At 69.6% G+C, this 57,671-nt stretch carries 44 protein-coding genes and 2 pseudogenes; 31 read left to right on the forward strand and 15 right to left on the reverse strand.

All coding sequences use genetic code 11. The annotated features are described in order from the left end of the window. The 8 genes from AAG801_RS07110 to AAG801_RS07145 form a co-directional block, all read left to right on the forward strand. Window positions 1–490, forward strand: a 490-nt coding sequence (locus tag AAG801_RS07110) for a protein kinase (protein ID WP_341887758.1), incomplete at its 5' end; no start/stop codon positions are given. 66 nt (window positions 491–556) lie between these two features. Further along, window positions 557–1,339 (forward strand): Stp1/IreP family PP2C-type Ser/Thr phosphatase, encoded by a 783-nt coding sequence (locus tag AAG801_RS07115; protein ID WP_341887759.1) that lies wholly within the window; start codon window positions 557–559, stop codon window positions 1,337–1,339. Between the two features lie 56 nt (window positions 1,340–1,395). Next, window positions 1,396–2,067 carry an FHA domain-containing protein gene (locus AAG801_RS07120; RefSeq protein WP_341887760.1) on the forward strand — a complete coding sequence of 224 codons (672 nt, stop codon included), beginning with the start codon at window positions 1,396–1,398 and terminating at the stop codon, window positions 2,065–2,067. A 31-nt stretch (window positions 2,068–2,098) separates the two neighbouring features. Continuing rightward, complete coding sequence (locus AAG801_RS07125; protein ID WP_341887761.1) at window positions 2,099–4,258, forward strand: adenylate/guanylate cyclase domain-containing protein; 2,160 nt, start codon at window positions 2,099–2,101, stop codon at window positions 4,256–4,258. Beyond that, entirely contained in the window at window positions 4,255–5,040 is a 786-nt protein-coding gene (locus AAG801_RS07130; RefSeq protein ID WP_341887762.1) for a 3',5'-cyclic-nucleotide phosphodiesterase, read from the forward strand. Before AAG801_RS07125 ends, AAG801_RS07130 begins: the two co-directional genes overlap by 4 nt. Before the next feature lie 237 nt (window positions 5,041–5,277). Then, a complete protein-coding gene (locus tag AAG801_RS07135) occupies window positions 5,278–5,820 on the forward strand; it encodes a pilin (protein ID WP_341887763.1) in 543 nt (180 codons plus the stop codon). A gap of 132 nt (window positions 5,821–5,952) precedes the next feature. Then, entirely contained in the window at window positions 5,953–6,723 is a 771-nt protein-coding gene (tfpZ, locus tag AAG801_RS07140) for a TfpX/TfpZ family type IV pilin accessory protein (protein ID WP_341887764.1), read from the forward strand. Beyond that, window positions 6,723–8,465: a Wzy polymerase domain-containing protein gene (locus AAG801_RS07145; RefSeq protein WP_341887765.1), complete on the forward strand. Its 1,743-nt coding sequence runs from the start codon at window positions 6,723–6,725 to the stop codon at window positions 8,463–8,465. Before tfpZ ends, AAG801_RS07145 begins: the two co-directional genes overlap by 1 nt. Window positions 8,466–8,483: 18 nt before the next feature. Here the strand turns inward: AAG801_RS07145 and moaC are convergent, their stop codons facing one another. Further along, window positions 8,484–8,966 (reverse strand): cyclic pyranopterin monophosphate synthase MoaC, encoded by a 483-nt coding sequence (gene moaC, locus AAG801_RS07150; protein ID WP_341887766.1) that lies wholly within the window; start codon window positions 8,964–8,966, stop codon window positions 8,484–8,486. A 79-nt stretch (window positions 8,967–9,045) separates the two neighbouring features. Here moaC and AAG801_RS07155 point away from each other — a divergent pair, with 79 nt between their 5' ends. The 3 genes from AAG801_RS07155 to pbpC are packed head-to-tail and all read left to right on the forward strand — an operon-like array spanning window position 9,046 to window position 18,650. Next, window positions 9,046–10,614: a M48 family metalloprotease gene (locus AAG801_RS07155; RefSeq protein WP_341887767.1), complete on the forward strand. Its 1,569-nt coding sequence runs from the start codon at window positions 9,046–9,048 to the stop codon at window positions 10,612–10,614. A 54-nt stretch (window positions 10,615–10,668) separates the two neighbouring features. After that, complete coding sequence (locus AAG801_RS07160) at window positions 10,669–16,536, forward strand: MG2 domain-containing protein (protein WP_341887804.1); 5,868 nt, start codon at window positions 10,669–10,671, stop codon at window positions 16,534–16,536. Further along, a complete protein-coding gene (gene pbpC, locus AAG801_RS07165; protein WP_341887805.1) occupies window positions 16,536–18,650 on the forward strand; it encodes a penicillin-binding protein 1C in 2,115 nt (704 codons plus the stop codon). The genes AAG801_RS07160 and pbpC overlap by 1 nt, the downstream gene beginning before the upstream one ends. A 1-nt stretch (window position 18,651) precedes the next feature. Here pbpC and AAG801_RS07170 read toward each other — a convergent pair whose 3' ends face one another. Then, window positions 18,652–19,017, reverse strand: a complete 366-nt coding sequence (locus AAG801_RS07170) for a phage holin family protein (protein ID WP_341887768.1) — start codon at window positions 19,015–19,017, stop codon at window positions 18,652–18,654. Between the two features lie 262 nt (window positions 19,018–19,279). On the opposite strand from AAG801_RS07170, the gene AAG801_RS07175 reads away from it, so the two are divergent. The 8 genes from AAG801_RS07175 to AAG801_RS07210 all read left to right on the forward strand — a co-directional run bounded on the left by AAG801_RS07175 (window position 19,280) and on the right by AAG801_RS07210 (window position 27,062). Then, window positions 19,280–20,272, forward strand: coding sequence for a TerC family protein (locus tag AAG801_RS07175; RefSeq protein WP_341887769.1), 993 nt, complete (start codon window positions 19,280–19,282; stop codon window positions 20,270–20,272). Between the two features lie 157 nt (window positions 20,273–20,429). Further along, window positions 20,430–21,116, forward strand: a complete 687-nt coding sequence (locus AAG801_RS07180; RefSeq protein WP_341887770.1) for a TonB family protein — start codon at window positions 20,430–20,432, stop codon at window positions 21,114–21,116. Next, window positions 21,113–21,862 (forward strand): MotA/TolQ/ExbB proton channel family protein, encoded by a 750-nt coding sequence (locus tag AAG801_RS07185; RefSeq protein ID WP_341887771.1) that lies wholly within the window; start codon window positions 21,113–21,115, stop codon window positions 21,860–21,862. Before AAG801_RS07180 ends, AAG801_RS07185 begins: the two co-directional genes overlap by 4 nt. Before the next feature lie 13 nt (window positions 21,863–21,875). Next, window positions 21,876–22,295, forward strand: coding sequence for a biopolymer transporter ExbD (locus AAG801_RS07190; protein ID WP_341887772.1), 420 nt, complete (start codon window positions 21,876–21,878; stop codon window positions 22,293–22,295). Between the two features lie 32 nt (window positions 22,296–22,327). Next, window positions 22,328–24,640 (forward strand): TonB-dependent siderophore receptor, encoded by a 2,313-nt coding sequence (locus tag AAG801_RS07195; protein ID WP_341887773.1) that lies wholly within the window; start codon window positions 22,328–22,330, stop codon window positions 24,638–24,640. 13 nt (window positions 24,641–24,653) lie between these two features. Further along, window positions 24,654–25,337 carry a Fe2+-dependent dioxygenase gene (locus AAG801_RS07200; protein WP_341887774.1) on the forward strand — a complete coding sequence of 228 codons (684 nt, stop codon included), beginning with the start codon at window positions 24,654–24,656 and terminating at the stop codon, window positions 25,335–25,337. Next, window positions 25,322–26,458 carry an alpha-hydroxy acid oxidase gene (locus AAG801_RS07205; protein ID WP_341887775.1) on the forward strand — a complete coding sequence of 379 codons (1,137 nt, stop codon included), beginning with the start codon at window positions 25,322–25,324 and terminating at the stop codon, window positions 26,456–26,458. Before AAG801_RS07200 ends, AAG801_RS07205 begins: the two co-directional genes overlap by 16 nt. Before the next feature lie 184 nt (window positions 26,459–26,642). Then, window positions 26,643–27,062 (forward strand): SWIB/MDM2 domain-containing protein, encoded by a 420-nt coding sequence (locus AAG801_RS07210; protein ID WP_341887776.1) that lies wholly within the window; start codon window positions 26,643–26,645, stop codon window positions 27,060–27,062. Between the two features lie 81 nt (window positions 27,063–27,143). Here the strand turns inward: AAG801_RS07210 and AAG801_RS07215 are convergent, their stop codons facing one another. The 6 genes from AAG801_RS07215 to AAG801_RS07240 all read right to left on the reverse strand — a co-directional run bounded on the left by AAG801_RS07215 (window position 27,144) and on the right by AAG801_RS07240 (window position 36,301). Further along, on the reverse strand, window positions 27,144–29,954 hold the full coding sequence (locus tag AAG801_RS07215; protein WP_341887777.1) for a PAS domain-containing protein: 2,811 nt from the start codon (window positions 29,952–29,954) through the stop codon (window positions 27,144–27,146). Window positions 29,955–29,996: 42 nt separating this feature from the next. Next, window positions 29,997–30,872, reverse strand: a complete 876-nt coding sequence (locus AAG801_RS07220) for an amidohydrolase family protein (RefSeq protein ID WP_341887778.1) — start codon at window positions 30,870–30,872, stop codon at window positions 29,997–29,999. 5 nt (window positions 30,873–30,877) lie between these two features. Further along, complete coding sequence (locus AAG801_RS07225; RefSeq protein WP_341887779.1) at window positions 30,878–31,483, reverse strand: 2-hydroxychromene-2-carboxylate isomerase; 606 nt, start codon at window positions 31,481–31,483, stop codon at window positions 30,878–30,880. A gap of 80 nt (window positions 31,484–31,563) precedes the next feature. After that, a complete protein-coding gene (gene uvrA / locus AAG801_RS07230; RefSeq protein ID WP_341887780.1) occupies window positions 31,564–34,464 on the reverse strand; it encodes an excinuclease ABC subunit UvrA in 2,901 nt (966 codons plus the stop codon). 54 nt (window positions 34,465–34,518) lie between these two features. Beyond that, window positions 34,519–35,607, reverse strand: coding sequence for a hypothetical protein (locus AAG801_RS07235; RefSeq protein WP_341887781.1), 1,089 nt, complete (start codon window positions 35,605–35,607; stop codon window positions 34,519–34,521). A 73-nt stretch (window positions 35,608–35,680) separates the two neighbouring features. After that, window positions 35,681–36,301 carry a sigma-70 family RNA polymerase sigma factor gene (locus AAG801_RS07240; RefSeq protein ID WP_341887782.1) on the reverse strand — a complete coding sequence of 207 codons (621 nt, stop codon included), beginning with the start codon at window positions 36,299–36,301 and terminating at the stop codon, window positions 35,681–35,683. 147 nt (window positions 36,302–36,448) lie between these two features. On the opposite strand from AAG801_RS07240, the gene AAG801_RS07245 reads away from it, so the two are divergent. The 3 genes from AAG801_RS07245 (at window position 36,449) to rnk (ending at window position 39,036) form a co-directional block, all read left to right on the forward strand. Next, window positions 36,449–37,951, forward strand: a complete 1,503-nt coding sequence (locus tag AAG801_RS07245) for a vWA domain-containing protein (RefSeq protein ID WP_341887783.1) — start codon at window positions 36,449–36,451, stop codon at window positions 37,949–37,951. Between the two features lie 16 nt (window positions 37,952–37,967). After that, complete coding sequence (locus tag AAG801_RS07250) at window positions 37,968–38,360, forward strand: Ig-like domain-containing protein (protein WP_341887784.1); 393 nt, start codon at window positions 37,968–37,970, stop codon at window positions 38,358–38,360. Between the two features lie 253 nt (window positions 38,361–38,613). Beyond that, a complete protein-coding gene (gene rnk, locus AAG801_RS07255; protein ID WP_341887785.1) occupies window positions 38,614–39,036 on the forward strand; it encodes a nucleoside diphosphate kinase regulator in 423 nt (140 codons plus the stop codon). An 11-nt stretch (window positions 39,037–39,047) separates the two neighbouring features. On the opposite strand, the gene recQ is transcribed toward rnk, so the two are convergent. The 6 genes from recQ to AAG801_RS07285 form a co-directional block, all read right to left on the reverse strand. Beyond that, complete coding sequence (recQ, locus tag AAG801_RS07260; protein WP_341887786.1) at window positions 39,048–40,916, reverse strand: DNA helicase RecQ; 1,869 nt, start codon at window positions 40,914–40,916, stop codon at window positions 39,048–39,050. Window positions 40,917–41,010: 94 nt separating this feature from the next. Then, complete coding sequence (locus AAG801_RS07265; RefSeq protein ID WP_341887787.1) at window positions 41,011–41,496, reverse strand: hypothetical protein; 486 nt, start codon at window positions 41,494–41,496, stop codon at window positions 41,011–41,013. Between the two features lie 127 nt (window positions 41,497–41,623). Then, entirely contained in the window at window positions 41,624–42,562 is a 939-nt protein-coding gene (locus AAG801_RS07270) for a hypothetical protein (protein ID WP_341887788.1), read from the reverse strand. Next, a complete protein-coding gene (locus AAG801_RS07275) occupies window positions 42,559–43,443 on the reverse strand; it encodes a sterol desaturase family protein (protein WP_341887789.1) in 885 nt (294 codons plus the stop codon). The genes AAG801_RS07270 and AAG801_RS07275 overlap by 4 nt, the downstream gene beginning before the upstream one ends. A 9-nt stretch (window positions 43,444–43,452) precedes the next feature. Then, a complete protein-coding gene (locus AAG801_RS07280; RefSeq protein ID WP_341887790.1) occupies window positions 43,453–43,809 on the reverse strand; it encodes a cysteine rich repeat-containing protein in 357 nt (118 codons plus the stop codon). A gap of 28 nt (window positions 43,810–43,837) precedes the next feature. Next, a complete protein-coding gene (locus AAG801_RS07285; protein ID WP_341887791.1) occupies window positions 43,838–44,263 on the reverse strand; it encodes a hypothetical protein in 426 nt (141 codons plus the stop codon). A 161-nt stretch (window positions 44,264–44,424) separates the two neighbouring features. Here AAG801_RS07285 and AAG801_RS07290 point away from each other — a divergent pair, with 161 nt between their 5' ends. From AAG801_RS07290 to AAG801_RS07305, 4 genes and pseudogenes are all read left to right on the forward strand, one after another. Then, window positions 44,425–45,117 carry a response regulator transcription factor gene (locus tag AAG801_RS07290; RefSeq protein WP_341887792.1) on the forward strand — a complete coding sequence of 231 codons (693 nt, stop codon included), beginning with the start codon at window positions 44,425–44,427 and terminating at the stop codon, window positions 45,115–45,117. Between the two features lie 7 nt (window positions 45,118–45,124). Beyond that, window positions 45,125–46,420, forward strand: a complete 1,296-nt coding sequence (locus AAG801_RS07295) for an ATP-binding protein (protein ID WP_341887793.1) — start codon at window positions 45,125–45,127, stop codon at window positions 46,418–46,420. A gap of 107 nt (window positions 46,421–46,527) precedes the next feature. Next, window positions 46,528–47,025: a single-stranded DNA-binding protein gene (locus tag AAG801_RS07300; RefSeq protein WP_341887794.1), complete on the forward strand. Its 498-nt coding sequence runs from the start codon at window positions 46,528–46,530 to the stop codon at window positions 47,023–47,025. A gap of 1,167 nt (window positions 47,026–48,192) precedes the next feature. Next, a pseudogene (locus AAG801_RS07305) lies at window positions 48,193–48,567 on the forward strand (DUF4172 domain-containing protein); the annotation flags it as partial. 56 nt (window positions 48,568–48,623) lie between these two features. Here the strand turns inward: AAG801_RS07305 and AAG801_RS07310 are convergent. Further along, window positions 48,624–48,923: a helix-turn-helix transcriptional regulator gene (locus AAG801_RS07310; protein ID WP_341887795.1), complete on the reverse strand. Its 300-nt coding sequence runs from the start codon at window positions 48,921–48,923 to the stop codon at window positions 48,624–48,626. 1,162 nt (window positions 48,924–50,085) lie between these two features. Between AAG801_RS07310 and AAG801_RS07315 the strand changes: the two are divergent. The 5 genes and pseudogenes from AAG801_RS07315 to AAG801_RS07335 form a co-directional block, all read left to right on the forward strand. Continuing rightward, a pseudogene (locus AAG801_RS07315) lies at window positions 50,086–51,174 on the forward strand (IS1182 family transposase); the annotation flags it as partial. Between the two features lie 946 nt (window positions 51,175–52,120). After that, the gene (locus tag AAG801_RS07320) at window positions 52,121–52,504 is read left to right on the forward strand and encodes a hypothetical protein (RefSeq protein ID WP_341887796.1); all 384 of its coding nucleotides are present in this window, start codon (window positions 52,121–52,123) and stop codon (window positions 52,502–52,504) included. Between the two features lie 48 nt (window positions 52,505–52,552). Beyond that, window positions 52,553–54,781: a type II CAAX endopeptidase family protein gene (locus tag AAG801_RS07325; RefSeq protein WP_341887797.1), complete on the forward strand. Its 2,229-nt coding sequence runs from the start codon at window positions 52,553–52,555 to the stop codon at window positions 54,779–54,781. A 102-nt stretch (window positions 54,782–54,883) separates the two neighbouring features. Then, window positions 54,884–55,216: a hypothetical protein gene (locus tag AAG801_RS07330; protein ID WP_341887798.1), complete on the forward strand. Its 333-nt coding sequence runs from the start codon at window positions 54,884–54,886 to the stop codon at window positions 55,214–55,216. Between the two features lie 998 nt (window positions 55,217–56,214). Then, window positions 56,215–57,069 (forward strand): hypothetical protein, encoded by an 855-nt coding sequence (locus AAG801_RS07335; protein ID WP_341887799.1) that lies wholly within the window; start codon window positions 56,215–56,217, stop codon window positions 57,067–57,069. Window positions 57,070–57,671: the final 602 nt, after the last annotated feature.

The raw sequence follows: 57,671 nt of genomic DNA on the forward strand, positions 1-57,671 counted from the left end.
TCCGGCCGGATCGCTGGTGAAGGTGATGGACTTCGGCGTGGCGCGGCTGGACGACGCCAGCCGCACCCGCACCGGGCTCGTGCTGGGCACGCCGTCGTTCATGTCGCCCGAGCAGATGGCGGGCCGCCACGCCGACGGGCGCAGCGACCTCTACTCGCTCGGCGTCGCGCTGTTCCAACTGCTCACCGGCCGCCTGCCGCATGAGGGCGCCTCGATGGCCGAACTGATGCGGCAGATCGTCAACGAGCCCGCGCCGGATGTGCGCACGCTGCGACCGGAGCTGCCCGCAGCGCTGGCCGACGTGGTCGCGCTGGCTCTCGAAAAGCGCCCCGAGATGCGCTATGCCGACGGCGTGCAGATGGCGCAGGACCTGCGCATGGTGGCCGCCGCGATGCTCGCGCCCGCCCCACCCGAACCGGTGCCCGCCGACGCGTTCGAGAAAACCGTGACGTTTCCACCCGTGGAACCGAGGCACAATTCCGGGTCGTGACAACCTGCGCCGGGCGCAGAACAACGGCCACAGCGACCCATGCCATTGCCCGATTCCGAACCGACCATGACCCTGGAGTTCTTCAGCGCGACCGACACGGGCCGGGCACGCAACAACAACGAAGACTCGGTCGCCGTCGACGAGGGCTCGGCGCTGATCGTGCTGGCCGACGGCATGGGCGGCTACAACGCCGGCGAAGTCGCCAGCGGCATGGCCACCTCGTTCATCAAGAGCGAGCTCGGCCGCTGGCTGTCCGAGGCCTCGGACAACGCCTCCGACACCGACGTGCGCCGCGCGATGGACATCTGCGTGGACAACGCCAACCGGGCGATCTTCAACGCGGCCAACTCCAACCCGCAGTACGCCGGCATGGGCACGACGCTGGTCGTCGGCGTCTTTCGCGAGGGCCGGCTGCTGATGGGCCATGTCGGCGACTCGCGCGGCTACCGGCTGCGCGGCGGCCGCCTCGCGCAGATCACCCACGACCACTCTCTGCTGCAGGAGCAGATCGATTCCGGGCTGATCACCGCCGAACAGGCTGCCTTCTCGTCGAACAAGAACCTGGTGACGCGCGCCGTCGGTGTCGAGGACACGGTGCTTCTCGAGACCCACCTGCACGACGTGCTGCCCGGCGACATGTACCTGCTGTGCTCGGACGGACTGTCCGACATGCTCGATGACGAGAGTATCTCGCAGCTGTTGCAGACCAGCGACGTCCTGGGCGAAGTGGCCACGGCGCTGGTCGATGCCGCCAACGACGCAGGCGGAAAGGATAATATCTCCGTCGTACTGGCCAGGGTGCGCGGACCGGCTGGCCCAGCGCGATCGTGGTGGCCGTTCCGGCGCTGATGGCGTCTCGGTGGCGGATCTAGAACACAGAACACAGAGATCACGAGGACACGAGCATGGGCAAGCTGGTCGTTTCGCTGGACGGGGTGGTGATCAAGGAGGTGCAGATCACCAAGGACAAGACGACCCTTGGTCGGCGTCCGTACAACGACATCGTGATCGACAACCTGGCCGTCAGCGGCGAGCACGCCGTGCTGCAGATGGTCGGCGCCGACGTCTTCATCGAAGACCTCAACAGCACCAATGGCACCTACATCAACGGCAAGGCGGTCAAGAAGCAGCTGCTCAGCCACAACGACACCGTCGAGATCGGCAAGTACAAGATCAAGTACCTGGTCGAGGACGGCACCGACTACGAGAAGACGATGATCATGAAGCCCGGCTCGGCGCCCCCCGCCACGGCGCCGGCCTATGCTCCGACGGGCGGCTTCGGCGCCTCGGGCTTCGGTTCACTGGGTGGCGGCTCCGGCCCGGCCTCGATCAAGGTGCTCAACGGCGCGGCGGCCGGCCGCGAGGTCATGCTCACCAAGGTCGTCACCACCGTCGGCAAGCCCGGCGTGCAGGTGGCCTCGATCACCAAGCGCCCGGGTGGCTACGTGCTCGCCCACGTCGAGGGTGCGCTGCGCCCGACGGTCAACGGCAGCCCGGTCACCGGCGAGACCGTGCAGCTGAAGAACGGCGACGTGGTCGAACTCGCCGGCACCCAGATGCAGTTCGTCCAGGCCTGACGCGCGCAACGCGCAGGCGGCGCCGCTGCGCATGACACCCGGCGCGCTGCGCCTGCTGCGCTGGGCCCTGCTGCTCCTCGCACTCGCCCTGTCCCTGATGCATGCCAGCGGCCTCGTGCCGCTGCGGGTGCTGCACCAGCTCGACCTCGCCATCGACGATGCGCGGCTGCGGGCGGCCATGCCGCGCACGCACGATGCGCGCATCGTCATCGTCGACATCGACGATGCCAGCCTCGCCCGTGTCGGCCGCTGGCCGTGGCCGCGCGAGCGCATCGCTGCGCTGGCCGAGGAGCTGTTCGTGCGCCAGCGCGCGGCGGTGGTCGGCTTCGACATGGTGTTTGCCGAGCCCGAGGCGGGCGATGCCGCGCTGGCGCGTGCGCTCGCCGGCCGGCCGGCGGTGCTGGGCTACTTCCTCTCCGACGGCCCCGCCGCGCGGTCGGTCGGCGTGCTGCCGCCGCCGCTGTTCGATGCCGCCGCGCTCGGCGGCCGGCGCATCGCCGTCACGCGCTGGCGCGGCCACGCCGCCAACCTCGCGCCGCTGGCGGCTGCGGCACCGGCCGCGGGCTTCTTCAACGCCCTGCCCGATGACGACGGCGTGCTGCGCAGCGTGCCGCTGGTGGCCGAGGTCGCTGGTGGCCACCGCGAGTCGCTGACCCTGGCGATGCTGCGCCTGTACAGCGGCTCGCCTGCCGTGCGGCCGGTGTTGCCGGCCGTGCCTGGCGAGGGCGAGCAAGGCGTTCTGGCCGCGTTGGAACTGGTTCAGGGGGCGCAGACGCTGCGCATTGCGCTCGATGCGCGCGGCGCCGTGCGCGTGCCCTACCGTGGGCCGGGCGGGCCTGGCGGAGGCTCGTTCGACTATGTCTCGGCCGGCGATCTGCTCGACGGCCGCGTCGCCGCCGGCACACTGGCCGGCAAGCTGGTGCTGGTGGGCTCCAGCGCGCCGGGCGTGTTCGATCTGCGCAGCACGCCGGTGGCGGCGGTGTATCCGGGCGTCGAGGTGCATGCGAACCTGCTCTCGGGCCTGCTCGACGGGCGCGGCCCGCTGGCGCCGGACTGGTCGCGTGGCTACGAGGTCGCGCAGCTGATCGCCGTGGCCGCGCTGCTCGCACTGGCTCTGCCGCGGCTGCGTGCACTCGCCGCCATCGGCCTCACGCTGGCACTCGGTCTCGCGCTGGTCGCGCTCGACCAGTGGCTGTACCGCCGCCACGCACTGGCGCTGCCGCTGGCCTCGGCACTGCTGCTCACCGCGCTGGTCTACCTTGGCATCACCGGCTGGGGCTACGTGGCCGAAGGCGCACGGCGGCGCTCGCTGGCGCGGCTGTTCGGCACCTACGTGCCGCCGGAGCTGGTGGCGCAGATGGCGCGCGACCCGCAGCGCTACGGCATGCAGGCCGAGAACCGCGTGCTCACCGTGATGTTCTGCGACATGCGCAACTTCACGCGCGTCTCCGAGTCGCTGCCGCCCGAAGAACTGCGAGCCTTGGTCAACCGCTTCTTCACCGCGATGACGCAGGAGATCCGCGCCCACCGCGGCACGCTGGACAAGTACATCGGCGACGCCATCATGGCCTTCTGGGGTGCGCCGGTGGCCGACCCCAACCACGCGCTGCACGCCGTGCAGGCGGCGCTGGCGATGACCGCGCGCATGGTCGAACTCAATCGCGAACTGCGTGAACGCGGCCTGCCCGAGATCGGCCTCGGGATCGGCATCAACAGCGGCCTGGTGTGCGTCGGCGACATGGGCTCGGACATCCGCCGCAGCTACACGGTGATGGGTGACGCGGTGAACCTCGCCTCGCGCATCGAGGCGCTGACGCGGGTCTACGGCGTCGACATCGTGGTCGGCGAGAGCACGCGCGCAGCGATCGGCGAGCGTCTACCGCTGATCGAGGTCGACCGCGTCCGCGTCAAGGGCAAACAGCAGGCCGTGACACTTTTCACGCCGCTTCCGGCGGATCCGCCACGCCGCGAGCAGATTGCCGAGGAAGTGCGACTTTGGCAGCTTGCGCTGACACATTACCGCCAGCAAGATGCCGAGCAGGCACTGACTTCGCTCGAAGCATTGAGAAACAGCTTCGGCGAGTCCCCGTTCAGCGCCCTGTACAGTCAATTGGGCGAGCGCATCGCCCGTTGGTCCAGCCATCCCGAGCCGCCAGGCTGGGACGGCACCCGCACATTCGACAGCAAATGATCTTCACCGTCCTCGGCTGTTCCGGCGCCATCGCTGCCGGCTGCAGGACCACGGCCTTTCTCTGCGACAACGACGTGCTGATCGACGCGGGCACCGGCGTCGGCGACCTGCCGCTCGAGGCGCTGGCGCGCATCGAGCACATCCTGATCAGCCACTCGCACCTCGACCACGTGCTGGCCATCGGCCTGCTGGCCGACAGCGTGATGCGCGCGCGGCGCGCCGCCGGCCGCGGGCCGATCCAGGTGCATGCGCTGCCAGAGACACTGGCGGCGCTGCGCGCGCACATCTTCAACGGCGTGATCTGGCCCGACTTCACGCGCCTGCCCAGCGCCGAGCACCCGGTGCTGCAGCTCATGCCCTTCGCGATCGGCGACCTGCTCAAGCTCGGCGACAAGCGCATCGAGGTGATCACCGCCTCGCACACCGTGCCGGCCTGCGGCTTCGCGGTCGATGGCGGCGAGGCCGGGTGGTGGGTCTATACCGGCGACACCGGCCCGAACCCTTCACTGTGGATGCGCCTGCGCCACATGAAGATCGCCCACCTGGTGATCGAGACCGCGTTCAGCGACGAAGAGCGCCAGCTCGCCTACATCAGCCGCCACCTCTGCCCGGCCGCACTGGGCCACGAGCTGGCACAGCTGCCCGGCAGCGTCGAGGTGCACATCACGCACATCAAGCCCGGTGAGATGGAAGCGGTGATGAGCGAGGTCGGCAAGCTGGCCAGCAGTCACCGCATTCGCGCCCTCGCCGCAGGCCAGACGATGGCTCTCGGCAGCCCGTGACAGGCTTGGCAAACGGCGAGAAATGCGGGCCTTCGGGCCCGTTTTTCATTGGAGCGCGGCTGACGGAAACGGGTGACCATTTGCGTCAGTCGTGACCCGGCCGGTCTGCCGAGTCCGCGGTCTGTGACTGTTTGCGTCAGCCTTCTGGCTGCATTTCACAGATTTTCGAGCTGTTCCCGGTGGCACGCCCTTCGCATCTAGGAGGCCGTGTCCTCTCCCAACCCTCAGGAGTTCTTAATGAAGCGTCATATCCAGCAAGGTTTCACCCTCATCGAACTGATGATCGTCGTGGCGATCATCGGCATCCTGGCCGCCGTTGCGCTGCCGGCTTACCAGGACTACACGATCCGCTCGAAAGTCACGGAAGGTCTGGCCCAGGCTAACGGTGCTAAGACGGTCGTGACCGAGCAGTTCGGCGCCAACGGTGGCTTCCCCGCCGGTGCCACGCAGACCACCGCCGCCGCCAACGCGGCCGCCTGCGTCAACACCGATTTTTGGTGCTTCATCGTGACGAAGAACGTTTCGTCTGTGGGCATCGCCGTTGCTACTGGCGAAATCACGGTCACGTACGACAACACCGCCACCGGCATTCCGCAATTGCTCGCTGCTGAGCGTACCCTGACCTTGGTGCCGACCATCGGCGGCGTCGCGCTGGGCGCAGGCAACGCATCGGGCAACATCGACTGGCACTGCAAGAGCGCTGGTTCCACGTTCGCCGTCGGGACCACGGGCACGCTGCTGGCCCGTTACGCCCCGACCCAGTGCCGTGGCGCGGTCTAAGGCTTGACCTAAAGGCGAGATTCGCGGGCCGGGCCCGTGGGTCTCCGAGAGAGAGCGGCGTGCCTTCGGGTACGCCGCTTTCGTTTCGGGATGGCCTCGCGTCGATGGTGGCACCTCTACACTTCTCGACCCATGAATGACACCCGGGTTTCCTCCGTCAAGGATCGCTTTGTCGCCGCCGGATGGCACCTGCTGATTTCGGCGGCTATCGCCTTGATCGCTGCCGCGCTGGTCTTTGGCCTCTGGTATCCAGATGCCTTCAGATTGCTAGCGGGCGGGCAAGGCCTTTTCCTGCTGGTGGTCAGTGTCGACGTGGTGCTTGGCCCGCTGCTGACCTTTGCCGTGTTCAATCGTTCCAAGGGCTGGCCGCACCTGCGGCGCGACCTCGCCGTGATCGGTGTGCTGCAGTTGTCGGCGCTGGCGTACGGGCTGCACGCCGTCTACGCCGCCCGCCCGGTGGCCATCGTCTTCGAGGTCGATCGATTCCGCGTTGTCAGCGCCGTGGACGTCTATGAGCCGGAACTTGCCAAGGCACGTCCCGAATACCGGAAGCTGCCGCTGACGGGCCCATGGACTCTGTCTGTGCGCAATGCGCAGGCCGGCGCCGAGAAGACGGACGCGCTGTTGATGGCGCTAGACAAGGGCTACGACATGGGCCAGCGTCCCATCTTCTGGGCGCCGTACGAGACCTCGCGTGATGCAGCGCTGAAGGGGGGGCGCCCGATCAGTGTGTTACTGGAGCGCTACCCAGCGCGGGTGGGCGAGATCAATTCAGCACTTGCAGCGCGAGGTCTATCGGTGCAAGCGCGCTTCCTGCCGGTGATGGCGCGCGGCGACTGGGTCGCCATTCTCGATCCGAAGGGAGACATCGCGACGTTCCTCGCGGTCGACGGGTTCTTCTGATGCGGGCCGCACCGCCCGCCGCTTGGACGGCCGCCGCCGCCGCCGCGATCGCCGCGCCTGCGCTGATCGCGTTCAACGTCCCGCCCTCGGCCACCTTCCTCAACCAGGCGGCGTCGCTGATCGGTTGGGGGCTGTGGCTGATGCTGCTGGCGCTGCCGATCCCGGCGCGAGCGCTGTCCGGGCTGGACCGTGGCGCGCTGGCCCTGTTCGCCGCGCTCGCGCTGCTGGCCACGGCGGCGCTCGCCTCGCCGTTGTGGACCGGCCTGCCATCCACGCTGTCGCTGCCGGCGGCCGGCCTCGTTGCGGCGGCGCTGCTGACCGCGACCGTCGCGGTGGCCTTGCAGCGTGCCGGTCTCGGTGAACAGGCCTTCGCGGCTTTCTGCGTCGCGCTGCTTGCCGCCGGCATCGCCAGCGCACTGATCGGGCTGCTGCAGGTCTACCTGCCGGCCTGGGCCGATGGCGACTGGATCGCGATCAGCTCGCTGGGCGACCGCGCCGTCGGCAATCTGCGCCAGCCCAACCACCTGTGCAGTCTGCTGCTGTGGGCCATGATCGCCACGGTCTGGCTCGCCGAGAGTGACCGCGTGCCGCGCTGGCCGGCGACGGCCGCCCTGCTGCTGCTGCTGGCCGGCGTCGTCCTCACCGCCTCGCGCACCGGCATGCTGGGCGCCGCGCTGCTCGCGCTGTGGGGCATCACCGACCGCCGCCTGTCGCGCCGCACGCGGGTGCAGCTGTGGCTCGTGCCGCTGGCCTATGCGGCGATCTACTTCGCGGTCGCTGCGATCGCCCACCAGCACAACGCGGTGTTCGGCGGCGAGGTGCAGCTGCAGAAGTCCGACATCTCCAGCTCGCGCTTCGGCATCTGGGCCAACACGCTGGCCTTGATCGCCGCCCATCCCTGGGCCGGGGTCGGCTTCGGCGAGTTCAACTTCGCCTGGTCGCTGACGCCCTTTCCCGGCCGGCCGACCGCCTTCTTCGACCACACGCACAACCTGCCGCTGCAACTCGCCGTCGAACTGGGCCTGCCGCTGGCGACGCTGGTGACCGTGCTGCTGCTGGCGGCGCTGTGGCGTGCCTGGTGGCTGGCCGGCGAAGGCGACGTCGACGACCTGCGCGCGCGCCGCGCGGCGCTGGCGATGGTGCTGATGATCTCGCTGCACAGCCTGCTGGAGTACCCGCTGTGGTACGCCTACTTCCTGCTGCCGGCGGCATTCGCCTTCGGCATCGCGCTCGGTGGCGGGGCGCCAGCGCGCGCAGCGGCGCCACGGGCCGGGGCGCCTTCACGCCGCAGTCCGTGGCTGCTCGCCGCGACGGCGCTGCTGCTGGCAGGTGCAGCTTCGCTGTACGACTTCCGCCGCGTGGTGGTGATCTTCGCGCCGCCGGCGGACGCCACGCCGCTGGCACTGCGCATCCACGAGGGACGGGGCAGCTGGTTCTTCGGCCACCATGCGGACTACGCCGCGGCCACCACCGCCGAACGTCCGTCGCAGGAGATGGCCTCTTTCGCGCGGGCGCCGCACTACCTGCTCGACACCCGCATCATGATCGCCTGGGCGACGGCACTCGACGAGACCGGCCAGACCGACAAGGCGCGCCACCTGGCGGCGCGGCTGCGCGAGTTCCGCAATCCGCTGGCCGACGACTTCTTTGCCGCCTGCGCGAAGCCCGTGCCGGCGGATGGCGCGGCGCCGTTCCAGTGCGAGGCGCCGCAACGGCGCTACGAGTTCAGCGACTTCCGCTGAGCGGGGTCGCCGTGGCGGTCAGGGCGTGGCGATCCAGTCGCCGCTCTTGCCGCCGTGCTTCTCGAGCACGCGGATGCCGTCCATCACCATGCCGCGGTCGGCCGCCTTGCACATGTCGTAGACGGTCAGCAGGCCGACCTGCACCGCGGTCAGCGCCTCCATCTCGACGCCGGTGCGGCCGAGTGTCTCGACCTGCGCCGTGCAGCGCACACTGCTCGTGGCCTCGTCGAGCTCGAACTCCACCGCCACGCGCGTGATCGGCAGCGGATGGCACAGCGGGATCAGCTCCGAGGTGCGCTTGGCCGCCTGGATCGCGGCGATGCGTGCGACGCCGATCACGTCACCCTTCTTCGCCGTGCCGCCGGCGATCAGCGCCAGCGTCGCCGGCTGCATGCAGATGCTGCCGGTGGCGCGCGCGATGCGATGGGTCTCGCTCTTGGCCGACACGTCGACCATGTGGGCCTGGCCTTGGGCGTCGAAGTGGGTCAGCGGGGAGGTCATGGCAGGAAACACGCCGGAAACGTTTCGGGGGCATGATAGCGACGCTCCAGGCGCCACCCTCGCGGCTGCCCACACCCACGTGTCGAAGACCCTTCCCCGCTCCCGCCGATGGCTGGCCGCGCTGTGCGCCGCGAGCCTCGCGCTGCCGGCCGCGCCGCTGTCGGCACAGAACAACCTGCCCGCGCTCGGCGATGCCGCGACGGAGGACTTCGGCGTGGCCACCGAGCGCCGCATCGGCGAGCAGATCATGCGCGAGATCCGTCGCGACCCGGACTACTTCGACGACCCGCTGCTGCTCGAGTACCTGCAGTCGCTGTGGTCGCCGCTGGTCGTGCAGTCGCGCCGCGACGGCCACATCACGCCGGACATCGACGCGCGCTTCACCTGGGAGGCCTTTCTCGTGCGCGACCGCAGCGTCAACGCCTTCGCGCTGCCCGGCGGCTATGTCGGCGTGCACCTCGGCCTGATCGCGATCACCGCGTCGCGAGACGAGCTCGCCTCGGTGCTCGCACACGAGCTCACGCACGTCACGCAGCGCCACATCGCGCGCGGCGTCAGCAACAGCAAGAAGCAGTCGCTGATCGGGCTGGCGGCGATGATCATTGGCGTGATCGCCGCCAGCCGCGCCGGCAGCGCCGATGCCGCCAACGCGGCGATCGCCGGCGGGCAGGCGGCCTCGATCCAGGGCCAGCTCAACTTCTCGCGCGACATGGAGCGCGAGGCCGACCGCATCGGCTTCCAGCTGCTCACCGAGGCCGGCTTCTCGGCGGCCGGCATGGCCAGCATGTTCGAGAAGCTCGACCAGGCCTCGCGGCTGAACGACAACGGTAGCTACCCCTACCTGCGCAGCCACCCGCTGACCACCGAACGCATCGGCGAGGCGCGCTCGCGGCTGGGCACCAACCAGGCCCGCCCCGCGCCGGGGCCGAATGGCGCCAGCTTCGAGCATGTGCTCGCGCAGGCCCGTGCCCGGGTGCTGATGGACACGCGCGTCGACGCGCTGCGCCGCTGGCAGGCGCTGGACTCGCCGCGCAGCGACCTGGCGGCGGCCCAGCGCCTGGCCGACCTCTACAGCAGCGCGCTGGCCTCGGTGCTGCTGCGCGACACGGCGCGTGCCGATGGTGCGATCGCCCGCGCGAAATCTCTGCTTGCCGATGCCGCGCGGCCGCAGCCACGCGCTGCGCGCTGGCTGGCGATGCTCGAGGCGCACGCGCTGCTGGCGCGCAACGATGCGGCCGGTGCCGAAGCGGCGATCCGGCCGCTGGCCGGCGACGGCAGCCGGCCGGTCATGATGATGAGCGCCGAGGTGGCGCTGGCCGGTGGTGGTGGCGAGGCGGCCCTGCGCCGCAGCGCCGAGGACCTGCAGACCCGCGTGGCCACACAGCCCGGCGACGCACTGGCCTGGTTGCAGCTCGCGCGGCTGTGGCCGCGGCTGGGCCAGCCCTTGCGCGCGCTGCGCGCCGAGGGCGAGGCGGCCTATGCGGTTGGCGACCTGCGCGGCGCCGTCGACCGCCTGCGTGCCGGCCAGCGCCTCGTGCGCCCCGGCAATGCGTCCGACTTCATCGAGGCATCGGTGATCGACGCGCGACTGCGCGACATCCAGGCGCAGCAGCGCGCGTTTGCCGCCGAGGAACGCGAAGCGCGCTGAGCCTGCGCGCGTAGACTGCCCCGCACCAGAACAAGGTCAGGGGGCGGGATGAAGGTGGCTTCGTTGCAACGCGCTGCGGCGCTCGCGCTGTCGATCGTCAGCGGCTCGCTCGCCCAGGCGGCCAGCATCACCGGCGTCACGCCGCGTGGTGAGGTGGCGCAGGTGCGCCAGGTGACGGTGCGCTTCGGCGCGGCCGTCGTGCCCTTCGGCGACCTGCGCCAGCCCGATCCGATGGTGCTCGCCTGCGAAGGCCCGGTGCCCACCGGCAGCGGCCGCTGGGCCAACGACCGCACCTGGCTGTACGACTTCGCCGCGCCGCTGCCGCCCGGCGCGCGCTGCACGCTGAAGGCGAAGCCGGGCTGGAAGCCGCTCGACGGCACGCTCACCGGCGCCAGCGAGTTCAGCTTCGGCACCGGTGGCCCGGCAGTGCTGAACCTTCAGCCCTGGCAGGGCAGCACGATCGAGGAAGACCAGCACTTCCTCGCCCAGCTCAGCGGCGCGGCGACGCCAGCAAGCGTGGCCGCCAACGCCTGGTGCGAGATCGAAGGCATCGGCGAACGCGTGCCGCTGCGCAGCGTGACCGGCGCCGAGCGCGATGCGGTGCTGAAGGCGCGCCGGCTCGACAAGCTGGCCGAGCGCACGCTGCTGCTGGCCTGCCAGCGCCCGCTGCCGAACGACGTGCGCCTGCGCATCGTCTGGGGTCGCGGCATTGCCGCGCAGGCCAACCCGAAGGTGGTGACCAGCGTCGAGCAACGCTTCGACTATCGCGTTCGTTCTTCCTTCCAGGTCGAGTTCAGCTGCGAGCGCGAACGTGCCGAGGCGCCGTGCCTGCCGATCCGGCCGATGACGGTCGGCTTCTCCGCGCCGGTGCCGCGCGCGCTGGCCGCACAGATCCGTCTCAAGCCGGCCAGCGGCAATGCCATCGCGCCGCAGTTCGACAAGGACGACAAGGCCGAGGAACTGTCGTCGGTCCAGTTCCCCGTGCCGCTGCCCGAGAACGCCGTCTTCACGATCGAACTGCCGGCCGGGCTCAAGGACAGCGCTGGCCGCGCGCTGGCCAATTCGGCGAGCTTCCCGCTGAAAGTCGCCACTGGCGACGCGCCGCCGATCGCCAAGTTCGCCGCTGCGCCCTTCGGCATCGTCGAGCGCGAGGGCCTTCGTGATGGTGCCGCCGCTGTTCTGCCGCTGACGCTGCGCCATGTGCAGGGCGACCTGCGCCCCGCGGCGGCCGGTGGCCAGGTGCGTGTGCGGCGCCTGAGCAGCGATGCGGACGTGCTCGCCTGGTACGCGAAGCTGCGCCGTCACCATGAGACGCAGCTCACGGCCAAGGAGCTCGGCCTGCCCGAGCGCGACTGGTTCGACACGGTCGAGGAGCGCGACGCCAAGGGCCGCGTGGTCAGGCGCAAGGTCGAACGCATGATCGCCACGCGCGAGGTGCCGCTGCTGGCCGGCGACGCGCAGGCGAAGCGGCTCGAGCTGCCGCAGCTCGCCGGTGGCGACCCACGGCCGTTCGAGGTGATCGGCGTTCCGTTGGCCGAGCCGGGCTTCCACGTCGTCGAGATCGAGTCTCAGCGCCTCGGCGCCTCCCTGCTCGACAAGAAGGCGCCGATGTACGTGCGCACCGGTGTGCTGGCCACCAACCTCGGCGTTCACTTCAAGCATGGCCGCGACAACGCGCTGGTCTGGGTGACCTCGCTGGACCGCGGCAAGCCGGTGGCGGACGCCGAGGTCGCGGTGAACGATTGCCGCGGCACCTCGCTGTGGCGCGGCCGCACCGACGCCAGCGGCCTGGCGCGCATCGCGCAGGCGCTGCCCGCCGCGATGGGCGATTGCCCGGCCGACGAAGGCCTGTTCGTCACGGCGCGAAAGACAGACCCGGCCGATGCCGGCGGCGCCACCGACATGGCCTTCGTCTTCAGCAGCTGGCAGGAGGGCATCGAGCCGTGGCGCTTCGACCACCCGACGGCCAGCGACACCTCGCCCGACGTGCGCGCGCACAGCGTGCTCGACCGCACGCTGCTGCGTGCCGGCGAGACGGTGTCGATGAAGCACTTCCTGCGCACCGAGACCTCGGCCGGCCTCGCCCTGCTGGCGAGCGACGCGCTGCCCGACCAGCTGAAGATCGTGCACGAGGGCAGCGGCCAGGAGTTCAGCCAGCCGCTGCAATGGAGCGGCACACGCAGCGCGGTGTCGAGCTGGAACATCCCGGCCGCCGCCAAGCTGGGCAGCTACCGCATCGTGCTCGAACGCACGGGGGGCAAAGCGCAGGGCGACGAGCGCCAGCAGCGCAGCTGGGACAGCGGCGAGTTCCGCGTCGAGGAGTTCCGCCTGCCGCTGGTCGATGCGCGGCTGTCCGGGCCGAAGGAGATTCCGTTCGCGCCGAGCGAGCTGCCCTTGTCCGCGCAGCTGAACTTCTTCTCCGGCGGGGCGATGGGCAATGCACCCGTCAAGCTCAGCGCGCTGCTGCGCGAGCGCTCGGTCTTCTTCGACGGCTTCGATGGTTTCAGCTTCACGCCGCCGCGGGATCTGTCGCGAGCGGAGGCGGGCGACGACGAAGACTCGCCACGCGGTGAAGGCAAGCTGGTGGCCGACAAGCTGGCGCTGACCACCGACAGGCAGGGCGCCGCGAGCGTCACGCTGAAGGAACTGCCGAAGATTGCGCGGCCGAGCGACTTGCTTGCCGAGCTGACCTATGCCGACCCGAACGGCGAGGTGCAGACGGTGTCGACCACGCTGCGCCTGTGGCCGGCGGCAGTGGTGCCGGGCATCCGTGCGAGCTCCTGGGCCAGCGTGCGCGGCAAGATGGCGTTGACCGCGCTGGCGCTGGACACCAACGGCAAGCCGATCAAGGGCCAGGTGCTGGAGGTCAAGGCGCGCCTGGCGCAGACCTTCAGCACGCGCAAGCGCATCGTCGGCGGCTTCTACGCCTACGACAACCGCACCGAGCTGAAGGAGCTCGGCACGCTGTGCAGCGGCACGAGCGACGATCGCGGCCAGCTCGCCTGCGAGGCGACGCTCGACAACGCGGGGCAGGTCGAGCTGATCGTCACCGCGAAGGACGCCGCCGGCCGCAGCGCGCAGGCCGCCACCGGCGTGTGGGTGACGAAGCAGGGCGAGCTGTGGTTCGCGCAGGACAACGACGACCGCATCGACCTGCTGCCCGAGAAGAAGCGCTACGAACCGGGCGAGACGGCGACGCTGCAGCTGCGCATGCCGTTCCGCGAGGCGACGGCACTGCTGGCCATCGAGCGCGAGGGTGTGATCGAGAGTCGCGTGGTCACCGTTCGCGGCGACGACCCGACCATTCAGCTCAAGATCGACAAGGCCTGGGCGCCGAACGTCTACGTCAGCGTACTGGCGCTGCGCGGGCGCATCCGCGAGGTGCCGTGGTATTCGTTCTTCGCCTGGGGCTGGCGCCAGCCGGTGGCGTGGTGGCGCGCCTTCCGCGACGAGGGGCCCGACTACCAGGCGCCGACCGCGATGGTCGATCTTGCCAAGCCGGCTTTCAAGCTCGGCGTGGCGGCGCTGCAGGTCGGCCTGGCCGCGCACGAGCTGAAGGTCAGCGTGGTGGCGGACCAGCCGCAGTACGCGGTGCGCCAGACGGCCAAGGCGCGCATCAAGGTGCTGCACGAGGGCCAAGCGCTGGCCGGCACCGAGGTGGCTTTCGCCGCGGTCGACGAAGGCCTGCTCGCGCTGCGCGGCAATGCGTCGTGGGACCTGCTGCATCAGATGCTGCGCCAGCGTGCCTGGGGCGTGAGCACGGCCACCGGGCAGAGCGAGATCATCGGCCGGCGCCACTACGGCCGCAAGGCGGTGGCAGCGGGCGGCGGCGGCGGCCAGGGCGGGGCGCGCGAGCTGTTCGACACGCTGCTGGTGTGGCAGCCGCGCGTGACGCTGGACGCCAACGGCGAGGCCGTGGTCGACGTGCCGCTGAACGATTCGCTGACGAGTTTCCGCCTCGTCGCCATCGCCGACGAAGGCGTGCAGCGCTTCGGCAGCGGCAGCACCAGCATCCGCGTCACGCAGGACCTGCAGGTGCTCTCCGGCCTGCCGCCGCTGGTGCGCGAGGGCGACCGCTTCGCCGCGATGCTGACGCTGCGCAACACCACGGCGCGCACGATGAAGCTGCGCGCCACGCTGGCGGGTACGGCGAACAGCGGTGGCGCGGCCGAGATCGTGCGCACGCCGCTGAACCTGCCGCCGCAGGAGATCACGCTCGCACCGGGTGCAGCGCAGGAGCTCAGCTGGCCGGTCGACGTGCCGGCCGAGGCCTTCAGCATCGCCTGGGAAGCGGCGGTCGACGAGCAGGGCGGGGCGGCGAAGGACCGGCTGAAGGTGACGCAGCTCGTCAGCGCGGCGGTGCCGGTGCGCGTGCTGCAGGCGACGCTGGCGCAGCTCGATGGCGCGTACGCGCTGCCCATCGCCGCGCCGGCCGATGCGCTGCCGGTGACCGGCGTGAAGCGCGGCGGTGTCGCGGTGGCGCTGCAGCCGAAACTCACCGGTGCGCTGCCGGGCCTGCGCCGCTTCTTCGAGACCTACCCGTTCGCCTGCCTCGAGCAGAAGGTCTCCAAGGCGGTCGGCCTGCGCGATGCGGCGCTGTGGACCGAGGTGGGCAACGTGCTGCCGACATACCTCGACAGCGACGGCCTGGCCAGCTACTTTCCGCCGCGCGCCGAAGACGGCGCCCGCGGCAGCGACCGCCTCACCGCCTACCTGATCGCCGCGACACACGAGGCCGGCTTCGCGCTGCCACCGGCGGCACGCGATGCGATGCTCGGTGGTCTCACGGCCTTCGTCGAGGGCCGCATCGAGCGCAAGTTCTGGTCGCCGCGCGCTGATCTGGACGTGCGCAAGATCGCCGCGATCGAAGCGCTGTCGCGACACGGCCGCGCGCAGCCGCGGATGCTCGGCTCGGTCAATGTCACCCCGAATCTGTGGCCGACCGCGGCGGTGATCGACTGGCTGGGTGTACTCAAGCGTGTCGACGGCATCCCCGAGCGGGCGAAGCGCATCGAGGAGGCGCAGCAGATCCTGCGCGCGCGCCTGACATATGCTGGCACGACGCTGCGCTTCTCCACCGAGGAGGAGGACTTCTGGTGGTGGCTGATGGACAGCGCCGATGCCAACGCGGCGAGGCTGATCCTCGCCACGCTCGACGAACCGGGCTGGAAGGAGGACTTGCCGCGCCTGGTGGTCGGCAGCCTGGCGCGGCAGAAACGTGGTGCCTGGCTGACGACGACCGCCAACCTGTGGGGCTCGCTCGCGCTCGACAAGTTCGCCGCGAAGTTCGAGGCGGAGAAGGTCGCGGGCCTCAGCACCGCGACGACCGGTGCCGCGCCGCAGGCGATCGACTGGTCGCGCAGTGCCGAGGGCGGCCGCCTGCTGCTGCCCTGGCCGGACGCGGCCGGCACGCTGAACGTCAAGCACGATGGCAGCGGCAAGCCCTGGCTGACGGTGCAGAGCCTGGCGGCGATTCCGCTGAAGGCGCCGCTGCGCGCGGGCTATGCGATCACGCGCAGCATCAGCGCCGTCGAGCAGAAGGAGAAGGGCCGCTGGTCGCGCGGCGACGTGATGCGCGTGCGGCTGGAGATCGACGCGCAGTCGGACATGACCTGGGTGGTGGTGAGCGACCCGGTGCCTGGCGGTGCGACGCTGCTCGGCTCCGGCCTGGGCCGGGATTCGGCGCTGGCCACGCGCGGGGAGCAGCGCGAAGGCTCCGCCTGGGCCGCGTACGAAGAGCGCAGCTTCGAGGCCTTCCGCAGCTACTACCAGTACCTGCCGCGCGGCAAGCACGTGGTCGAGTACAGCGTGCGCCTGAACAACCCGGGCCGCTTCGCGCTGCCGCCGACGCGAGTCGAGGCGATGTACGCGCCGGAGAGCTTCGGCGAGGTGCCGAACGCGGTGGTGGAGGTCGCGCCGTGATGCGTGTGGGGCTCGGCCTGCTGCTCGCGCTGCCGCTGGTGGCGCAGGCGGTGCCGAGCTTCGAGGCGGTGCGCGCCGCGCACCGGCCCAGCGACATCGTGCTGACCGACCGCCACGGCGTGCCGCTGCAGACGCTGCGCGTGGACGACCACGTGCGCCGCCTGCCCTGGCTGCCGCTGGAGAACACCTCGCCCGCCCTGCTGCGCGCGTTGCTGCTCAGCGAGGACAAGCGCTTCCATGAACACAGCGGCGTCGACTGGCGCTCGGTGGCGGCCAGTGCCTGGGGCAACCTGTGGAACACGCGCACGCGCGGCGCCTCGACGCTGACCATGCAGCTCGCCGGCCTGATCGACGACGGCCTGGCGCGGCCCGAGGGCGGGCGCAGCGTGGTGCAGAAGATCGGGCAGGCGATCACCGCGACACAGCTCGAGCGCACCTGGACCAAGAGCCAGATCCTCGAGGCCTATCTCAACTCGGTGCCGTTGCGCGGCGAGATGGTCGGCATCAGCGCCTTGTCGCAGACCCTGTTCGCCAAGCACGCGAGTGGACTCGACGACACCGAGGCAGCCATCGCCGCGGCGCTGGTGCGCGCGCCGAATGCGTCGCCCGAGCGTGTCGCGCAACGCGCCTGCGAGCTGCTTCAACAGCAGTCGATGAGCTGCGACGGCCTGCCAGTGATCACCGCGGCGGCACTCGCGCGCCGCGGCGGCATGCCGCTGGGCGAGCAGCTCGCGCCGCACTTCGCGCGCCAGGCGATCGATGCGCGCGGCCCGGCGGTGCAGCGCAGCACGCTCGATGCCGGCATGCAGCGCCTGGCCATCGCGACGCTGCGCCGCCAGCTCGCGGAACTGTCCGGCCGCAATGTCGAGGACGGCGCCATCGTCGTGCTCGACAACACCAGCGGCGCGGTGCTCGCCTGGGTCGGTGCCAACGGCGCGAGTTCGGCCGCAGCGCAGGTCGACGGCGTGCTCGCGCGCCGCCAGCCCGGCTCGACGATCAAGCCCTTCGTCTACCAGCTCGCCTTCGAGCGCCGGCTGCTGACGCCGGCCAGCCTGCTCGACGACTCGCCCGCGCAGATCGCCACCAGCGCGGGCCTGTACCTGCCGCAGAACTACGACCGTGACTTCAAGGGCTGGGTCAGCGTGCGCAGCGCGCTGGGCAACAGCCTGAACGTGCCGGCCGTGCGAGCGGGCGCGATGCTCGGGCCGGATGCGCTGTTCGCGCGGCTCGAGGCCTTCGGCCTTGCCTTGTCCGAGTCGGGCGGCTACCACGGCCATGCGCTCGCGCTGGGCAGCGCCGACGTGACGCTGCTCGCCTTGACCAACGCCTACCGCACGCTGGCCAACGGCGGTGTCTACAGCGCGCCGTCGCTGCGCGGCGGGAAGGTGGCGCAGCGACGCATTGCCGATGCGGCCGCGACCCATCTCGTGGTCGACATCCTCGCCGACGACGCCGCGCGCGCACGCACCTTCGGCCTGGCGAGTTCACTCGCCACACGCGGTTTCGCGGCAGTGAAGACTGGCACCAGCAAGGACCTGCGCGACAACTGGTGCGTCGGCTTCACGGACCGCTACACCGTCGGCGTGTGGGTCGGCAACGCCAGTGGCGCGCCGATGCACCAGGTCTCCGGCGTCAGCGGCGCGGCGCCGATCTGGCGCGAACTGGTCACGCGGCTGCACGAGGGCAGGCCTTCGCGTGCGCCGGGGCGGCCGGCCGGCGTGGTTGCGCAGCGAGTGATGTTCGATGGTCAGCGCGAAGCGGCGCGCGACGAACTCTTCCTCGCTGGCACCGAGCAGGCGAGGCTGGCAGCCACAGCGCAGCTGACGCCCGCTCGCCCCTTCGGAATCACCAGCCCGCGAGACGGCAGCCGCTTCGCGCTCGACCCCGACATCCCGCCGCAGTCGCAGCAGATGATCTTCGAGGGCGAGGCGGGCACCTGGGTGCTCGACGGCCGGCGCCTCGGCCAGGGCGCGAGGCTGCACTGGGCGCCGTGGCCGGGGCGTCACGAACTGCGCCTGCTCGATGCACGCGGGCGCACGCTGCAGACGGTGCGCTTCGAGGTGCGCGGCGCGACGCTGAAGAGCGCCGCTGTGCCGGTTCGTCCGGGAGGCTGACTCAGCCGGCCGAGCGCGCGCTCGGGAACATGCGCTCCATCGCCACGTCGATCACCATGCCGATCAGGCTGTAGATCAGCGAGCCGATCAGCGCGGCGGTGAAGCCGGCGACCGCGAAGCCGTCGAGCACCTGCGCGGCGGCCCAGAACATCAGCGCGTTGATGACGAACAGGAACAGGCCCAGCGTCAGCAGCGTGACCGGCAGCGTCAGCAGCACCAGCAGCGGGCGCAGCAGCGTGTTGAACACGCCGATCACGAAGGCCGCGATCATCGCCGAGACGAAGCTCGTGACGGTGACGCCAGGGTATAGGTAGGCCACCAGCAGCAGGGCGGCGGCCAGCAGGAGCCAGCGAACGATCATCTTCATGGCCCGAAGAATACCGCCATTCCCCCAGACAGCCAGGGGAAATGAGGGCTGCGGCGACAATCCGGCCCGCTGAAGGGGGAGTAGCGAACGGCGTTAGGTCGCCGCGCAGCCCGTCAATACGTCGGTGGCCGCCAGGCCGCCGTCCGGGCTCGCAGCCCGATGCGGTGGAAACCACCGCTCGGGCCCCCGCAAGACTCTTCGGCACCCTTCCCGGCGGAAACGTTCGCCGTCGGATCGCGTGTCGAAATCAAGGAGTCTTGCCATGAATACCGTGGCCCCGGATTGGCTGTGGGCGTTCTTCATCGTGTCGGTGCTGGTGGCACTGTTCGTCGACTTCGTCGTGCTCAAGAAGCAGGGCGCGCACGAGGTCACCGTGCCCGAGGCGATCAAGTGGTCGGTGATCTGGGTGGCGCTCAGCCTCGCCTTCAACGCCCTCTTCTGGTGGGCGCTGAAGACGCATGAGGACCCGGCCGTCGCCGCCGAGGCGAACACCCGCGCGGTCGAGTTCCTCACCGGCTACCTGATCGAGAAGTCGCTCGCCGTCGATAACATCTTCGTGTTCCTGATGATCTTCACCTACTTTGCGGTGCCGCCGGCGTACCAGAAGCGGGTGCTGATGATCGGCATCATCGGCGCGATCGTGCTGCGCACGGTGATGATCCTGGTCGGCGGCCTGCTGATCGCGAAGTTCCACTGGATCCTCTACGTCTTCGGTGCCTTCCTGCTGCTGACCGGCATCAAGATGTGGTGGGCGGCCGGCAAGGAGCAGGACCTCGAGGCCAACCCGGCGCTCAAGCTGCTGCGCCGCGTGATGCCGGTGTCGAAGAACTTCGATGGCGAGAAGTTCTGGACGGTCGAGAACGGCCGCCGCATCGCCACGCCGCTGCTGATGGTGGTGGCGCTGGTCGGCTTCACCGACGTGATCTTCGCGGTCGACTCGATCCCGGCGATCTTCGCGATCACCAACGACCCGTTCATCGTGCTGACCTCGAACATCTTCGCCATCCTCGGTCTGCGCGCGATGTTCTTCCTGCTCGCCGCGATGGCCGCGAAGTTCCACCTGCTCAGCTACGGCCTGGCGGTGATCCTGGTCTTCATCGGCGGCAAGATGCTGCTGATCGACGTCTACAAGATCCCGGTGCTGGTCTCGCTCGGCGTGGTGGTGGGCATCCTCGCGATCACGATGCTGTGGAGCGTGCGCACCGCGCCGCGCCTGCCCGAGCCCAAGCCGGAACGCCTGCCCGCGTCCAGCTGACGCGTTCCTTCTCCAGTGATGCAGGGGCCCGCTTCGGCGGGCCCTTGTCGTTTCAGAGCGTCGCCGGTTTCGCGATCGCGAGCGCAAATGAGAATGATTCGTGTTAAGCTGATGGTGTCCAACGTGAATCACCGTGAACCGAATCGCTTCTCCGTCCTTGTCCGCGCCGCACTCGCGCGACGACCTGCCGCCAGCCCTGCGCCGCACTGCGGTGGCAGCCATCCTCACGCTGCATGGTGTCGCGGCCTGGGGCCTGCTGCAGGTCGATGTGGTGCGCGAGGCCGTCGGCGACGCGGTGCCGCTGTTCGTCGACCTGATCGCGCCGCCCGCACCCGAGCAGCCCAAGCCGCCTGAACCACCCGCACCGCCGCCACCGCGGCCGCTGCCCAAGACGCCGCCGCCACCCGCACCACTGATCGCCGCCGCACCGACGACCGAGCCGGCACCGCCGGCCTTTGTCGCGCCCGAGCCGCCGCGCGAGATCGCGCCGCCGGAGCCGGTGGTCGTCGCTGCCGAGCCTGCGCCACCCGCACCGCCGCCGCCACCACCCGCGCCGGCGCGCGAACTGCCGGCCTCGGCGATCCAGTACCTCGAGCAGCCCGCACCGGTCTACCCACGCGCCTCGCGCCGCCTCGGCGAGACCGGCCAGGCGATCGTGCGCGTGTTCGTCGATGCCGACGGCCTGCCGCGCCAGCTGCAGATCGCTCAATCCAGCGGCTTCGTGCGGCTCGACGAAGCGGCGCTCGAGGGCGTGCGCGGTGCCCGCTTCAAGCCGCCCACCGAGAACGGTCGCCCGACGGCCGGCTGGGCGCGCATCCCGATTCCCTTCGAACTGGAGAAATGAACGTGAACGCTGAATCCACCCTCGGCTTCGGCCACTTCATCGCGCAGAGCGATGCGGTGGGCAAGACGCTGCTGGTCGTGCTGGTGGCGATGTCGGTCCTGTCGTGGATCATCATCGTGATCAAGGGCCTGACACTGGCCGTGCGCAGGAAGCGCAGCAGCGCGTTCCTCGACTTCTTCTGGAACGCGACCTCGCTCGACGCCGTGGCGCACGAGATCGCCACCCACGGCGCGCACGATCCGTTCTCGCACCTGACCAGCCACGCGATGCAGGCGCAGACGCACCATGCGCGCTACGGCGCGGCCAAGCTCGAGGAGGCCGGCAGCGCAAGCGACTTCGTCACCCGCACCATCAAGAAGGTGCTCGACGAGGAGACCACGCGGCTGGAGAACGGCCTGGCGGTGCTGGCCACCGTCGGCGCCACGGCGCCCTTCGTCGGTCTGTTCGGCACCGTCTGGGGCGTGTACCACGCGCTGGTGGCGATCGGCATGAGCGGCGCCGGCACGCTGGACAAGGTGGCCGGCCCGGTCGGCGAGGCGCTGATCATGACCGGCCTGGGCCTGGCGGTCGCGATCCCCGCGGTGGTCGGCTACAACTGGCTGACGCGCAGCAACCGCGTCGTGCTGTCGCGGCTCGATGCCTTCGCCTACGAGGTGCACACCTTCGTCGCGATGGGCCAGCCGCTGGCCGCGGCTGACGCGCCACCCGCCAACGTGCGCGCGCTCGCGCCGCGCCCGGCCGCCTGAGCGGAGCGTCACCATGGCCTTCGCCAGTTTCGATTCGCAGCGCGCCAGCGCGCCGATGTCGGACATCAACATGGTGCCGCTCATCGACGTGATGCTGGTGCTGCTGGTGATCTTCATCGTCACCGCGCCGCTGCTCACCCACGCCGTCAAGCTCGAACTGCCGCGCGCCAGCGCGCAGGTCAACCAGGCCAAGGCCGAGAAGATCGAGTTCGGAATCGACGCCGCCGGCGGCCTGTTCTGGAACGGCGAGTCGGTCACGCGCGAAGAGGCCAACGCCCGCTTCGCCGCTGCCGGACAGCAGACAACGCAACCCGAAATCCACCTGCGCGCCGACCAGGCGGTGCCCTACCGCTTCGTCGCCCGCACGCTGGCCGATGCCTCGCGCGCCGGCCTGGCGAAGGTCGGCTTCATCAGCGAACCCGAACTGCCCTGAACCCCATCACGAACCATCGCCCCGAGGACGACATGACGACGAAGAAGAAACGCCACACCGCCCCCGCACCCGCCCTGCTGCCGCTGGGCGCCCTCGCCGCCGGCTTCGGCCTGGCGCTGGGCTCCGCGCAGGCGCAGACTGCCGCACCGGACACCAAGGACACCACGCTCGCGCCGATCAAGGTGAAGGCGCAGGCCGAGACGGCCGGCAAGGACGCCTACCAGGCCACCGAAACGCGCATCGGCAAGGGCGTGCAGGAGCTGCGCGACGTGCCGCAGTCGATCACCGTGGTGACCGAGAAGCTGATCGACGACCGCAACCTCGACACGCTGAAGGATGCGCTGAAGAACACCGCCGGCATCAGCTTCCAGGCCGCCGAGGGCGGCGAGGAAGACATCCGCCTGCGCGGCTTCTCGCTGCAGAGCACCGGCGACATCTTCATCGACGGCATGCGCGACCCGGCCTTCTACGACCGCGACAGCTTCAACTGGGACCGGCTGGAAGTGCTGCGCGGCTCGGCCTCGATGCTGTTCGGCCGCGGATCCACCGGCGGCGCCGTCAACCAGGTCAGCAAGCAGCCGATGCTGATCAACCAGAACGAACTGGCGATCACCCTCGGCAACGGCGACTTCGCGCGCATCACCGGCGACTTCAACCTGAAGACCGGCGAGAACGCCGCGCTGCGCCTGAACGTGATGAACACCAGTGCCGACAACCACGGTGTGGGCATCGACAAGCAAGGCATCGCGCCGACCTTGCGCTGGGGCATCGGCACGGCCGACGAGTTCTCCGTCGGCCTCTATCACCTTCAGAACGACAACGGCATCCACTACGGCCTGCCGTGGCTGACCCCGGGCGCCGGCGGCGGTGACTGGCTGTGGAAGACCGATGCGAAGAACTACTACGGCATGGCCAGCGACTACGCCGCCGGCGGCACGACGCAGGGCAACTTCAGCCACGTGCATCGTTTCGGCGGCGCCAGCCAGGGCGAGCTGCGCACGGCGCTGCGCATCGCCAGCTACGAGCGCGACCAGCGCGCCAGCGCGATCCGCTTCTGCACCCAGGGCCGCGACCCGATCTCCGGCGCGATCACCAACCCGGAGTGCCCGGTGGCGGTGACGGCCGACAACTTCGGCCCCGACACCATCCTGCGCCGCTCGGGCGACACCGGCGTGCAGGCCAAGGTGATGAACATGGACACCCGCTACCTGCAGAGCGACTACAGCGGCCGCTTCGACTGGGGCGGCCTGAAGCACAGCGTCCAGGTCGGCGCCGACCTCGCGCAGGAGGAGTTCGAGAACTTCGGCCTGGCCGCGACGAGCCCCGTGCTGACCAAGCCGCGCACGACGGTGGGAACCCCGAACGACGGTGCCGGCGTGGACGAAGGCTCGCGCCAGCTGGAGCGCACGCGCACCTTCGATGCCAAGGCCGCCGGACTCTACGCACAGGATCTCGTGCAGATCGCGCCGGCCTGGAAGCTGCTCGCCGGGCTGCGCTACGACCGTCTCGAGGGCAAGTACGTGAACATCGCAGCGGTCGCCGGCGGACCCGGCGGCGGCACCAACCCCTGTTCGGTCACGCCGGGCACGACGCTGGAACGCAGCGACTCGCTGTGGAGCAAACGCTTCGGCGTGCTCTTCCAGCCGACCGCGCTGCAGTCCTATCACCTGTCCTACGGCACCTCGTTCAACACGGCGGGCGACACCTACCAGTACGACGCCGGCACCTCGCAGACCGATCCCGAGGCCAGCCGCAACATCGAGCTCGGCGCGAAGATCGACGCGGCCGGCGGCAACCTGAGCACCCGCGTCGCGCTGTTCCACTCGACCAAGTACAACGAGCGAAACCGTGACAGCGAATCGGTGAACGCCTGCAACTACGTGCTGTCGGGCGAGCGCCACGCCGCAGGCATCGAGCTCGACCTGAGCGGCCGCATCACGCCGAACTGGGAGGTCTACGGTTCCTATGCGTTCATCCCTGTGGCCAAGGTCGACTCGTCCAGCGGCGCGCAAGGAACGGATACCGAGGGCAAGCGCCCCGGCCTGACGCCCAAGCACACCGGCACGATCTGGACCACGTACAAGATCACGCCGAAGTGGCGTGTCGGTGCCGGCCTGAACGCGCGCAGCGGCGACAAGCCGGCCGGCCTTGCCCCCGAATCGATGGTGCGCGCGTCGAAGTTCTTCACCGCCGATGCGATGGCCGAGTACAGCGACGGGCCGGTCAGCTTCAAGCTCAACGTCACCAACCTGAGCGACGAGCACTACGCCGACCAGCTCTACCGTGGCCACTACATCCCGGGCAAGCCGCGCACCATCCAGCTGACCACGGCGCTGAAGTTCTGAGCGGGCGGGCGGAATGCTGCTGCACATCCCCGAGGTGCTGACCGGCCCGGCGCTGGCGCGCGCCCGCGCGCTGCTCGCCGCCGCGCGCTGGAGCGATGGCCGCGCCACCGCCGGCGTGCAGGCGGCGCGGGTGAAGAACAACGAGCAGCTCGCCGCCGGCAGCGCCGAGCTGGCGGAGCTGCAGTCCATCGTGCTCGGCGCGCTGGAGCGCCACTCGCTGTTCTTCTCCGCGGCGCTGCCCAAGCGGGTGCTGCCGCCGCAGTTCAATCGCTACGGCGGCAGCGCCAACACCTACGGCGCGCATGTCGACCAGGCGATCCGCTACCACCCGGACGGCGTGCAGCGCGTGCGCACCGACCTGTCGTGCACGCTGTTCCTCGCCGACCCGGCCGACTACGACGGCGGCGAGCTGGTCATCCAGGACACCTTCGGCACGCCGCGCATCAAGCTGCCGGCCGGTGACCTGGTGCTCTATCCCGGCACCAGCGTGCACCGCGTCGAACCGGTGATCCGTGGCCACCGCCTGGCCAGCTTCTTCTGGATCGAGAGCCTGGTGCGCAGCGACGAGCAGCGCCGCCTGCTGCACGACATGGACATGGCGCTGATGCGCCTGCGCGCCCGCCACGGCGAAAGCGACGAGGCGGTGGCGCTGACCGGCACGTACCACAACCTGCTGCGCCAATGGGCGGACACATGAGCGGCAGCGAGACGGCGGGCATCGTCAACCTCGACGATTTCGAGGCGAAGGCGCGCGAGCGGCTCGACGCCAACGCCTGGGCCTATCTCGCCGGCGGTGCCGGCGACGAGCGCACGCTGCGCGCCAACCGGGGGGCCTGGGCCGCGCCGTGGCTGCAGCCGCGCGTGCTGCGCCGGCTGGCGCAAGGGCACACGCGCATCGAACTGCTCGGACGCACGCTGGCGCATCCGCTGCTGATCGCGCCGGTGGCCTACCAGCGACTTGCGCACGACAGCGGCGAGGTCGGCACCGCGCTGGCCGCCGCAGCGCAGGGGGCCGGCATGGTGCTCAGTGCGCAGGCCAGCGTGCCGATGGAAGACGTGGCGCGTGCGGTGCTGCCGGAGGCGCAGCGCGGGCCGCTGTGGTTCCAGCTCTACCTGCAGGGCGACCGCGACTTCGATCTCGAACTCGTGCGCCGCGCCGAGGCGGCCGGTTTCGAGGCGCTCGTGCTGACGGTCGACGCGCCGGTGCACGGCGCGCGTGACCGCGAACGCCGCGCCGGCTTCAAGCTGCCGGCTGGCATCGCGGCGGTGAACCTTGCTGGCGCACCGCGCGCCGCGCTCGGCGGCGAACTGTGCGGCGGGCTGCTCGCTGCCGCGCCGAGCTGGGATGACGTCGCCTGGCTGCGCGCGAACACGCGCCTGCCGCTGTTGCTCAAAGGCGTGCTGCATCCGGAGGACGCGCGCCTGGCGCGGCAGCAGGGCGCCGATGCGCTGATCGTCTCCAACCACGGCGGCCGCACGCTCGACGGTGCGCTGCCCACGGCGTGGGCGCTGCCGCGCATCGCCGATGCGATCGAGGGCGCGCTGCCGCTGCTCGTCGACGGCGGCATCCGCCGCGGCACCGACGTGCTGAAGGCGATCGCGCTGGGCGCGCACGCGGTGCTGATCGGCCGTCCGGTCGTGCATGCGCTGGCCGTCGCGGGAGCGCATGGCGTCGCTCTGGCACTGCGTCTGCTGCGCGACGAACTCGAGATCGCGATGGCCTTGTGCGGTGTCGACACACTCGCCGACGTGCCGCGCTCGCTGCTCATCGATGCGTCGAAATCCGCCCTCGGCGCTCCCTGGGAGCGCCCTAGGTGACGCGCAAGCGCGACAAAAGCGCGTTTTGCCTCGACAAGATCAACGTTCTCCGAGTGAAAACTGCTTCTCAATGCAGCAGTGACGCTATACCATTCGCTCCGCACGGTGCTATGGAGAAATGAGGTTCCACGCGAGCCTCGCCCATCCCGGGCACATCAACTGAACTTTGATGGAGAGAATCAACATGGCAACTGCGAAGAAGGCTCCCGCCAAGAAGGCGGCAGCGAAAAAGGCCCCGGCCAAGAAGGCGGCTCCGGCGAAGAAGGCTCCGGCCAAGAAGGCTGCACCGGCCAAGAAGGCGGCTCCCGCCAAGAAGGCTGCACCGGCGAAGAAGGCCAAGGCCCCTGCCAAGAAGCGCACCCCGAACGCGGCGTTCCTGAAGCCGATGACGCCGAGCGCTGCGCTCGCCGCGATCATCGGCGACAAGCCGCTGCCGCGCACCGAGGTGACGAAGAAGGTCTGGGAGTACATCAAGAAGCACGGCCTGCAGGACAAGGTCAAGCGCACGCTTATCAACGCCGACGCCAAGCTGAAGGAAGTCGTGAAGCAGGCTCAGGTGTCGATGTTCGAGCTGACGAAGTACGTCAACGCCCACCTGAAGTGAGCGTTGCTGCCGCGGCCCCAAGCGGGGTTCGCGCAGTCTCGGAGCCGGCCCCCGTGGCCGGCTTTTTCATGGCGGCGCCGCTCAGCCGAACGCTCGGTCCAGGCCGGCGATCACCAGCCGCACGTCGATCGGCTTGGTCCAGTAGTCGTCGAAGCCGGCTGCCAGTGCCGCCTCGATCTGCTCGGCCATCACGTCGGCCGACAAGGCGATGCAGCGCAGCGGCCGCGTCGCAGCGTCGGCGCGCAGGCGGCGAACCACCTCCGCGCCGTTCATGTCCGGCAGGTTCATGTCGATCAGCACGGCATCCGGGCGCAGTTCGACGGCGCGCGTCAGGCCCTCGTGGCCGGTGCCGGCGACGTGCAGCGACCACGACGGCCGCAGGCGGAACACCTCCCGCATCAGCAGTGCGTTGAGCGGCTCGTCCTCGATGTAGAGCACGGTGCGCGGCGTCGCCGATGCCGCGCCCAGATCGGGCGGCCCATCCGGTGCATCCGGCGCGGCGGTCTGCGGGCGCGCTGGCACGGTGTCGGCGGGCAGTTCAAGGCTGAAGGTCGAGCCTTCGCCGGGCACGCTCTGAACCAGGATGTCGGCGCCCATGGCCTGGGCGAGTTCGCGCGAGATGACCAGCCCCAGCCCGCTGCCCGGCACACCGCTGGCTTCGGCGCCGAGGCGCTCGAAGTGCTGGAACAGGCGCGCGCGCTGCGGCGCCGTCAGGCCGGCGCCCTCGTCGCGCACCGCGATGCGCACGCGGCCCGCGTGCGGCTCGATGCCGACGTGCACCGCCCCGCCGCGGCGGTTGTACTTGATGGCGTTGGACAGCAGGTTCATCAGCACCTGCTCGAGCGCGCGGCGATCTGCGTGCACCCAGTGCTCGGCGCCGCAGGGCGAAGGCAGCCGCACGTCGGCCTGCTCTGCCAGCGGCGCGATCAGCGCCAGGCAGCGCGACAGCACAGCCGCGGCATCGACCGGCCCCAGCGTCAGCGCTGCGTGCTGGTGTTCGATTCGCGCGAGATCGAGCACGTCGTTGATCAGGTCGAGCAGGTGCCTGCCGGCCTGCACGACGCTGTCGAGCCGGCGCTGCTGGTCGGGTGCGAGCGGGGCACGGCGGTCAAGCGCCATCAGCTGTGCGAAGCCGAGGATGCCGTTCAGCGGCGTGCGCAGTTCGTGGCTCATGCGCGAGAGGAACTCGCTCTTCGCGCGGCTGGCACGCTCGGCGCTCTCCTTGTCCTGGCGCAGCCGCTCGGTCTGCGCCTGCTCGGTGACGTCGCGGCAGGTGGCGAGGATGCCGGTGGGCGCGCCTTGGGCATCGATCCGCGTCTGGCCGACGAACTCGAGCATGCGCACGCTGCCGTCTGGCTGGCGCACGCGCGCGCGGCTGTTCAGCGGGCCGCGGGTCTCGACGGCATGCCGCACGGCGGCGGCGGCGTGGTCGCGGTCCTCGGGCAGCATCGACGCCAGCCAGTCCTCCAGCGTGAAGCGGCTCAGCGGCCAGGGCAGGCCGTGATTGCGGCAGGCGCGCTCGTCGAAGTCGAGCCGGCCGCTGGCGAGGTCGAGTTCGGCCAGGCCGAGACCGGTGGTGCGCGCTGCCATCTCCCAGCGCGCCTCGACCCGGCGCAGCGCCAGCTCGGTCTGCTGGCGCTCGGTCACGTCGGCGCTGAAGGCATGCCACAGCGTGCTGCCGTCGGGAAGGCGTTCGGGCGAGGCGCGTGTCTCGAGCCAGCGCACCCGGCCATCGGCCAGCGTGACGCGGTACTGGTCCTGCCACAGGCTCAGCTGGGCGGCCGAGCGCACGATGCCGCCGAGGACACGCTCGCGATCCTCCGGATGCACGATCTCGAAGGCGTGGTCGGGGTTCGCCATCACCCGCTCGGCGGGCACGCCGAACACCGACTCGACGCCGCGGCTGATGAAGGGGAACTCGCCGCGTCCATCGGGATGGCGCACGAACTGGAAAAGCATGCCGGGGATCTGCGACGACAGCTTGCGCAGCAGCTCGTCGTGCCGTGCCGCGCTGGTCTGCGCATCGACCTGCACCGTCACGTCGCGCGCCGTGCCGCGCCAGCCGCGCACCCGGCCGTCGTCGTCGACGATCGGCAGCGCGCTGCGCGACACCAGCAGGCGGCCGCGCGGCGTGTGCTTGGCGGTGATCGCGCGGCTGAAGGGGCGGCCGCGGCGAAGCAAGTCGAGGAAGCCGGCGGCCGGCTGCTGCGGCTGCCCTTGCGCATCGAGCAGCGGCGTGTCTTCGGCGACTCGCCCCAGCAGGGCCTCCGGCGGCATGCCGGTGACCGGCTCGAACTGGCCGGAGATCCAGCGGTAGCGCAGTTCGGCGTCGAGCTCCCACATCCAGTCGCCGGACGCGCGCGCCAGGTCGTGCAGCCGTGCGCGTTCCTCGTGCAGCGCGCGCAGTCGCCGCCGGCTGCGCAGCAGTTCCACACCGACGCGCGCCAGGCCGAGCAGCGCGGTGTGCTGCGCGTCGCTGAGCGTGCGCGGTGCGGCGTCCATCACCGCCAGCGTGCCGAGCTTGCGGCCGTCCAGCGCCAGCGGCACGCCGGCGTAGAAGCGGATGCCGTCGTCGGCGCTGACGTAGGGGTTGTCGCGGAAGCGCGCGTCGGCGCGCGTGTCGGCAACGACCATCGGATCGTCGCCCAGGATGGTGTGGGCGCAGAAGCTGTTCTCGCGCGGCACCTCGCTCAGCGCGATGCCGTGCGCCGCCTTGAACCACTGGCGCGCCGAGTCGATCAGCGAGAACGAGCCGATCGCGCATCCGGTGGCGGCTGCGGCCGTCGCGGCCAGCGCGTCGTAGGCGTCCTCGCGTGGCGTGTCCAGCAGGCCCAGCTCGCGCAGCGCGGCCAGGCGCGGAGCTTCGTCGTCGGGCAGCGGCAAGGCGGGCATGAAGGGCGCGAAAGGGCTCGCGCCATTGTGTCGCAGCCGCCTTCAGCGTGGCGGCGGTGTCTGTGGCAAACCGAACAGACGCGCGCCGTTTTCCCAGGCGATGCGCCTGGCTGCCGGCTCGGGCAGGTCGGCCAGCCAGCGCCGCGCGTCGCTCATCAGGCCTTCGTAGCCGGCCCAGCGTGCGTTGACCCAGGTGTCCGAGCCGACCAGGAAACGATCGCTGTACGTGTTCAGCAGCGCCTTCCATTCGGTGCTCAATCCGCCGCCGCCTTCGGTGAGGCCGGGCCGGTATGACAGCTCGCCCATCAGCTTCGGGTACTTCGCCAGCAGCGCACGCACACGTTCGGCCGGTGCGCCGCCGATGCCGGTGTGCGCCCAGATCAGACGCACGTTCGGCGCATGGGCCATCAGCAGGTCGATCGCCGAGTCGTCGACATGCGCGAGCACCGCGAGCTCCTTCTCCTGCGCGAGCTGCATCAGCTTGCGCGCAACCGCGCCATTGGCGTTGGCGCTGTCGTAGAGGTGGAACTCGCCGAGGCCGCGGTAGGGCCCCGCCGCTGTTCCGGCCGCCAGTTCGCGCTGCACCATCTCGTAGATCGTCTCGTCCTGGAACCAGCCGCTGTAGTCGGCGCGGTTGCGGTACAGGCGGATGAAGGGCACCACCGTCACGCCGGCGGCCTGCGTCTTCTCGCGCGCGCTGGCCAGCGACTTGGTGCCGTCGTTGGGCCGGCTGTTGGCGATGATCGCGCGCACGCCGCTGCGCTGCATGCGGCCGAGCGCGTCATCGACCGGATGCGCCGACATCCAGGCCTCGTCGTTGTAGTGCAGGTGGGCGTCGAAGATCGGCCCGGTGTAGCTCTGCGCCTGGGCGGCGCCGGACAGCACCAGCAGCAGCGCGGCGAGCAGGGTGTGACGCATCACGCTCAGCCCCGCGCGAGTCGACGCTGCAGGAAGTCGAGCCGGTCCTGGCCCCAGAACAGCTCGCCGTCGACCAAGTAGCTCGGCGCGCCGAACACGCCGGCGTCGATGGCGCGCTGCGTGTCGCGCTCGTAGCGCAGCTGCACCGCCTGGCTCGTCGCGTCATCGAGGCGGTTGGCCGGCAGCCCTTCCTCCGCAACGATGGTGGCCAGGTCGCGCGGATCGGCGATGTTGCGCTCGTCGACCCACACGCCGCGCAGAACGCGCCCGGCGATGCGCATCGCGGCCTCGCTGCCGTCGTGCATGTCCACCGCGATGATCAGCCTGGCGGCGTCGTCGGCATTGACCGGGAAGTACTTCGGCTGCAGCACGATGGGCTGGCCGAGGAACTCGCTGAAGCGCTTCAGTTCGACCAGCCGGTAGGCCTGGCGCTGCGGCGCGCGCTTGGCCAGCGGCAACCCTCCGGAGACCGGGAAGACCTTGCCGCCCAGGTCCACCGGAAGCACGTTGATGCTGGCGCCTGCCGCCTTCGCGATCTGCGCGAAGCGCTGATGGCCGAGATAGGTCCACGGCGAGTTGGGGGCGAAGTAGTAGTCCACCGTCAGCGCCATCGCGGTCTCCTCGTGTGCTTGTGAGGGCGCAGTCTAGCCACGCGGCGGAAGACCCCGCGGCGCACTCGGCCGCAGCGGTTTCACTCGGCCAGCAACGGCGCCAGGTAGCGCCCGGTGTGGCTGGCCGGGTTGGCGGCCACCTCTTCCGGCGTGCCCTGTGCCACCACCGTGCCGCCGCCGGCGCCGCCCTCCGGGCCCATGTCGATCAGCCAGTCGGCGGTCTTGATGACGTCGAGGTTGTGCTCGATCACGACGATGGTGTTGCCGGCGTCGCGCAGCTGGTGCAGCACGCGCAGCAGCAGGTCGATGTCGGCGAAGTGCAGGCCGGTGGTCGGTTCGTCGAGGATGTACAGCGTGCGGCCGGTGTCGCGCTTGCTGAGTTCCAGCGCCAGCTTGACACGCTGCGCCTCGCCGCCGGACAGCGTGGTTGCGCTCTGGCCGAGGCGGATGTAGCCCAGGCCGACGTCGAGCAGGGTCTGCAGCTTGCGCGCGATGTTGGGCACCGCATTGAAGTAGCCCAGCGCGTCTTCCACCGTCAGGTTCAGCACCTCGGTGATGTTCTTGCCCTTGTAGAGCACCTCCAGCGTCTCGCGGTTGTAGCGGCGGCCGTGGCAGACGTCGCAGGGTACGTAGACGTCGGGCAGGAAGTGCATCTCGACCTTGAGCACGCCGTCGCCCTGGCAGGCTTCGCAGCGCCCGCCGGCGACGTTGAAGGAAAAGCGCCCCGGGCCGTAGCCGCGCTCGCGCGACGCCGGCACTTCCGCGAACAGCTCGCGGATCGGCGTGAACAGGCCGGTGTAGGTGGCCGGGTTCGAACGCGGCGTGCGGCCGATCGGGCTCTGGTCGACGTTGATGACCTTGTCGAAGGCGTCCAGCCCCTCGATCGCGTCGTGCGGCTCGGCCTCGGTGTGCGAGTTGTAGAGCTTGCGCGCCACCGCGGCGTAGAGCGTGTCGTTGACCAGCGTGCTCTTGCCCGAGCCGGACACGCCGGTCACGCAGGTGAACAGGCCGACCGGGATCTCGACGTCGACACGCTTGAGGTTGTTGCCGCGCGCGCCGCTGATCTTCAGCACCTGCGGGTCGGTGCTGTCGGCGAGCGAGCGGCGCTTGGTGGGCACGGCGATCTTCAGCACCCGCCCGAGGTAGCGGCCGGTCAGCGACTCGGGGTTCGCCGCCACCTCGTCGGCCGTGCCCTGCGCGATGATGCGGCCGCCGTGCACGCCGGCGCCCGGGCCGAGGTCGATGACGTGGTCGGCGGCGCGGATCGCGTCCTCGTCGTGCTCGACGACGAGCACGCTGTTGCCGAGGTCGCGCAGGTGGCGCAGCGTGCCGATGAGTCTTTCGTTGTCGCGCTGGTGCAGGCCGATGCTCGGCTCGTCGAGCACGTACATCACGCCGGTCAGGCCGGAGCCGATCTGCGAGGCGAGCCGGATGCGCTGCGCCTCGCCGCCCGACAGGCTGTCGGCGCTGCGGTCCAGGCTCAGGTAGTTGAGGCCGACGTCGTTGAGGAACTTCAGCCGCGAGCGGATCTCGCGCACCACCTTGTCGGCGATCTCGGCCTTGGCGCCGACCAGTTGCAGCGACTCGAAGTAGGCCAGGCACTCGCGCAGCGTGAAGTGCTCGACGCGGTAGATCGGCTCCTTCGGCGCGTCCTTGCTTTCCGCGCCGCTGACCAGGAAGACGTTGCGCGCCTCGCGGCGCAGCCGCGTGCCCTGGCAGTCCGGGCAGGGCTTGGCACTCTGGTAGCGCACCAGGTCTTCGCGCACCGCGGCGGAGTCGGTCTCGCGGAAGCGCCGCGCGAAGTTCGGCAGGATGCCTTCGAAGGGGTGCCAGCGCTTGACGATGCGCTGCTTGCCCTTCGCGCCTTCGGCCTGGTAGACGAACTCGACCTCCTCCGTGCCCGAGCCGTGCAGCAGCACCTGCTGGGCCTTCTTCGGCAACTCCTCGAAGGGCAGGTCGATGTCGAACTGGTAGTGCCGCGCGACGCTCTCCAGCAGCGAGAAGGTGTAGGCGTTGCGCCGGTCCCAGCCCTTCACCGCGCCGCTGGCCAGGCTCAGCGACGGGAAGGCGACCACCCGCTCGGCGTCGAACACCGTTACCTGGCCGAGGCCGTCGCAGCTCGGGCAGGCGCCCACCGGCGAGTTGAAGGAGAACAGCCGCGGCTCCAGCTCCGGCAGCGAGTAGCTGCACACCGGGCAGGCGAACTTGCTGGAGAAGAGGTGTTCGGCGCCCGAGTCCATCTCCAGCGCGATCGCGCGGCCCTCGGCGATGCGCATCGCCGCCTCGAAGCTCTCGGCCAGGCGTTGCTGCAATCCGGGCTGCACCTTGACGCGATCGATCACCACGTCGATGTCGTGCTTCTCGGCCTTCTTCAGCTTCGGCACCTCGGCCGCCTCGTAGGCCGCGCCGTCGACGCGGAAGCGCACGTAGCCCTGCGCCTGCATGTCGGCAAACAGCTCGACGAACTCGCCCTTGCGGTCACGCACCACCGGCGCCAGCACCATCAGCCTGGTGCCTTCGGGCAGCGCCAGCGCGGCGTCGACCATCTGGCTGACGCTCTGCGCGCGCAGCGGCAGTTGATGGTCCGGGCAGAAGGGCGTGCCGGCGCGCGCGTAGAGCAGGCGCAGGTAGTCGTGGATCTCGGTGACGGTGCCGACCGTCGAGCGCGGGTTGTGCGAGGTCGCCTTCTGCTCGATGCTGATCGCCGGCGACAGGCCCTCGATCACGTCGACGTCGGGCTTGTCCATCAGCTGCAGGAACTGCCGCGCATAGGCCGACAGGCTCTCGACGTAGCGGCGTTGGCCTTCGGCGTAGAGCGTGTCGAAGGCGAGGCTGGACTTGCCCGAGCCCGACAGCCCGGTGATCACCACCAGCCGGTGGCGCGGGATGTCGAGGTCGATGTTCTTGAGGTTGTGCGTGCGCGCGCCGCGGACCCGGATGACGGGTGATTCCGGGACGGGGGACGCAGGAGGATTCGACATCGAGGGCGCTGGCGGCAAACCGCCCATGATAGCGACGCGCGCTGTCGCGGCCTGTCAGGGGCCCAGGGCGTCGAGCGAGGATTGCAGCGAGGCCACCGCGCCACGCGACAGCTCGACCGACTCGGTCTTGCCGCCACGCGTCAGCCGCATGCCGTTCGGGCCGAGGCGCAGCACCGCGCGCACCACGCCGCCGCGGGTGAAGCGCAGCGTCGTCGTGCTGCTGTCCGCGCCCGACGCCCCGTGCTGCCAGGACGGACGCGCCGTGCGGTCGGCCTGGGCGATCCAGTCCTGCATCGCATCGTCCATCGGCCGCGACTCGCCGTCGTCACGCTGCCAGGTCCACTGATCGGGCGAGCGGCGGATCTCGAAGCGCAGGTTGCTCAGGCTGGGGGTCTCGATCGCCGAGGCCGGCGCTGCAGGTGCTGCCGCCGCCGTGGCGGCGCGGCCGATGAGCGCACTCGGCGCGGCCGCATCGGCGGTCGCCGGCGGCGGGGTGGTGGCCGCCATGCGCGCCGAGGCCGCCTCGCGGCGCTCCGCCGATTCGCGCTCGCGGGCTGCGCTCTCGGCCATCACCGTCGGCGCGGGTGCGGCGGGCGGCGCTGCCGTGGGGGCCGGTGCGGCCGGTGGCGGCGCTTCCAGCTTCGGCGCGGCAACGGGCGCGGGCGCTGCCGCCTTGCGCGCCGGTGCGTCGGCTGCCGTGGCTGCCGCCGCCTGCTTCGCCGCTTCGGGCAGGCCTGCCGGAGCGGGCGCGGTTGCGACGGCCGGTGCCGTGACCTCGCTCGGCGGTGCTGCGGCCACGGTCTCCTCGCGTGGCGGCAGCGCCTCCTCGAGCGGACGGTCCCACCACATCACGCCGACGACGGTGGCGACCATCAGGCCGGCGAAGCCCGCCGCCACCGGCGGGCGCGCCAGCCAGGACCACCACGAACTGATCGTCTCGGCAAGGCCACCCAACGAAGGGGCAGGCATCGGCGCTGCCGTCGACGCCTTGCGCTCGGCGCGTGGCGCCACCGCGGCGCGGCCCATGCGCAGGATGGTCTCGTTCAGCTTCGGTGGCGGCCCGGCCTCGGCGTCCGGCGCATGGCGCAGCGCCTCGCGCAGCCAGGCGTCGTGCGGCAGGTCGTCTTCGCGCGGCTCGTTCATGCAGCCCCCTGGGCGCTGCGCGCCGTCCCCCCGAGGGGGAGCGAGCGCCTTCGGGACGGCCGTGCGGCGCTCGTCACGACGACTCCGGCGCGAGGTACGCGCCCATGCAGGCGCGCAGCTTGGCCATCGCGTAGCGCAGCCGCGTCTTCGCGGTCTCGAAGCCGACCTCCAGCGCATGCGCCACGTCGGCCAGCGGCAGGCCGTCGTCGTGGTGCAGCAGGAAGGCGCTGCGCTGCGCCAGCGGCAGTTCGTCCAGGCAGGCCAGCAGCTTCTCGCCGGCGCGGCGCCAGAAGGCGAGTTCGTCGCCCTGCAGCGTCGCGGCGGCCGGCGCCGGCCAGTGCTGCCAGGCCTCCGCCTCGGGTTGCCAGGGTTCGCCGTCCTCGCCTTCGTGGGCATCGAGTGCGACCTCGCGGCCGCTCTTGCGCAGCAGGTCGATGGCGCGGTGGTGGGCCAGCGTGAACAGCCAGGTGCGGAAGCTCGCACCCTGCGGCTGCCAGCGCGCGCGCGCCTGCACGACACGCAGCCAGGTGTCCTGGAACACCTCGTCGGCCTGCGCCGCGTTGGCCGTGCCGAGCAGCCGCCGCACGAAGCGGTACAGCGCCATGCGGTGGCGCTCGTAGAGCTGCTCGAACGCGGCGGCCTCGCCTTGTGCATAGGCGGCCATCAACGTGTCGTCGTCGGGCGTGGCGTTCATCGGAGTGGGAGTCTGCCTGATTCGCGATTGATACGGCCGGCAGGCCGCCACGGGGTGATCTCCATTTGTAGTGCGGCCGGGTCACCCCGTTCGTGCGCCTGGGCCGTATCAGCCCTCGCCCCTTTTCAAACCTTCAGGAGAACCTCGATGGGAGCGAACCGCTTCATGCCGATCCGCCTGCTCGCCGCGCCGGCGGTGGCCGTGCTGTCACTGCTGGCTGCCTGCGCGATGGTGGAGTCGCCGACCGCCCACGCCGCCGCACCAGGCGCCTGGCCGCCGCCGTGGTCCGACACGCCGCCGCTGGCGCAGGACTTCACGCTGCCGCAGTTCGACGCGCCGAGCGCCAGCCACTGCCGCCGCCTGCCGACCATACGCGAAGTGCCCGGTGGCGGCGGCCAGTACGGGCACCGCGGCCGCTCGGCCGAGCGCGACGACCTCGCCGCCGCGCCGGCCGAAGAGCGCCTCCTGCGCCGCGGCGAGGTGGCCAAGAGCATCGCACCGAGCGCGCCGGCCACCGCCGGCGCCGCGGCCGAATCAGAAGCGGCGGCCGATGCCCGCGTGCAATCCATGCCCGCCCCCTGGCCGCGCCGCCCGATGCCGCCGCGCGCCGAGACAGTCACCGCCGGCATGGTCGACGACAACGCCGACTTCGGCGAGTACCTCGCCTACCGCCAGCGCAACGCCGGAGCGCCGGTGCGCGACCGCGACGTCACCGAGCGCTACCTGCTCGAGGTGACCGACAGTGCGGGCCGCCCGGTGCACGACGCCGAGGTCGCGGTGCAGCGTGCCGGCCGCCACGCACCGGTGATGTGGGCCCGCACCGACACCGGGGGCCGCGTCTGGCTGCATCCGCGCGCCTTCCTCGCGCCCGACGTGGCCGACCGCACGCTCGGCATCGCCGTGCGCAAGGGGGCGGCCTGGTCGCGCACGACGCTGGTCCGCGGTGAGCGCGCTGCATTGCAGGTGAAGCTCGGCCAGGCCAGCGTGGTGCAGCGGCCGCGCCTGGACCTGGTCTTCCTGGTCGATGCCACCGGCTCGATGGGCGACGAGATCGCCAAGCTGAAGGCCTCGATGCGCGCGATGTCGCAGCAGATCTCGCAACTGCCCGGCCAGCCGGACATCTGCTACGGGCTGGTCGCCTACCGCGACCGCGGCGACGCCTTCCTCACGCGCACGCACGACTTCACCGATGACCTGGGCGCCTTCCAGGGTGTGCTCGCGAGGGTGCAGGCCGGTGGCGGCGGCGACACGCCCGAGGCGCTCAACGAGGCCCTGCACGAGACGGTGCATGGCCTGAGCTGGCGTGCCGACGCCGCACGCATGGTGGTGCTGGTGGCCGACGCGCCGCCGCACCTCGACTACGGTGGCCCGCAGTACGACGTCGACATGCAGGCGGCGCTGGCCAAGGGCATCAAGCTGTTCGCCGTCGGCGCCAGCGGGCTCGACCCGGTGGGCGAGTACGTCTACCGGCAGATGGCGCAGTACACCGCCGGCCGCTTCGTCTTCCTGACCTACAAGGACGCCAGCGACCCCGGCAGCGGCCCCGGCACGCAGACCAAGCACGACGTGCAGAACTACTCGGTGCAGACGCTCGACAGGCTCGTCGTGAAGCTGGTCGGTGACGAACTGGCACGCCTGCCGCGCGGCTGATGCGTACCATGGCGGCATGAAGCGCCTCGCCGCCATCGTGACGCTGCTCGCCCCGCTGCTGCTGACCGGCTGCGGCGGCGGCCTGTACATCGGCTGGGGCGGCGGCGGCGACGACGATGGCGCGCCCTCGGTCGGCATCACCAGCGCGCAGAGCAGCGTGGCCGCCGGCGGCGTGCTGCGCGTCGCGGCGGCGGCGTCGGACGACGACAGCGGCATCGACAGCGTGGCCTTCTACCGGATCGATGGAAGCGTCGCGCAGCGCCTGGGCAGCGACGGCAGCGAGCCCTACCAGTGGGACATCGCCGTGCCGGCCGACGGCCGCAGCACCGTCAGCGTGTTCGCCCGCGCGCGAGACGGGGCCGGCAACGAGTCCGACAGCGCGGTGCTGACCGTCCCCGTCGTCCGCTGAACGCAAGGCCGGTGGCCCCGTCGCATACCGCACTGCGGCCGTGCGGATTGGCGTGGCGGCTAGGATCGCACCATGCGCCCGGCCTGCCCCTGCTTCCGAGATGCCGCTTCCCCGCGAGCGGCCGGGGTGAGTCGCGCCTGGCGCCCGCCGGTCGCACATCCCTGAGCCCGGCGATCCCTCTCCCTCCCCGCTTTCTCGCGCCCTTCTCGATCGCCGGGCCTTGCCCTCGGCGCAGTCTCGAAAGGACGCCGACATGACTTCCCACCCCCTCGAGCGCACGCTCACCGAACTCGACCACGTGCGCCTGCTCCACCTGCTGCAGCGCCAGGGCGCTGCGGCCTTGCCGCTGCCGACATCGCGACAGATCGAAGACCTGCTCGACGCCGCCCAGGTGGTGCCATCGCGCACCGTCGAGCCCGACGTCGTGACCATGTACTCCCAGGTGCGGCTGCGCGACCTGCGTGCCGACACGCGCAGCCAACTCACGCTGTGCTACCCGGCCGATGCCGAGCCGGCGCAGGGTTTCGTCTCGGTGCTGTCGCCGGTGGGCCGCGCCCTGCTGGGCCTGCGCGTGGGCGAGACCGCACGCTGGACGACGCCCGACGGGCAGTCCCACGCCGCCGAGGTCGTCGCGCTGCTGTTCCAGCCCGAGGCCAGCGGCGACTACACGCTCTGACGCCAGGCGGCCTACGCCGCCTCGTCGAGCACGCGCAGGATCTCTCGGCCGTAGGCCTCGAGCTTCTTCGCGCCGACGCCGCTGATGGCGCCGAGTTCGTCGAGCGAGCCGGGGTGCGCTCTTGCCATCTCGGCCAGCGTGGCGTCGTGGAAGACGACGTAGGCGGGCAGGTTGTGCTCGCGCGCCACCTCGGCGCGCCAGGCCTTCAGTGCGGCGTAGCGGCGCTGGCCGTCGTCGTCCAGTGCGATCGGCGCGGCCTTCTCGCGGCCGCCGCCCGCCTTGGCGACACGGCCGCTGCGGCCGCGCTTCGGCGCCTCGCTGGGCACGCGCAGCAGCAGGGGCACCCGGCCCTGCAACACCTCGCGGGCACTCGGCGTCAGCTCCAGCGTGTTGTATTCGCCCTCGGTGCGCAGGTGGCCCAGCGCAATCAGCTGGCGCAGCACGCCGCGCCACTGCGTCTCCGACAGATCGGCGCCGATGCCGAAGGTCGACAGCTGCGCGTGGCCGTACTGCGTCACCTTGTCGGTCACCTTGCCACGCAGCACGTCGATCAGGTGGCCGGCGCCGAAACGCTGGCCGCGGTTCTGGTGGAAGCGATAGATGCAGGACAGCGCCTTGCGCGAGGCCTCGGTCGCGTCCCAGGTGGCCGGCGGGTTGAGGCAGTTGTCGCAGTTGCCGCAGGGCTGGCTCTCTTCGCCGAAGTAGGCGAGCAGGCGCACGCGGCGGCAGTCGTGCGCTTCGGCCAGGGCCAGCAGCGCATCGAGCTTGCTGCGCTGGCCGCGCTTGAACTCTTCCTCGGCCGGGCTGTCGTCGATCATGCGGCGCTGGTTGACCACGTCGGCCAGGCCGTAGGCCATCCAGGCATCGGCGGGCTGGCCATCGCGGCCGGCGCGGCCGGTCTCCTGGTAGTAGCTCTCGATGTTCTTCGGCAGGTCGAGGTGGGCGACGAAGCGCACGTCGGGCTTGTCGATGCCCATGCCGAAGGCGATGGTGGCGACCATCACCACGCCGTCCTCGCGCAGGAAGCGGTCCTGGTGGCGCTTGCGCACCTCGGCGTCGAGCCCGGCGTGGTAGGGCAGCGCGGCGATGCCTTCCTCGTTCAGCCAGCTCGCCGTCTCCTCGACCTTCTTGCGGCTCTGGCAGTAGACGATGCCGGCGTCACCCTCGTGCTCGTCGCGCACGAAGCGCAGCAGCTGGCGGCGCGCGTCGTCCTTCTCGACGATCGAATAGCGGATGTTCGGCCGGTCGAAGCTGCTGATGAAGACCTTCGAGCTCTGCAGCTGCAGCCGCTCGATGATGTCGGCGCGCGTCAGGTCGTCGGCGGTGGCGGTCAGCGCGATGCGCGGCACGTCGGGCCAGCGCTCGTGCAGCACGTTCAGGCCGAGGTAGTCCTCGCGGAAGTCGTGGCCCCACTGGCTGACGCAATGCGCCTCGTCGATGGCGAACAGGCTGAGCAGGCCGCGCTCGTGCAGCGAATCGAGCTGCGCCAGCATGCGCGGCGTGGTGATGCGCTCCGGCGCGGCGTACAGCAGCACCAGGCGACCCGACATCATCTCGCGCTCGATGCGCTGTGTGTCCTCCAGCGTCAGCGTCGAGTTGAGGAAGGCGGCATGCACGCCAGCCTCTTCCAGCGCGCCGACCTGGTCGTGCATCAGCGCGATCAGCGGGCTGACGACGATCGCCACGCCCTGCTCGCGGCGGTGCCGCACGATCGCCGGCACCTGGTAGCACAGGCTCTTGCCGCCGCCGGTGGGCATCAGCACCAGCGCATCGCCACCGCCGCTGACGTGCTCGATGATCGCCTGCTGCTGGCCGCGGAAGGCCGGGTAGCCGAACACCTCGTTCAGAACGGCGAGCGGGGCGAGGGCGGGAGCAGGCACGGCGGGGAGCAGCGGGAGGCGCGGAGTGCGGACGCGCGATGTTAAGGGAGCGGGCCGCGGCCCCCGTGCCGCCCGGCCCCTGCGGTCGGCGAGACTACTTCGCTGCGGACGCTGCGGCTGCAGCGGCCGCCGGTGCCTCGGTGGCCGGCGTCGGCTGGCCTTCCTTCTCCGCGCTGCGATCGAACACCAGCGTCTTGCCGAACACCAGCTGCACCCAGGTCGGGTAGGTGTAGGCCGTGCCCTTGCTGTGGTCGATGATGGCGCCGATGCCGCCGCCGATGATGATGTTGCCGAACATGCCGGCGTTGGCGCGCGAGATGGCGCGCGCGCTGGCGTCGGGGTCGTCCGGGTGCTTGCAGACGATGTCCAGGTCCTTGCTCGAGCGGCGCACCTGCGCGGTGTCGCCTGACTTCACCGCCGTGGAACCGTAGTCGTTGGTCAGCTTGCAGTCGGCGCCGGCGACCGTCTGGCCCGCTTCGGTGCGGGTTTCGACCTTCATCGGATGGGTCGAGTCGTTGACGACCGAAGCGCAGCCGGTGAAGGCGAGCGACAGGGAAGCGAGCGCGAGGGCACGGACCATGGGCAGTTCCTGGAAGTGGATCGGGCGCCCAGTCTAGAGACGCCGACCGGGCTGTCCGCTGGAGACAGCCCCCCGAGATGCATGCCGCGTCTCGCCGGCGCCACGGAACGCCCGACTTTGCGGCGGATCAGCCGGCCTCGGCCGCCAGCGTGGTCGGCGAGAAGGTCCAGGTGCGGTCGATGTCGCCGTCGTTGCCCCAGTCTGCCTGCACCGTCAGCGTGCCCGGCACGACGCCGATGAGGAGCCGGTTGTTCGGCAGCGTGATCGTCCAGTTGCCCAGCGTCGGCACGCCGTTGGCGTCGTAGCTCACCGCACCTTGCGTTGCCGTGGTGATCGTCCACTCGCCGTTGGGCAGGTCCGCGCTCATCGTGTGCGTGCCGCTGCTGCTGGTGGCGCTGACCACGCCGCTGGTGGTGGTGACCGTGCGGGTCAGGTCGACGGCGCTGAGCCGGTACGTGCTGGTGCGCGCGCTGCGCACGCTGGTCAGGTCGATCCCGTCGGAGGTCCAGCGGCTGGTGACGGTCGTCTCATTGCCGCTGGTCTCCACCGAGCGCGACAGCGTGGACGCGCCGTCCAGCGTCAGGGTACGCAGCGGCAGCGTGACGGTGATGCCCTGCGTGTCGGTGTCTACCACGGTCGTGCCGCTGCCGGCGCTGATCACCGTCAGCGTCGCCGCGCCGTCCACGGTCGCCGCACCCGCGCTGCCGCGGCAGGCGGAGAAGTTGACGCTGTAGACCTCGCCGGCGTCGAGCTCGCCATTGACGACGCTGGACACGCTGCCGCCGTCGACGGTGAACATCGCCGTGCCGCCGCCCGCGCAGTCGTAGGTCTGGCTGGCCGTGCCGCCGGCCACCAGCGCCTGGGTGGTGACGAGCACGGTGGCGGCAGCCTCGGTGGACTCGGTCGGCACCACGGCGCTGTTGGCGCTCATCGTCGAGGCCGTGCTCTCGCTGACGGCGTTGATCGGTGCGCCGGCGTCGTCGCCGCCACCGCCGCAGGCGGCGAGCAGCGTGAGCAGGGCGGCTGCGGGAAGGGCGGCGAGGCGGGGGCTGAGGCTCGGGTTCATGCAGGGCTCCTGGAGTGGTTGGGAAGAGGGCAGGGATCGGGTGGGCCGAACAGGATGTGCAGCGCGTCGCGCGGCGAACGCGCAAGGCGCAGGTCGGCTGCGAGTGTCAGCCAGCCGTGCAGCGCAATGCGCAACGGGTTGTACGAGTGCAGCGGCACGGTCAGGCCGTAACGCGGCGGGTTGTCGTCGCGCTCGGCGACGAAGCTGCCGAACAGCCGGTCGAAGACGATCAGCACACCGCCGTAGTTGCAGTCCAGGTACTCGGGGTTGCGGGCGTGGTGCACGCGGTGGTGCGAGGGCGTGTTCAGCAGCCACTCGAGCGGGCCGAGCCGCGGGATCCAGGTCGCGTGCAGCCAGAACTGGTAGAGCAGGTTCAGCGCCACGGCGGCGGCCACCACCAGCGGGTGGAAGCCCAGCCACACCAGCGGCGTGAAGAACACCGCCGCGCCGCTGAGCTTGCCGGTCCAGCCCAGGCGCAACGCCGAGGCCAGCGTCAGCTGGTTGGGCGAGTGGTGCACGCAGTGCGAGGCCCAGAACCAGCGCACCCGATGCGCGGCACGGTGCTGCCAGTAGTAGCAGAACTCCTGGCCGACGAACAGCGCGGCGACGGTCGCCAGGCTGTCGGGCACCAGCGTCGTGATGCGGTGCTGCCAGGCCAGCATCAGCAGCGGCGCGGCCAGCGACAGGCCGAGCGCGTCGCCGAGGCGGCGGCCGGCCACGTCGCCCAGCGTCGCCGCGAAGGCGCGCCAGTCGTAACCGCCGCGGCGCAGCGAACGCAGCACGCCTTCGGCAAGCGCCGCGCCCAGCGCGAGCAGCAGCGCGGCGCTCAGCCAGGGCAACCACTCGGGCGAGATCGACTGGCGCAGCGCCTCGCGGTTCATCGGGCGTCCTCAGCGGCCACCGGCCGCGTTGCGGCACTCGGGGCTCAGCTTCGCGGCTTGGTCGCGCAGGCAGGCGCGCCGCTCGCGCAGGCCGCCGGCACTGCCGCACAGTGCCTGCACCTCGGCGGCGCAGCGTTGCATCGTCGGCAGTGCGGTGCGGCAGGCCTCGGAGAGCTGGCTCTCGTGCTCCTTCAGGCAGGCGGCGATGCGCCCGCCGCCGGGCTCCACCTGGCTGCACAGCGAACGCGCGTCGCCGTGGCAGGCGGCCGGGCCTGGCGCGTCGGCGGCACGCGCGCCGGCGACGCACAGCAGCGCCGCGACGAAGGCGCCCGCCACGGGCGCGAAGCGGAGGAAGTGGTCGTTCATGGCAGGGCCTTCGGGGCGTGTGCGCGGCTCAGGGCGTGACGGTGGTTGTGCGCGTCGCGGTCTGCCCGTTCGGGCCGGTCACCGTGGCGGTGGTGCCGTCGGCCGTGCGGCTGACGCTGCGCGTGGCGGTCTGGCCATTCGGGCCGGTGACGCTGCTGCTGACCTGGCCGCCGCCGTGGCTGGCGTTGCGCGTCATCGTCTGGCCGTTGGCGCCGGTGACGGTGGCGGTGGTCGTGCCGTCGGCACTGCGGTCGACGCTGCGCGAGCGGGTCTTGCCGTTCGGGCCGGTGCTGCTGGACTGCACGTCGCCGCCGGCACGCTGCACCTGGCGCGTCGCGCTCTTGCCGTTGGCGCCGGTGATCGTGGTGTTGCGCTCGCGCGCTTCGGCGGCGCCGGCGAGCAGCGCGGTGCCGGCAATCGCGGCGGCCAGGGTCAGCAGGGTGAGGTTCTTCATGGTCGGGTCCTTTCGGGGTTCAGTGGAGTGGGCAGCGGCTGATTCGCCGTGCCTTCATTGAACGCGCCGAGAACCCGCCCGGCGCCGACGCCACGCGACGAATTGCGACAGTTCTGCAATGCAGCGGAACAGGATGTTTCCGGCCCCTACACTGCCGTCGCATGAACGCGAAGCCGCTGGTGCTGATCGTCGACGACGACGCCGAACTCTCGGCGATGGTGGTCGAGCTGTTCGGCCGCGAAGGCTGGGCGGTGCACGGCGTGCTGACCGGTGGCGACGGCGAACGGGCGCTGGCCGAACAGCGCCCCGACGCGGTGCTGCTCGACGTCATGCTGCCCGACGCCAACGGCTACGAGCTGTGCCGCCGCTGGCGCGCTGCGCACCCGGGCCTCGGCCTGCTGATGTTCACCGCCCGCGGCGACCCGATGGACCGCGTGCTCGGCCTGGAGATCGGCGCCGACGACTACCTCGCCAAGCCCTTCGAGCCGCGCGAGCTGGTGGCGCGCATGCGTGCGCTGCTGCGCCGCCAGGCGCCGGGGCGCAGCGAGGCCGCGCTGCTGCGCTTCGACGGCCTCGCCATCGACCTGCTCAAGCGCGAAGTGACGGCCGATCAGGGCAGCGTGGCGCTGACCAGCGTCGAGTACAAGCTGCTCGTCGCGCTGGCGCGCGCGCCGGGGCGCTCGCTGTCGCGCGAGGCGCTCAGCGAGGCGGTGCAGGCCGGCAGCTACAAGCCGCAGGACCGCACCGTCGATGTGCAGGTCGCGCGCCTGCGCCGCAAGCTGCGCGAGGCCAGCCCCGGCAAGGAATGGGTGGACACGGTGCGTGGCGAAGGCTACGTGTTCGTGCCCCGTTGATGCAGTCGTGAAGCTGCCTCGCCCGGACTCCTTGTTCGCCCGCCTGTTGCTGCTGCAGGTCGGCGTGGCAGTCGCGCTGATCGTGGTGCTCGGCCTGTTCGTCTACATCGAGCGCAACGCCGCCATCGCGCGGCTGGTCGGCGAGCGCTGGGCGCCGGCGCTGCAGCGTGCCGCCGGCCTGCCGCCGACCGACGCCGGAAGCCAGGCGGGCCGCACGCTGCTGCGCAGCGACGAGCGCCCGGCGGGGTCGTGGCGCGCCCCGCTGGCCGCGCCGCGCATGGTCGCGCTCGACGACGAACTCACCCGCCACGGCCTGAACGTGCGCGACGCGGTGGTCTCGCGCGGCAGCAGCGGCCCGGTGCTGTGGCTGCAGCTGCGCCGCGCCGACGGCACGCTGGGCTGGTTCGGCATCGCCGACATCGCGCTGCTGCCGCGCCTGCCCGGCCGGCTGGCGCTGGCCTTGCTGATCATCGCGTCGGTGCTGGCGGCGCTGAGCTGGTACTTCACCCGGCGGCTGACACGCCCGCTCGAGGCGCTGCGCGAGCGCATGCAGTCGCAGCGGCCCGGCGAACCGGTGCCAAGCCGCGAAGCGATCTCCGGTGCCACGCCGGAGATCGCCGCCATCGAGACCGCCTACGACGAGCTGCTGCAGCGCTTCGAGCGCCACGAGCGCGAGCGTGCGCTGCTGCTGGCCGGCGTGTCGCACGATTTGCGCAGCCCGCTGGCGCGCATCCGCATGGCCGCCGGGCTGTTGCGCGACGACGCGGCAGACGCCCGCTGGCGCGAAGCCATCGTGCGCAACACCGAGGAGGCCGACCGGCTGATCGGCAGCTTCCTCGACCATGTGCGCGCCGGCGAGCTGTCGCTCGACCAGCACGCCGACCTGGCCGCGGCCGCGCGCGCCGCCGCCGCGGCCAGCGGCCACGCCGCCGACGAACTGCAGGTGGACACGCCGGCCGCGCTGCCGCTGTCGCGCACCCACCCGCTGCTGCTCGAGCGCCTGGTCGCCAACCTGCTCGACAACGCCTTCAAGCATGGCCGTGCGCCGGTGCGCCTGGCGGTGCGGGCCGAGCCCGGGCGCGCCATCGTCGAGGTCAGCGATGCCGGCGCCGGCGTGCCCGAGGCGCAGCGCGAATCGCTGCAGCAGGCCTTCGCGCGCGGCGATGCGGCGCGCGGCACGCCCGGGACGGGGCTGGGCCTGGCGATCGTCTCGCGGGTCGTGCTGCGCATGGGCGGAACGCTGGCCTTCGAGCGTGTCGATGGGCGGCACGTGGTGCGGGTGGTGCTGCCGCTGCACCCCTGAACGGGGGCACCCGCCGGCCACCGCGCCGGAGGGAAGCGGCGGAATCGGCGGCCGGCGGATAATCGTCACATTCCCCATCCGACCACCCGAATCCAGCGGAGAGCGCCATGGCCTCGTTGAACAAAGTCCAGATCATCGGCAACCTCGGCCGCGACCCCGAAGTGCGCTACACGCCCAACGGCAACGCGGTCTGCAACGTCAGCGTGGCCACCACGCGGCAATGGAAGAACAAGGATTCCGGCGAAAAGCAGGAAGAGACCGAATGGCACCGCGTGGTCTTCTACGACCGCCTGGCCGAGATCGCCGGCGAGTACCTGAAGAAGGGCCGCTCGGTCTACGTCGAGGGCCGCCTGAAGACGCGCAAGTGGCAGGACAAGGAAGGCAAGGACCAGTACACCACCGAGGTCATCGCCACCGAGATGCAGATGCTCGGCGGCCGTGAAGGCATGGGTGGTGGTGCCGGCGAGGAGCGTGGCGGCGGCGACGAGTACGCCGAGCGCCCGCAGCGCGCCGCGGCCCCGGCCGCCCGCCCGGCGGCGAGCAAGCCGGCAGCGTCGAAGCCGGCCACGGGCTTCGACAACATGGACGACGACATCCCGTTCTAGATCCGAAGAAGCGCCTATTTGTTGTTTGTGGGCTCGATTCTCCTGGCAGCGAGCCCATCTTGGATTTACCAACAGGTCGGCGCGGCGTTAAAGCGACAAATAGCTAAGTCGCATAGACACGTTCTTGTTGGTAGTGGGTGACGTAGTTGTCAGACGCCCTGGGTCAAACTGGCGCCCACTTTGTGTACAGCGAGCGCAGGGTTGTCCACGGCGGCGGGCGGGCGTCGCCCGCGACGAACGCACGACCGCCGCGGTGGGCAACCCGTGTTGGCAGGCAGGCCCGTCGCAGTGAGCCAGATCGGGCGCATGTGTCGCGCAGTTGTGCGTTGCCGCAACCACGTCACCAAAGCCAGCAGTCGTGGTCTTGGCCAGTGGTGGATGCGCGCCATTCGACAGCGAGAGACTGCAACTGCTGGGCCGCTGCATTGGGAACAGCGGCGGTGCAGGTGGCGAGTGTCTTTTCGGGGTCAGCGAGAGCCTGTGGAGGCGCAGAGCTGAGCAGCGGTTGTCTGTCGCATCAGCGGGGTTCGGTGCTCGGTGATTGGCTTCCCGGGAGAACCAGACGCTCGTGCCGCCGAGGCCGGCGGTTGTGGCCGCTGCAAGTCTCGCGCCCCGCCACGCACGTGCTCGTCAGTACTCTTCCGTGGCCGTGCTCGCAGAGTTCGCACTTGTCCACCCGAAAACTCTTCCCAATCGAAGAGCTTGCAAGAGAACGCGAGGTTCTCGTCGATAGGCCCAACCAGCGACTGCTGGAAGTCGCCTTGGCTCTTGACGGTTCACACTTGGCTCGAGACCCTTATGCGCGCCGCCAGACGGGCTGTTGCTCCGGCCGACGCCGGACGGTAACGGCGGTTGCCGCTCGGCCAGCCGCCTCCGTTGCCTTGCCCGCGGCCGCCCGCCTTGGCTGCAGCGTCATCCGCTTGAGTTCTGTTTGGTCATGATTCGGCCCCCTTGCCCGACGGGCGTTGATGAGCACGGCAAGACGCTGTGGGCAGGATTGGACCGTTGGGGGCGCGGTCAAGCGGTATCAGACTTTGGGCGAATCGCTGCACAGAGCGAGCTCGCGGGAGGCTAGCCACATCAGGCCCTCGCTCCTCCTGCTTCGGCTCAGTCTGTGTGCCACTAGTAGTAACAATGCGGCTCATGAAATGAACATGGCAGCGGTCGGACTGGCCTGAGTTCACGTACGGCGCGGCCGTGGTCAGCACGGAGCTGGCGCGTGCGTATCGAGAACACGGAATCGTCGAAGGCAAGGCGTACGCCATCGGACTTGACCGTGCCAGCGACGTCTCGCTGAACGCGCTGACCGATGAGGTCGTCGCCACAGCAGCCATCGAGGGCGAGCAGCTGTCGCCAGCTACTGTGCGCTCGTCCGTGATGCGACGTATCGGATTGCAGTCGGTTGGCCGTCAGGATTGCAACGTCGATGGCCTCGTCAACGTCATCATCGACGCCACCTTCAGCAGCCGCAGGTCCCTGGACGACGAGCGACTACGGGAACGGGTGGGCATCCACCCGAGGCTCTTCGATTCGTCCTACTAGAGCCACGTTATTTAAAACGCATACCGACACCGTAGTGACGGCTGTTGCGCAAGTGTTCAGGACTGCCTGCGTCGTGAACGCTTTGCGAGAAAGATCGGATCCACCACCGGTAACGGCCGCAGACGCTTGTCAAGTTCGCTCATGAACGTCAGGAAGTCCACCTCTAGAGCTCCGAGCCATGCTCTGAGTTCGATCACGTCCAGGCGGCGCTCACCACGCTCGACCTTGCTGACCGTGGCTTGTCCTCTCCCCAACCTCATCGCTAAGTCGGCTTGACGCAGACGCATGGACTCACGGCAGTCGCGGAGGAGGGAGAGAAATATCGTGTTGTGCATCGAGGAAGTTGTCTTCTGCATGGCAACCCTTCGTCCTACACCCTAGCTGTAGAGGGCTCGTATTCAAAAAGCGAATCTGACACCCCGCAGCGTGCCCGGTGTCATAGCGCGCACGTTGCAGTTGTGCTCGCAACGCTCAACAATGCGACCCGGTTATAAATAACTCAATCCTACGGTCACCAGAGCGCTCTGGCGGCGGTGTCGACGCAGGGAGCTTTCGTGTTCGTCTCTTGCCCTGAGCTCGAGTTTGATGTGCCCGTTGGCTTGGGCGACCCAGGGTCGTCGTACTGGAGAGGCGTCGGTCTCACAGCCCAAATGCCGTGGTTCATGGCCACCTTGCGGATTCGAGACGGCGACGTGACGGCACGCCGGACGATGTGCCTCTGTTGGGACACTGACCTTGCGCCGCTACTGGAGTCCGATGACGGCGGGGCCCAGTTGATTAGTTTGCAGCGTATTGTCCCGTCTCGCCGTCCCGAAGGCCCGGCTTGGGAGTTACGCAACGTCTGCGAGGTATGGGTAGGACATGACGCCGATGCGGAGGACAATGAGACGCTGATCTTCCGGGACGACGATGGAACCGAGGTCTGTGGTTGCTTTGGAATGCCAGTAGCGGCGAGTGTTGGCGCTCGCAGGTTGGTCAGACGGTTTCGTGTCGGGACGCGGAGGCGTCGCTGATCCGGCGGCTGTAGCAATCTCGGCATGGGCATTGTCAGAGACCGTCGGACACGCCACATCAGCCGTCTGGTCAAACCGACGCGTCTTGGCAAGTTGCGTGGCCGAAGGCGCATGGCGGAGGTCCAGGCGCGCCGCGGTCGTCGTTCGCGCAGTCTGCCATCTGATCTCGTGTTCAGCACATTGCACTCAGAACCCAGCTCCTACTTGGCTTGCGACCTGCCGCGGATGCGTTTGCTCGCCTCAAGCTGGACATCATGCGGTACCGCATCGTTGAGCGGCAGTGCGCAAAGCGTGCAGCGGCACAACGAAGGAAGCGAACTCGCGGCGAGCGCGCGGTCATCAATCTGTGGCGGCGCAGGCGCGATTGGTTGCTGTAAGTGGAGTCGGCCAATGGGCGCAGCGGCCCAGTGGAGGGATTGAACCCGTCGAGCAACAGGCGTTGCTCGCGACCCTCTGCGATGACGCCGTAGGCGGAGACTGGCAAAGAGCCGCAAGATGGCCCCCAAACGTCTGCCGCCGCTTCACCGTTCTGTGCCGAGAGCTGAAGCTGTTCTCGCAGGCCATCGTGGCCACTGACAGCAGCAAGTTCAAGGCGGTCAACAACCGTGATCGCAACTTCACCGCCGTGAAGATCGATCGGTTCCAGGAGCAGTTCGCGCAGAGCATTCAGCGCTACTTGGACACCTTGGAGACGGCCGATCGCACGCAGCCGGTCGGCTTGGAGGCCAAGACCGAGCGGTTGCAGGTGAAGGTCAAGAAGCTGCGACAGCGCATGCGCGCGTTGGATGAGATCAAGATGAAACTGAAGGGAGAGGCCGACGAGCAGCTGTCGTTGACCGACCCCGACTCACGCTCGATGGCCACCAGTCGGCTGGGCTCGGGATTCGTTGGCTACAACGTGCAGGTGGCTGTCGATGCCAAGCACCACTTGATCGTCGCGCACGAGGTCACCAGCGACAGCAGCGACCGTTCGCAGCTCAGCGCGATGGCGCTGGCAGCGCGCACTGCGATGGGAAAGACCAAGCTGCACGCCCATGCCGACCGTGGCTACTACAACTGTCGTGAACTCAAGGTCTGCGAAGACGCAGGGATCGCGGCCTACGTTCCAAAGTCATCGACCTCCAACGCGAAGGCTGAAGGACGCTTCGACAAGGCTGACTTCATCTACATCGCGCGCGACGACGAGTTCAGGTGCCCGGCTGGGCAGCGTGCGATCTACCGGTTCACTGGGGAGGAGCTCGGCATGAGCATCCGTCGCTACTGGAGCAGCGCCTGCCCGAATTGCCCGATCAAGGCGCAGTGCACGACGAGTGACTACAGACGCATCTCGCGCTGGGAACACGAGGCGGTGCTCGATCGCGTGCAGCTTGGTCTGGACCTGAGACCGGCCGCAATGGCGGTGCGAAAGAGAACGGTCGAACATGTCTTCGGAACACTCAAGCACCGGATGGGTTCGGCGCACTTCCAGACTCGGCGATTGCCGCACGTCGCGACGGAGATGAGTCTTCACGTGCTGGCTTACAACCTCAAGCGCGTGATGAGCATCCTTGGCACGACGAAAACGATGAAGGCGATGACGCTGATGGGCGCGTGAGCGCCCCGTCATGCGTTTGCGGTGTCATTGGCGCGTCCTCGGGTCGTCCGGTTGGCATATCGCCTTGCATGGGCCACTGTGGATCGTTGGCGCGCCACGCGCAGTGACTCGGCCTCAACGAGGTCAGCCGCGACCGCTCGACGACGTTCTCACACAGCCTCAGTCTGGTGCCGACGTAGCGGAGGTCGCGGCCCAACCCGTAGGCAGTCATAGAGGCCAAAGCGCCAGAACGCCGGAGACTGCTGTGGAGCGCGCGCTCGAACGACTCAGTGCGGCCACAAGCAGTCATCCGGTAATGACTGCCCTACAGAAGCTCGACGAGAGGACTGATCCTTGTCGCGGAAGATTGACTGCCTCTATCCGCCCAAGTCGCCCGTTGGCTTGTCGAGAACGCGGCTGGCGCAACGAGGGGCTGAAGGGCAACAGCGCGCAGTTCGATGTATGCGTCGCTGCGTACCGCACGGAACTCCAAATCGCATTAGCCCCCAGCTATGGCCTGTCCGACAAGCAGATCACCCCCTTGCCAGCGCATAGGACTTTCAAACGCTTCCTCGAAACCCTGACGCGGTAGCGGAGGCCGGCTTGGCCAGCGTGGCTACGGCACTTGGACAATGACACAGGCGCCATCCGGCCCGCCTCGACGTTTCTCCTGAGATCCTGCGGCCTTGATCGTTGGCCGTGGCCTCAGGATTGACCCTGGTACGGTGATGCCACGGCAACCACGCTGTTAGTGTTGCCCCGGCTGCGTTCGGCGCTGCAGCCTGGGGATATGGTGTTGATGACGGCCGGCGTGGCTCGGCCGACGTCAGTCTTGCCTGACCTCACGCGCCCTTCCACGAGGCGGTGCCTGCGGGTCTTGCCCGAGGTGGGTCAGGATCATCTCGATGACCGGCCGCTCAAAGATGAGCCGCGATGATCTTGAGTTCCCGTCGCCGCAGTTCGGGCAGTGCTGCATGTCGATGTCGAAGACGCGCTCGAGCAGCCGCACCCAGCTGATGCGATTCGGCCACGCCAGAAGGCTCTCGACCTCGCACTCGGCATGCTGCGGCTTCGCTGCCCGGATCTTGCACCCGTGGTCCCTGCGGCACCACAAGCGGCGGTTCTGCGTCGAGAGTCGCTGAAGGCCTTGATGGCGGCCGCGTTCTCCAGCTTCAAGGTGGCCGAGAACAGTGGCTGGCGCGCGGGCGCGGTGTCGCGCAGTTCGATGACCGGTATAGAGAAGGCCGACGAGGTCTGGAAGCCCAACGGCGCCAAGGCCCCGTACACTCAACCTACGGCGGCAGCGACCGAATCCGGGTCGGCGAGACGCGCAGCGCGGGGGCATCCTTGAACGTGACGTTCTGAGCGCCGCGCATGGACTTGGTCTGAACGATGGGCTATGGTGGCCGCGATGCCGCCCCCGTCAAGACTTCGGTCGAGAGGCCGCCCCAGGCCCGGCCCCGCTGCGCTGTCGAAGTCGATCGAGATCTTCTCGGAGGATTTCAAGCTCCTGAGGTTCCTGCTGCTGGTCAACTTCGCGTTGATGGCGGTCTTCGTGTCGAAGGCCCTGGACCGCGTGTCGTCGGTCCAGCAACAGCAGTCCTATCCAAAGACGGCCATGTGGGCGGCGCTCGCCGAAAGCACGCTGACCACGCCAACGCGGATCCTGATCACCACCTGGCCCCGGCCCGAGTACAACTCGCTCGAGGTCGAGCTCGTCCCGCCTGCAGGCGGGCAGAAGATCCCGCTGGCGCTGGCCGTCGCGCAGGCGTTGGACTACCTAGTCGACCAGGGGGTGTACGCCAGAAACGGGTACTTCGACGTGGCCTCGTCGAACGCCAAGGCGAGCTTCTCGCTGCGCGTGGCGGGTCTCACCTGGCGCAACCCCATGTACCTCGACGCCCACCGGCAGGCCGCCCGGGACTCGGCCCTGTTGCTCGAGAGGCCAGGCGGCAGGCGGGCTGGCGAACTTCGGGAACTCGAGGATCTGCTGCACCAACGCTGCCCCCAGCGGCCGAGCGGTGTCGAGCTGCGCGTGATCCGCTCGGACCTTCCGCTGCCCCAGCTCGCGGATAAGCCGACCCATCGGCTGCGCGTGGGCGGCGGCGTGTCCGAGCTGGCGGTCCTGCACAGCTCGCTGCCGCTGCTCGCGAAGTCTTTCCAGCCGACTGATCAGCTGCGCTACTTCCTTTTGCGCGACACGCAGGCTGTGCACGAGCCGCTCCAGTGCGAGCGCATGTTCGTTCCGTTCCTCTACACCGAGGGGCGGTCCGGGCCCGACGAACTGATGCCCATCCCGAGCGCCGAAAGCCCAGACCTCGCGCGCGTGCTGGAACCGTCGCTGGCGGCGGTCGCGAAGGCCCAGTCGGAACTGGAGTCCAGCAGCACGAAGGTTCTTGAAGGCATCGAAGTCACGGGTGGGGCGCTGCTCATGCTGGTCCCGCCGTTCATGCTCTTCATTCTGTTCGCCATCTCGCTCGTGCTGAGGCGGCTGCGCAGCCTCTCGACGCTGTCCACGTCGATGCGCCTGGCGCTGTTCGGCCTGCCGAGAGTGTCCGCCCGGCTGTCGCCGGTCGATGGCCGCGTCCTGCGCTGGACCGAGCGGGGGCTGCGCGCCGTCGCGCTGTCGGTCCCGGTGTTGGCCACGCCGCTCGCGCTCGCGCTCAGTCCTTGGTTGCTGCTACTGCCTGCCCGGGGCGGCATCCCGCCGGCCGCGCTGGTTGACACGCCATGGATCCTCCAGTCTGCGGAACTGCTGGCGCACGAGCCCGTGTGGGTGCTGCTGCTGCTGGCGAGCCTGGCGGTGTCGGCCCACATCCTGTGGCTGATATTCGCGCCGACCCGTCCGCCCGCCCAACCGGCGCCCGCGACGGCGTGCCTGCGGATCGAGCGTCCGTCCGCCGGCGACTTTCCGTTCTACCGCGGCCAACCGGTCGCGGTGTCCGGGGCCCGGTGGGTCATCGTGCTGGCCAGCGTCGCGCTCGGCTTCGCTGCGCTGGCCGCGCCGATGTCGTGGAGCGCCACGACGCTCGGTGGTTTGGCCAGAGCGACCTTGTTCTTCGGCATGCCGCTCGCGGCGCTCGCCCTGGCGGCGGGAGGCGCCTGGACGGCCATCTTCCGTCGCCCGAGGCTGCGCGACCTTGGCTGGGTGATCGGCCTGGCCCTGCTGAACATCGTGGTCACGGCGTTGGTCACCGTGCTTGCGCGCGGTGTGGTCGACCTGAACGTCAATCCCGTCGGCCAGATGCTGGTGGGGGCCCCCGGCGACGAACGCTTCCTATTCTTCCTCGGCACGCTACCGCAGCTGTTCGGCGAGGAGCTGGTCTCGGTGCTGCTTTTCCTGGCCCTGCTGTGGCTGTGTCACGGCCGGCTCGGCCTATCGCGCGGGAGGTCGCTGGCCTTCGCCTGGCTCGGTGCCGCCCTGGTCTTTGGCGCGTTGCACCTGCCCTCCTACGGCTGGGACCTCGCGCGGTGCTTCGTCGTCATCGGTAGCGCTCGCCTGGTGCTACTGGCCGGCTACGTGGCGACGAAGAACATCTGGGTCTCGACCGGCGCTCACGTCGTCAACGACTGGCTGCTGATCGGTGTGCTGCTGTTGACGCAGTCGGCCGGGGAGGTAAGGTTTTGAAGCATCCCCGCAGTGCGGCGGCGCAAGCGACGTTAGGCCACGGACACGATCCGGTTGCGGCCCGCCTGCTTCGCCCGGTACAGCCGGCGGTCCACCAGATCGATGAATCTGTGGGTCCTGGCCCGCCGTTGGGATCGCCGTGCCCACGCCCATGCTGACCGTCTGCAACTGGCCGAGGGGCGAGTTGCCCTGCAGGATTGGGCCCTTGAACACAGCCTGCCGGCAGCGGTCGGCGACGGCGGCGGCCGCGGCCTCGTCGCTGGCGGGCAGCAGCACGAACTCCTCGCCGCCGTAGCAGGCAAGGAAGTCGCGCGGGCCGCTGGTCGTGGCGGCCAGCGTTTGGGCCACGCGGCGCAGGCAGTCGTCTCCTTCGAGGTGGCCGAGCAGATCGTTGAAGCGCTTGAAGCAGCCGACGTCGAACGAGGGCAGCGATAGCGGCTGCGTGATGCGGCGCTCCAGCCGCTTGCGGCGGGCTTCCTTGTGGCTGTATTCGCGTTCGACCGTCAGCTTTGCGGCGGCCAGATCCGGCCGACGTATGTCGCCGGTGGGTCGTCCAGCGCCGGTCAGGTGCCGGCGATGACGGGCAGCACTACGACGTAGAGCGGACGGCCGGAAGGCGACGTCGCCTAAGCAACGCATCGCTGACCCTTGCCGTCGGCTGCTCAGCGGCTCTAGCCGGCCACAACCTGCTGACGGCTAAGGACGGCTCTTCGTTACCGTAGAGTTGGACTGGGCGCCGGAGCGTCGGGTTTCGTTGGTACTTGCTGGTCTGGTACTGAACCCGCAAAATGACGTGAACTTCGAGCCTTGGAGCAATGCTATGCGTTCGATGGAACAGTTCAGGGAAGACTTTGTCAGCTTGGTTAGCGCGCATGACCTGAATCAACGGTTTGGCTTGACGCGGGTGCGTCTCCATCCACAGCTTCCGCGTGGCTGCGCCTACCTTGAATCTGAGAACGTAGATCGAACCTTGAGCATCCAGGTTGTCCCCGATGGGGAATTCCCAGGAACAATCAATGCTGCGTGGTATCTCCGGGACCATGACGTCTCGGGGCCGTCGCTAGTCAAGGTTCAGCCCTGCGCGCACCAAGTACCGTACGAAGGCTACGACCCTGTGCTGTCCGACCCATGTGACTACCCCGAGTTTGCCGACGCGTTTGTCGACTTGTTGCGGCGCTATCGCTTGGGATCAGCGTATGGGTTGTCACTGGTGCATCGTCACTTCGACATGAGCGACGATGAAGTGCTGTTAGAGACACCTGTGGACGCGGTGTCCGCCACCATCGCAGTCGTCCCGCGGCATTGTGTCAGCGCTCACGCAGCCCTAGTTTGGCGCGTTGAGCGGTCGCGTGCACAGGGTCCCGTCCTGAAGCCGATGCATTTCAGTACCGCGGCGTACGACGTTTAGAGCCACGCAGAAGGTCCTTGCCAACATGCAAGACCCAAAGAGCGTCGTCTTTCGCGACGGCGAAGACTTTCCTTCCCAGTTCCGACAGATCTCTTCCCCGCGTGCTGGCCTCGGGTTCTTGGTGTCCATTGCATTCTTTGCGTGCATAGTTCTGCTGAACATCGTTAGAGACAACCAGCTTTATGCGGCGCCTGCAGACAGCATCTTGGCAACGTTGTTGGGATTGCAGTTGCTGAGTACAGATGCTGCGTTTACGTTACTCGCTGCCCTGCTAGCCGGATATCTTGGATATCGCCAATTCTCGCTATCACAGCTGCCGTTTCTGAGCTACAACGGATTCCGAAGTGCGAACTCCACCTTGGACAAGGCCGAGGGCCAGCGGTTCTACACTGTCGTTCTGCGAAATGGGGGCGGCGGCCCCGCTCGGATTCGAAGCACAAAATATCGCGTGAAGAATGTCGACGGAACCTTTTGCTATGGATCTGACTACGCTGCAGTAATGCACTTCCTAGGTGAGAAGGGGCTAATTGAAGGTAAGGACTTCATGCTATATCGCCTTAGTCCAGGGGAGACAATTCGTGCAGGCGGCGATTGGCTCTTGCTCGAGATCGTGGAATCCGTGGCGCGGCGACAGATTCTGGCGCTGGACGTCGCGATCGAAGTCAACAGTGTTGTCGGCGGCGTGTTTAGTCGGGAGATCTACTGCATCCCACGTCGCTGGGTTCGCCAGAGAGAGGGCGCGGCTCCGGAAGTTGGTGGCGCGCTACCAACTGTGGCTGAATCCCCTACCGAGCCTCTGACAGGGCACCCCGCTGCGCTCACGGGCAGTCTCGCGCCGCCTGCTGCCACCGCTCCAGCAGGATGTCCTACGGCTCAGTAAGACTAGTCTGGCGAAATGCAGTTGCCCTCAGTGCGCGGCTTCGATACGAGCCCGATTCAAATCGATGACGCGGAAAACTGGGCCACGTACGCTTGTCTCGAAGTGGTCAAGGCTTTAAGCAGTTCCACATTGAGCAGCGTAGAGGATGTGAGGGCCCATATTGAGCGCTCGCAGAGTGTCCTGCCAGGTTTACCTACTAGGTTTGCGCTGCGAGTTCCAGGCAATGCGGCCATAGTGTCGACGGTTGGATTTCACACCATATCCTTGACCAATGGAACGGCAGAAGTGAGTTACGACGTCACGCCGTCGTACTGGGGTAGAGGCATAGCTACGGCGGCGTGTCGCGCCGCGACGCGATGGGCGTTCGAAACTGCCGGCTGGCATCGTGTTCAGGCCACAATGCTCCCTGCAAACGTGCCTTCTCGCCGCGTAGTGGAGAAGTGCGGATTTCTCAGAGAGGGTCTCGTACGCAATCTCAGGCTTGTGCGGGGTCGACCGGAGGATTTCTGGCTCTATTCGGCGATTCCAGGAGAGGTTACGCCGGAGGCCACGCGGGCACCTGCGGAGTAGCCCAAACGTCTGCTCCTGACCGTGGAGTTCGG

This window comes from Variovorax sp. YR752, from assembly GCF_943372545.1.

Bases quoted from the DNA above. Each gene is read 5' to 3' on its own strand.
- AAG801_RS07115 (WP_341887759.1), top strand. From the start codon at position 557: ATGACCCTGGAGTTCTTCAGCGCGACCGACACGGGCCGGGCACGCAAC.
- AAG801_RS07120 (WP_341887760.1), top strand. From the start codon at position 1,396: ATGGGCAAGCTGGTCGTTTCGCTGGACGGGGTGGTGATCAAGGAGGTG.
- AAG801_RS07125 (WP_341887761.1), top strand. From the start codon at position 2,099: ATGACACCCGGCGCGCTGCGCCTGCTGCGCTGGGCCCTGCTGCTCCTC.
- AAG801_RS07130 (WP_341887762.1), top strand. From the start codon at position 4,255: ATGATCTTCACCGTCCTCGGCTGTTCCGGCGCCATCGCTGCCGGCTGC.
- AAG801_RS07135 (WP_341887763.1), top strand. From the start codon at position 5,278: ATGAAGCGTCATATCCAGCAAGGTTTCACCCTCATCGAACTGATGATC.
- tfpZ (WP_341887764.1), top strand. From the start codon at position 5,953: ATGAATGACACCCGGGTTTCCTCCGTCAAGGATCGCTTTGTCGCCGCC.
- AAG801_RS07145 (WP_341887765.1), top strand. From the start codon at position 6,723: ATGCGGGCCGCACCGCCCGCCGCTTGGACGGCCGCCGCCGCCGCCGCG.
- moaC (WP_341887766.1), bottom strand. From the start codon at position 8,966: ATGACCTCCCCGCTGACCCACTTCGACGCCCAAGGCCAGGCCCACATG.
- pbpC (WP_341887805.1), top strand. From the start codon at position 16,536: ATGCGTGTGGGGCTCGGCCTGCTGCTCGCGCTGCCGCTGGTGGCGCAG.
- AAG801_RS07170 (WP_341887768.1), bottom strand. From the start codon at position 19,017: ATGAAGATGATCGTTCGCTGGCTCCTGCTGGCCGCCGCCCTGCTGCTG.
- AAG801_RS07175 (WP_341887769.1), top strand. From the start codon at position 19,280: ATGAATACCGTGGCCCCGGATTGGCTGTGGGCGTTCTTCATCGTGTCG.
- AAG801_RS07185 (WP_341887771.1), top strand. From the start codon at position 21,113: ATGAACGTGAACGCTGAATCCACCCTCGGCTTCGGCCACTTCATCGCG.
- AAG801_RS07190 (WP_341887772.1), top strand. From the start codon at position 21,876: ATGGCCTTCGCCAGTTTCGATTCGCAGCGCGCCAGCGCGCCGATGTCG.
- AAG801_RS07195 (WP_341887773.1), top strand. From the start codon at position 22,328: ATGACGACGAAGAAGAAACGCCACACCGCCCCCGCACCCGCCCTGCTG.
- AAG801_RS07200 (WP_341887774.1), top strand. From the start codon at position 24,654: ATGCTGCTGCACATCCCCGAGGTGCTGACCGGCCCGGCGCTGGCGCGC.
- AAG801_RS07205 (WP_341887775.1), top strand. From the start codon at position 25,322: ATGGGCGGACACATGAGCGGCAGCGAGACGGCGGGCATCGTCAACCTC.
- AAG801_RS07210 (WP_341887776.1), top strand. From the start codon at position 26,643: ATGGCAACTGCGAAGAAGGCTCCCGCCAAGAAGGCGGCAGCGAAAAAG.
- AAG801_RS07215 (WP_341887777.1), bottom strand. From the start codon at position 29,954: ATGCCCGCCTTGCCGCTGCCCGACGACGAAGCTCCGCGCCTGGCCGCG.
- AAG801_RS07220 (WP_341887778.1), bottom strand. From the start codon at position 30,872: ATGCGTCACACCCTGCTCGCCGCGCTGCTGCTGGTGCTGTCCGGCGCC.
- AAG801_RS07225 (WP_341887779.1), bottom strand. From the start codon at position 31,483: ATGGCGCTGACGGTGGACTACTACTTCGCCCCCAACTCGCCGTGGACC.
- uvrA (WP_341887780.1), bottom strand. From the start codon at position 34,464: ATGTCGAATCCTCCTGCGTCCCCCGTCCCGGAATCACCCGTCATCCGG.
- AAG801_RS07235 (WP_341887781.1), bottom strand. From the start codon at position 35,607: ATGAACGAGCCGCGCGAAGACGACCTGCCGCACGACGCCTGGCTGCGC.
- AAG801_RS07240 (WP_341887782.1), bottom strand. From the start codon at position 36,301: ATGAACGCCACGCCCGACGACGACACGTTGATGGCCGCCTATGCACAA.
- AAG801_RS07245 (WP_341887783.1), top strand. From the start codon at position 36,449: ATGGGAGCGAACCGCTTCATGCCGATCCGCCTGCTCGCCGCGCCGGCG.
- AAG801_RS07250 (WP_341887784.1), top strand. From the start codon at position 37,968: ATGAAGCGCCTCGCCGCCATCGTGACGCTGCTCGCCCCGCTGCTGCTG.
- rnk (WP_341887785.1), top strand. From the start codon at position 38,614: ATGACTTCCCACCCCCTCGAGCGCACGCTCACCGAACTCGACCACGTG.
- AAG801_RS07265 (WP_341887787.1), bottom strand. From the start codon at position 41,496: ATGGTCCGTGCCCTCGCGCTCGCTTCCCTGTCGCTCGCCTTCACCGGC.
- AAG801_RS07270 (WP_341887788.1), bottom strand. From the start codon at position 42,562: ATGAACCCGAGCCTCAGCCCCCGCCTCGCCGCCCTTCCCGCAGCCGCC.
- AAG801_RS07275 (WP_341887789.1), bottom strand. From the start codon at position 43,443: ATGAACCGCGAGGCGCTGCGCCAGTCGATCTCGCCCGAGTGGTTGCCC.
- AAG801_RS07280 (WP_341887790.1), bottom strand. From the start codon at position 43,809: ATGAACGACCACTTCCTCCGCTTCGCGCCCGTGGCGGGCGCCTTCGTC.
- AAG801_RS07285 (WP_341887791.1), bottom strand. From the start codon at position 44,263: ATGAAGAACCTCACCCTGCTGACCCTGGCCGCCGCGATTGCCGGCACC.
- AAG801_RS07290 (WP_341887792.1), top strand. From the start codon at position 44,425: ATGAACGCGAAGCCGCTGGTGCTGATCGTCGACGACGACGCCGAACTC.
- AAG801_RS07300 (WP_341887794.1), top strand. From the start codon at position 46,528: ATGGCCTCGTTGAACAAAGTCCAGATCATCGGCAACCTCGGCCGCGAC.
- AAG801_RS07310 (WP_341887795.1), bottom strand. From the start codon at position 48,923: ATGCAGAAGACAACTTCCTCGATGCACAACACGATATTTCTCTCCCTC.
- AAG801_RS07325 (WP_341887797.1), top strand. From the start codon at position 52,553: ATGGTGGCCGCGATGCCGCCCCCGTCAAGACTTCGGTCGAGAGGCCGC.
- AAG801_RS07330 (WP_341887798.1), top strand. From the start codon at position 54,884: ATGAATCTGTGGGTCCTGGCCCGCCGTTGGGATCGCCGTGCCCACGCC.
- AAG801_RS07335 (WP_341887799.1), top strand. From the start codon at position 56,215: ATGCAAGACCCAAAGAGCGTCGTCTTTCGCGACGGCGAAGACTTTCCT.